Consider the following 45,919-nt stretch of genomic DNA (forward strand, 5'->3'; position numbering starts at 1 on the left):
GCTTAAGAAAAGGCAGTGGCTTAGTGTGATGTGGAAAGAGAGCCGAATTGCTGTAATGTTGGCTGTGGTTGTTGTCGCGGTTATTGCTTTGAGAATACTTCTTTTCAACGGTACAGGAAGTGATTCTGATTATGATCTCCATTTGATTGCGACGGCTATTGCCACCGCGCTCTTTATACAAATCACCCTATCGACAACGTTAGGTGGCGTGCTACCGATACTTGCGCGAGTATGCAAATTAGACCCTGCAGTATTAGTTAGCCCGGTACTTGCCTCAATTGTCGATATTTCTGGTATCTGGATCTATTTTACTGTCGTTAATCACTTTTTAGGGTTGAGTTAACCAAGTCCTTATAGAATTGTTTTTCAAAGTGAAAAATAGGGGCTATGACTTTTGGAGCATCGTCTTTCTTAACAGGGTGATAGTCGGTAATAAATTGAACAAACAGCGATTGGGGTTTGTTATTTTCATCCAATACAAACCCCGCCATATTGTAGCTTCCGTATAGAGAACCGCTTTTCGCTGCAAGCCTGCCTTCAATAGGGGGCTTTCTCATGCTTTGGCGGTATTTCAACGTACCAGACTGACCGGATATTGGAAGCAACTCGATCAGCCCTAATTTCACATCATACTTCCAGATGTACCTTAGAATATTTTCCATATCTGAGCTGGTGAGTCGGTTGTTGCGCGACAACCCAGAACCATCTTCTAGCTTCGCATGTTCAAGATCGATACCTGCTCGGGTAAACAAGATCTGTTTTATCGCTTCTGTGCCATTAGAAAAGCTACCGGGTTGATGGTAAAAACGTGCGCCAAGCGTTTTCGTGAGGTTGTCAGCGATTAAGTTATCAGACTTTCTCAGCATTATAGTCAGCAGTTCAGGTAAAGGAGCAGACTGGTGAGTCGCAACGATAATGCCTTTTGATACGACATTATCTGCGTAAATCTTCCCACTAACCTGAATGTCATTCTCTGCAAGAATACGCTTAATAATTGCCGAAACGTAAAGAGTGGTGTCCTGAACGGCAAATTTCAGGGGAAGTGGTTTACTTCGCTCTTGCATGCAGCCTGATAAGTGGTATTGGTTTCCTTCCGATGTCAGAAGTTCTAAATCACAGCGTTTGGATTTCTGCGCCATTTTACTGAGGCTCAAAGCATCGGTGGTCACTTTAATAGGCTGGTGGGCTGGAACAAATACAGATGTAGCCTGATTTGGTTTGGATGAAATAGATGCCTGTACACAGTTGTTGTCTAAAGTAATTGCGCTTGCAGGGGCGCTGTAGCAAACCCCCAGTATATCCCAAGGCCATCCCACCGCACGTTCGTACCCTCTGAATGCACTGTTATCCAATATAACGTTTTCTAACCGATTAATGCCTTGTGCTTTTAGGTTAGTGATAAGTGCAGTTAGATGCCCGGTTTTCAGCTCAGGATCACCGCTAAAGCGAATAACCAGATTCTTCTCCTGTATTTCGAGATGTGTCTCGAAACGGAAATCATCCCCTAATTCCAGCTTGGCTGCCAATGCTGTCGCAACTTTTAAAGTGCTGGCTGGCGGGAAAAATTGTTCACTGACTAAATCGATGGAGTGATTCCCCATACTGTCAGACACTAGCAAAGTGTGTCTTGAACCATAAGGTAACGAGTCTAACGGTGCATAAGCAAAAGAGGGAAGAGCCAGAAGAGAAAGCAGAGTGATCAAAGTTCGCATAATATGAGTTCAGAGGTGCATATCGATGTTCAGTGTAGCAAAGAATAGATGAAAAAAAACGCCCACCAATGGCGAGCGCTTTTCTATAAAACTTAGCTGAAAGCTAAATTAGAAGTCGTAACGTAGACCAAGAACAGCTTCGTTCTGTGCACCTAGCTTACCAACTTTGTCTGAATCTAGCAGATTGAAGTTGTAAGATACGTATGAACGGAAGTTATCGTTGAAGAAGTAAGTTGCGTCAACAGCGATGTTGTCTTTTTCTACTTCTGAATCAGAGTTAGCAGCGTTTGATTTGTTGTTCAAACGGTTGTAAGTCGTAGTGAACTTAGCCTGACCCATAGTGTAAGCCGCTGCTAGTTCGTAACCGTCGCCTTTAGAACCGTTGTTCGCACCGTCTTCTTGGTTGTCGATGTTGGTGTAAAGACCTGCTACGTAGAATGCGTCAAACTCGTAAGAAGCACCTAGCATGAACTCTTTAACAGACTTAGTTGCAGACTCGTCTTGAGCTGCGTAAGCCGCAGTTACACGAGCACCAGTTTCACCGATGTTGTAGATACCAGACAGAGCGTAACCGCCGTTGTTGTCTTTCTCGTTTTTGTCAGTAGAAGTGTTAGCAGTCGCTGAACCAAACGTGTAGTTTGCACGCGCTTCGAAGTCACCGAAAGTACCAGCGTATGCTACAGAGCGATCTGGACGGTCTGCTGCGTTTACTTTAGGAGCAGCAGTGTTACCGTGGTAAGCCATGATATCTGTGAAGTCAGTTACTGCTTGCAGAGAACCTTTAACAGTACCAAAAGTTACTTCACCGAAGTTACCGCCGATACCAGCAAAAGCGTAACGGTGTTCAATGGTGTCTTCTTTAAGACCATTGTGACCGCTTTCGTTGTATGCTTTGAACTCACCTTCGTAGAAGCCTAGACCGTATAGCTCGTCAGTGATCTCAGTTTTGCCTAGGAAGTTTAGACGTACACGAGATTTGTCTTCTACTTTGTTGTCTTTAAGAGATAGACGCGCTTCAACACGACCACCCATTTCAAGAGAAGCGTTGTCGTTTTTCGCGATTTCAGCAGCAGTAGCGCCAGTAGTGCTAGCAGCTGCAGCCACAGCTAGAGCAATCAGTTTTTTGTTCATTGCTTTCTAAGTCCTAATTTTAGTCCGTAAATATAAGCAGATAGGTTATTCCCTGCCCACTTAGGGATGCGTTTGATATCAGCAGCTAACTGCGTGATCTCATTCGCATTTATAAGGTGAGGAAGTTGTACCCCTAAAGTTCAGCTAGCCGTTAGTAAAATGATATAAAATGAAATAGTGAACATTGTTTTTTAGGTTTTTGATATTAATCCGCCTATTAGAAACAATGAGTTAATGATTTTTTTGATTTTTTTCTCAATTATTTTTTTTATATTTTTTTATATGAATTATGTTTGGGTGAGGTTTGATTTATAAGTTTGGTGATTGAATTCAATGTATTTAATCGGACAATTCTAGGAATTGTGACTCCCAACTTTTGAAAGACGTGACCTCGTGAAAAAGTTTGATTACACTAAATTGAAATGTGAACCAATTTGCCCCGCCTCCAACTCACTCGATGAGCAGGAGTGGGGTTTTGTTGTCTGAGGATGCTGGTGAAATGAATCAGCCAGTTATCTGTAGAGGTATAAAATGGAAAAAGTTCCAATGACTGCTCAAGGCGAGCAGAAGTTACGTGAAGAATTGGAAACGTTGATGAAGCGTCGTCCATTGATTTCTGAAGCGATTGCAGAAGCTCGTGAGCTTGGTGATTTAAAAGAAAACGCAGAATACCATGCCGCTCGTGAAGAGCAGGGTATTTGCGAAGCGCAGATTCGTGATATTGAATACAAGCTTTCTGTTGCTCAGGTTATCGATGTAACCAAAATGGAAAATACGGGCAAAGTAATTTTTGGTACTACAGTCACCTTGATTGATGTGGATACTGACCAAGAGAGCACATATCAAATTGTAGGTGATGACGAGGCTGACATTAAAGCGGGCAAAATTTCAGTAAGCTCGCCTATTGCTCGTGGTCTAATTGGTAAGATGGAAGGCGATGAAGTCACCATTACCACACCTGGTGGCATCAAAGATTACGACATCGAAAAAGTTGAGTATATTTAAGACTTACTCATCTTAATATCAAAAAAGGTCGCTCCAGCGACCTTTTTTGATGGAAGTAAACAAGTACTTCAAATGAGTAAGATAGCTTTCTTACTTACGAGGAATTTCAATCTTACGTTCCTCAGACTGGCGATAAAGAACCAACATCTTACCGATAGTTTGTACTTTTTCTGCCTTCGTTTCACGTACGATAGCGTCAATAATCAGGTTCTTTGTTTCTCTGTCTTCTGAAGCTACTTTCACTTTGATCAGTTCGTGGTGATCCAGTGCCAGTTCAATTTCAGCCAGTACTGCTTCGGTCAATCCATTGGCGCCCATAAGTACCACAGGTTTCAATCTGTGAGCCAGGCCTTTCAAATACTGCTTTTGTTTGGTGCTTAGGTTCATTGTGCGCCCAATTTTGTTTACTATAAGGGTTGAAAACCGCCATTTTAACGCCATCTATCCCAGAAGACTATAATTTCTACCATACTTCACTTGGTAGAAGGTCATTCAAGCAATTAGGAATCGAATGAGTAAACAGAAACACTCAGCCAGCTCTGGTCGCTGGTTGAAAGAGCACTTCGATGATAAATATGTCAATGAAGCAAAGAAGAAAGGCTACCGTTCACGTGCTATCTTCAAAATTGAAGAGATTCAAGAAAAAGATAAGTTACTGAAACCTGGAATGACCGTAGTAGACCTTGGCGCTGCACCAGGTGGTTGGTCTCAATACGCTGCGAAATTCGTAGGAGAAGAAGGGCAAGTCATTGCTTGTGACATTTTACCTATGGATTCGATCGCGGGAGTGGCGTTTCTGCAAGGTGATTTTCGAGAAGATGCGGTACTTGAAGCACTTCTAGAACGAATTCAGCCAGATATGGTTGATGTAGTGATGTCAGATATGGCACCAAACATGGCCGGCAACCAGTCCGTTGACCAGCCAAGAGCGATGTATCTGGTTGAACTGGCATTGGATATGTGTCGACAAGTTCTAGCTCCTAATGGTAGTTTCGTGGTTAAGGTATTCCAGGGCGAAGGCTTTGATCAATACGTTAAAGATGTACGAGACATGTTTAAGACCGTAAAAATAAGAAAGCCAGACTCTTCCAGAGCACGTTCTCGGGAAGTCTATATTGTAGCGACTGGTTACAAAGGCTAGCTTACGTTTACAAAGAGCAATTTAACACTATAGCTACAGCGTATAAACTGTAGTACCCTACCTTTAATTACAATTAGTTATCGAGAGGCTGACACCTTGAGTGACATGGCAAAAAATTTAATTTTGTGGCTAGTAATCGCCGTAGTCTTGATGTCGGTATTCCAGAGTTTTGGACCGGGAGAAAACAGCGGCAGAACAGTGGATTACACCACATTTGTACAGGAAGTTGGCCAAGGCCAGATTCGAGAAGCTCAATTTAAAGACAGAGAAATCACGTATTACCGTCGTGACAACACTCGTTATGTAACATACATGCCTGTGTATGACAGCAAGCTACTTGATGATCTGATCAATAAAAACGTTAAAGTCGTTGGTACACCACCTGAAGAACAAAGCCTGCTTGGCACTATCTTCATTTCCTGGTTCCCAATGATCTTACTGATTGGTGTGTGGATTTTCTTCATGCGTCAAATGCAAGGCGGTGGCGGTAAAGGCGCCATGTCTTTCGGTAAGAGTAAAGCTCGTATGATGAGCGAAGAGCAAATCAAGACGACGTTTGCTGACGTTGCAGGTTGTGACGAAGCAAAAGAAGACGTTAAAGAGCTGGTAGATTACCTTCGCGATCCAAGTCGATTCCAAAAGCTGGGTGGTAAAATTCCAACCGGTGTATTGATGGTGGGTCCACCTGGTACTGGTAAAACCTTGCTTGCTAAAGCGATTGCTGGTGAAGCAAAAGTACCTTTCTTTACTATTTCAGGTTCTGACTTCGTAGAAATGTTCGTGGGTGTTGGTGCATCTCGTGTACGTGACATGTTCGAACAAGCGAAAAAAGCCGCACCTTGTATCATCTTCATTGATGAAATTGATGCAGTAGGTCGTCAGCGTGGTGCCGGTGTAGGTGGTGGTCACGATGAGCGTGAGCAGACTCTTAACCAAATGCTGGTTGAAATGGATGGCTTCGAAGGTAACGAAGGTATCATCGTTATCGCAGCGACTAACCGCCCAGACGTATTAGACCCAGCGCTTCTTCGCCCTGGTCGTTTTGACCGTCAGGTTGTTGTTGGTCTTCCAGATGTTCGTGGTCGTGAGCAAATTCTTAAAGTTCACATGCGTAAAGTTCCGCTTGCTGGTGACGTTGAGCCATCTTTGATTGCTCGTGGTACACCTGGTTTCTCTGGTGCTGACCTGGCAAACCTTGTTAACGAAGCGGCTCTGTTTGCTGCTCGTGGTAACAAGCGCAACGTTTCCATGGTTGAATTTGAACTGGCGAAAGACAAAATCATGATGGGTGCAGAGCGCCGTTCTATGGTGATGTCGGAAGATATCAAAGAATCAACGGCATACCACGAAGCGGGTCACGCTATTGTTGGTCGCTTGGTTCCAGAGCATGATCCTGTTTACAAGGTATCTATCATTCCACGTGGTCGTGCGCTGGGTGTGACGATGTACCTGCCTGAAAACGACCGTGTGAGTATGTCTCGACAACATCTTGAGTCAATGATCTCCAGTCTTTACGGTGGTCGTCTGGCTGAAGAACTTATCTATGGTTCAGAGCATGTATCTACGGGGGCATCAAATGATATCGAACGTGCAACCGATATTGCTCGTAAGATGGTGACCCAATGGGGCTTCTCTGAAAAACTTGGTCCTCTTCTGTATGCAGAAGACGAAGGTGAAGTGTTCCTTGGTCGTAGCGTAACGCAAACCAAGCACGTTTCTGATGACACCGCTAAGTTAATTGATGACGAAGTTCGTAGCATCATTGACCGCAACTACGATCGTGCAAGAGAAATCCTAGAAGCAAACATGGATATCATGCACACGATGAAAGATGCGTTAATGAAATACGAGACCATTGATGCGGGTCAAATTGATGACCTGATGGAGCGTAAAGAAGACGTTCGTGAGCCAGCAGGCTGGGGCGATCAGACTCGTGCTCAAGAAGAGTCAAACAACGCAAAAAATGCACAACCAAAAACAGAAGAGAAAGATTCAGACGATAAGCCGTCAGTATCTTCTGATGATGGCGCAGACAAAAACGTTGAATAAAATCAGTTAAATTCAAACCCCGAGGAAACTCGGGGTTTTTCTATTTCTAGCAGCATCATGTTTTTACATTCAAATAAAAAAACACTCAGCCTATCTACTCCTCAGGTCATGGGGATCCTCAATGTCACGCCTGATTCATTTTCTGATGGTGGAAAGTTCAATCATATTGACCATGCTTTAGAGCAAGCGCACTCAATGATTCAGGCTGGTGCCAGCATCATTGATATCGGCGGTGAATCAACACGACCAGGGGCTCCAGAAGTATCACTTCAAGAAGAGCTCAACCGAGTCATCCCTGTCATAACCGCATTACGCGCCGAGTCAGACGTATGGATTTCAATTGATACCAGTAAAGCTGAAGTGATGAAACAGGCCGTCGAGGCAGGGGCAGATATCATTAATGATGTTCGAGCTCTACAAGAGCCGGGTGCCATTGAAGTTGCCGCAGGTGCGGGTGTTCCTGTATGTCTGATGCATATGCAAGGTCAGCCAAGAACAATGCAAAGCAACCCTAAGTATCAGGATGTTTTACTTGAGGTTGGCGAATTTTTGAATGAGCGTGTTACCGCTTGTGAAAAAGCCGGAATTAAAAAAGAACAACTGATTCTCGATCCTGGCTTTGGTTTTGGCAAAACCTTAGCGCACAATTATCATTTGCTGGCAAATTTGGAAAAATTCCACCAGTTTGGCATACCACTACTTGCTGGAATGTCCCGTAAGTCGATGATTTTTAAAATACTGGAGAAGCAACCCGCTGAATGTGTTGTCGGCAGCGTTACCTGCGCCAGTATTGCGGCTTTAAAAGGAGCACAGATCATACGTGTACATGATGTGCCTGAAACCGTTGAAGCCATGAAAATTATTAATAAAATTTGCGAAAATCAATAACAATTACTAGGAAACATTATGTCTAAGAGACGTTATTTTGGTACCGATGGTGTACGTGGAAAAGTTGGACAGTACCCTATCACTCCCGATTTTGTGTTAAAGCTTGGCTGGGCTGCTGGACGTGTACTTGCTAAACAAGGTACAAAGAAAGTCATTATTGGTAAAGACACCCGTATCTCTGGGTACATGCTGGAATCAGCTCTTGAGGCAGGCTTGGCTGCTGCTGGCTTGAAAGCTACCTTTACTGGACCAATGCCTACACCTGCCGTCGCATACCTTACGCAAACTTTTCGTGCGGAAGCGGGAATTGTGATTTCAGCATCGCATAACCCTTACTATGACAACGGCATTAAGTTCTTCTCTTCAGAGGGCACAAAACTTCCTGACGATATTGAACTTGCTATCGAAGCCGAACTTGATAAGGACATCGAGTGCGTAGAGTCTGCGCAGCTTGGTAAAGCATCTCGACTTAACGATGCAGCTGGTCGATATATTGAGTTCTGTAAGAGCACTTTTCCTAACAAGCTAAGCCTTGCTGGAATGAAGATCGTTGTCGATTGTGCGCACGGCGCAACATACCACATTGCTCCTAGCGTATTTAAAGAGTTGGGTGCTGACGTTATCGCTATGGGTGTGGAACCAAATGGCACGAACATCAACGATGAAGTCGGTGCGACTGATGTTCGAGCGCTGCAAAAGCGCGTTGTAGAAGAGCAAGCAAACCTAGGCTTGGCCTTTGATGGCGACGGCGATCGCATCATCATGGTTGACGAGCTTGGCAACAAAGTAGATGGCGACCAAATTGCCTACATCATTGCTCGAGATGCGCTGCGTCGCGGTGAACTGAAAGGTGGTGTAGTCGGCACTCTGATGACCAACCTAGGTATGGAGAATGGGCTAAAGCAATTAGGTATCCCATTTGTACGTGCAGCAGTTGGTGATCGTTATGTTATGGAACAACTGCTTGAAAAAGGCTGGAAGATCGGTGCTGAAAACTCCGGTCATGTCATCCTATTGGATAAAGTTACAACCGGTGATGCTATTGTTGCAGCTCTTCAGGTTCTGGCTTCTGTTGTTGGCAGCGAGATGTCATTGAACGAACTGTCGCAAGGAATGACACTCTATCCACAGGTGCTTGAAAATGTTCGATTTAGCGGTGATTCGAACCCGCTCGACGCTCAGGCTGTAAAGGATGCAGTGGCAATTGTTGAAAGCAAACTTGGCGAAAAAGGTCGAGTACTCTTAAGAAAATCAGGTACCGAACCTCTGCTACGTGTAATGGTTGAAGGTGAAGATGCTGAGTTGGTTCAGCAATCTGCGCTTGATATAGCTGAAGCAGTAAAAGCAAACTGCTGAGTATAATAACGGGGAGCAAAGAGTGTTGCTTTGCTCTTTATATAGTGGGTTATTTGTCTAAATGTATTGAAAGGTGCTTTTTTTAGCGCTTTGCTAATATTTTGACCACTTAACCCCTAAGCTTTACAATTTAGTGAATTTTTACTTGTCAGCGTTATAGGCATTCGATAGTATTGCTCCGCCTTCGAAAGGGAGGTGCGCTAGCCTTGTCTCTGTAACCCGGTTCAGTACGACGGCGCTGGCTCAACAATTTGGAACATAGGTGGAAGAATGTTTACAGTTCTACTTGTGATTTACCTGTTGGCAGCGATTGGTGTTATTGGCCTAGTGTTGATTCAACAAGGTAAAGGCGCAGATATGGGAGCTTCGTTCGGAGCTGGTGCTTCAAACACAGTGTTTGGCGCGAGTGGCTCAGGAAATTTCCTAACCCGAACAACTGCAATTTTTGCAATCGTATTTTTTATCGTTAGCTTGGTTCTTGGTCGTATGTCTACAAACAGCGGCGAAACAGAAAGCATTCTAGCGAACCCAAGTCAGGCTGCATCAACTATTGAGCAACCGGCTGATGTAACGAGTGAAATTCCTGCCGGAAACGGCGACGAAATTCCTCAATAAAGAATTTATGCCGAGATGGTGAAATTGGTAGACACGCTAGCATGAGGTGCTAGTGCCTTAGGTGTGAGGGTTCGAGTCCCTCTCTCGGCACCATGATTCTACAAACTTGTAAAATACTGCCTTGGGCGTATAATGCTCAGCAGTCGGACGCGGGGTGGAGCAGCTTGGTAGCTCGTCGGGCTCATAACCCGAAGGTCGTCGGTTCAAATCCGGCCCCCGCAACCAAATTTCACATGAATAGGTAGTGAATTTAGGTTGCAAGTTTGTGCGGTATAACCTAACCGCAAGCTGAACAAAATAATGTTCAGTTATATCAGGGTCCAGCAACAAAAACCCCGACTAATCGGGGTTTTTTGTTATTTGTATTTTGTGTTGTGCAAAATATGAGTAATGTTCGGGCTATTTGATAGGGCTATTAGCCCTTTTTTTGTTTCTAGAGTGGTTATCTAAAGGTGAGATCATGACGGGTTTAGAAAGACAACTGACTGAAATGCTAGATGCGCCAGTGGCTGCTTCTGGTTATGAGTTAGTTGGATTGGAGTTCATCCGTGCAGGTGAGCATTCAACATTGCGTATTTACATCGATCACGAGAATGGCATCAATGTCGATGACTGTGCAGAAGTAAGTCATCAGGTAAGTGCGGTATTGGATGTTGAAGATCCAATCTCTGTTGCCTACAACCTAGAAGTATCTTCGCCTGGATTAGAGCGACCACTGTTTAAAGCAGAACACTATCAACAGTTTATTGGTCACGAGGTCAGCCTTGTCTTGAAAATGGCTATGGGCAACCGTCGTAAATGGAAGGGTGTGATTGAGGGCGTAGAAGGCGAAACGATCACAATCACAGTGGATGGTGCGAAAGAAGAGTTTGCTCTAAGCAACATTTCCAAAGCTAACCTGATCCCTAAGTTTTAAGTCTTAAGAGGCTAGAGAATGAACAGAGAAATTTTAGCGGTAGTAGAAGCTGTTTCTAACGAAAAGGCGGTTCCTCGTGAGCGTATTTTTGAAGCGCTGGAAATCGCGTTAGCCACAGCTACTAAAAAGAAATACGAAATCGAAATCGATGTTCGTGTTGCGATCGATCGCAAAACAGGTGATTTCGACACTTACCGCCGCTGGTTGGTTGTAGAAGAAGTAGAAAGCCCAACAAAAGAAATTTCACTAGAAGCTGCACAATACGATGATGAAGAAATCGAATTAGGTGGCTTTATCGAAGACGATATCGAATCCGTCACTTTTGACCGAATCACTACACAAACCGCTAAGCAAGTTATCGTACAGAAAGTACGTGAAGCTGAGCGTGCGCAAATCGTTGAGCAATTCATTGACAACGAAGGTGATCTAATCACTGGTGCAGTTAAAAAAGTAAACCGCGACACCGTCGTATTGGATCTTGGTAATAACGCTGAAGCTGTGATTCTACGTGACGACCAACTTCCTCGTGAAAACTTCCGCCCAGGTGACCGTGTACGTGGTCTTCTTTACAAAGTGGCGCCGGAAGCACGTGGTTTCCAATTGTTTGTCACTCGTTCTAAGCCAGAAATGTTGTCTGAGCTATTCCGAGTGGAAGTGCCAGAAATTGCAGAAGAGTTAATTGAGCTAAAAGGCGCAGCGCGCGATCCTGGCTCACGTGCAAAAATCGCAGTGAAAACTAACGACAAACGTATCGACCCTGTTGGTGCTTGTGTTGGTATGCGTGGTGCACGTGTTCAGGCTGTATCTGGCGAATTAGGTGGTGAGCGAATCGATATCGTACTGTGGGACGACAATCCTGCTCAATTCGTTATCAACGCAATGGCTCCTGCTGATGTGGCTTCCATCATTGTTGATGAAGATGCACATGCAATGGACATTGCGGTTGAAGCCGATAACCTTGCACAAGCTATCGGTCGTAACGGTCAGAACGTACGTCTGGCTTCTCAACTAACAGGTTGGGAACTGAACGTAATGACAGTTGCAGATCTAGAGAAGAAGCATCAGGAAGAATCTGGTGCGGCTATCGAAAACTTCATGAAGTACCTGGACATCGAGCAGGACTTTGCAGAGCTTCTGGTTGAAGAAGGTTTCTCAACGCTTGAAGAAGTGGCGTACGTTCCAGTTAACGAACTGCTTGAAGTTGACGGTCTGAACGAAGAAATCGTAGAAGAGCTTCGTCAGCGTGCGAAAGATGCATTGACGACCATTGCATTGGCACAAGAAGAATCATTTGACGGCCTGGAGCCGGCAGAAGACCTGCTCGCACTTGAAGGTCTGGAACGCGAAATGGCGTTCAAACTCGCAGCTAAAGGTGTGGTTACACTCGAAGACCTCGCTGACCAGGGCACTGATGAAATAGAAGGCATTGAAGGTTTAACAGAAGAGCGTGCTGGTGAGCTAATTATGGCTGCACGTAACATCTGTTGGTTTGGCGACGAAGAATAATTTCAGCAAGGAGGAAGTGGCATGACAGAATTAACGGTTAAAGCACTGAGTGATGAGATTGGTACGCCAGTTGACCGCTTGATTGAGCAACTTGCTGATGCTGGGATGAAAAAAGCGGGCACAGATACCGTATCTGACGATGAGAAGCAAAAGCTTCTCACTCATTTGAAAAAAGAGCATGGTGATACCTCAGGGGAATCCGAGCCTACGCGCTTGACTCTCCAGCGTAAGACTCGCAGCACTTTAAGTGTGAATGCGGGCGGCGGTAAGAGTAAAAATGTTCAAGTAGAGGTGCGTAAGAAGCGCACGTACGTAAAACGCAGTGCAATCGACGAAGAAGCTAAGCGAGAAGCTGAGGAAGCAGCAAAACGTGAAGCTGAAGAGCTAGCGAAGCGTGAAGCGGAAGAGCTAGCTAAACGTGAAGCTGCAGAGAAAGCACAACGCGAAGCTGAAGAGAAAGCCAAACGAGAAGCTGAGGAAGCAGCTAAACGTGAAGCGGAAGAAAAAGCCAAGCGCGTACAAGCTGATAAGGCTAAGAAAGAAATGAACACAAAGAGTGCGGAATTAAGTTCGCAGGCAAAACAAGAAGCTGATGAGCTAAAACGCCGTCAGGAACAAGAAGCACAGCGTAAAGCAGAAGCTGAAGCGGCTAAACTGGTTGAAGAAGCCCGTAAGCTAGCTGAAGAGAATGCAGCTCGTTGGTCAGAAGCTGAAAAGAAAGAGAAATCAATGGAAGAGGGTGACTACCACGTTACTACTTCTACATTTGCTCGCGAAGCTGAAGATGCAGCTGACCAAAGCGAAGAGAAAGCTCCTCGTCGTCGTAAGAAGAAAGCTTCTACCAACAACGATGATCGTGGTAATAACCGCAATGGTGGCAATCGCAACCAACGTGGTGGTCGTGGTGGTAAGAAAGGTAAGCTGGCTAAGCCAACTTCCATGCAGCATGGCTTCGATAAGAGTGCTTCTGTTGCTAAATCTGACGTTGTCATCGGTGAGACGATTGTTGTTTCTGAACTGGCGAGCAAGATGTCAGTGAAAGCAACTGAAGTTATCAAAGTGATGATGAAGATGGGTGCAATGGCAACCATCAACCAGGTAATCGACCAAGAAACTGCACAGCTAGTTGCAGAAGAAATGGGTCACAAAGTTATCCTGCGCAAAGAAAACGAATTGGAAGAAGCAGTACTGTCTGATCGTGACAATAACGCTGAAGCGGTTCCTCGTGCTCCAGTTGTTACTATCATGGGTCACGTTGACCACGGTAAAACTTCGACACTTGACTACATCCGTAAAGCACACGTTGCTTCAGGTGAAGCGGGCGGTATTACCCAGCACATCGGTGCATACCACGTTGAAACTGAAAACGGCATGATCACTTTCCTTGATACTCCTGGACACGCCGCGTTTACCGCAATGCGTGCTCGTGGTGCTCAAGCGACAGATATCGTTGTTCTTGTTGTAGCAGCAGACGATGGCGTAATGCCACAGACGATCGAAGCGATTCAGCACGCGAAAGCGGCGGAAGTACCTCTGATTGTTGCTGTGAACAAGATCGATAAAGAAGACGCAAACCCAGACAACGTGAAAAACGAGCTGGCACAGTACGACGTTATCCCAGAAGAGTGGGGCGGTGAGAACATGTTCGTTCACATCTCTGCGAAACAGGGTACTAACATCGAAGGTCTTCTAGAAACCATTCTTCTGCAATCTGAAGTTCTTGAACTGACAGCGGTTGAAGAAGGCATGGCGTCTGGCGTAGTCGTAGAATCTCGTCTGGATAAAGGTCGTGGTCCTGTTGCGACTGTACTGGTTCAGTCTGGTACGCTAAACAAAGGCGATATCGTACTTTGTGGTCAGGAATACGGTCGTGTTCGTGCAATGCGCGATGAGAACGGTCAAGAGATCTCAACGGCAGGTCCTTCTATCCCAGTAGAAATCTTGGGTCTGTCTGGTGTTCCTGCATCTGGTGACGAAGCAACAGTGGTACGTGATGAGCGTAAAGCACGTGAAGTAGCGAACTACCGTCAAGGTAAATTCCGTGAAGTTAAACTGGCTCGTCAACAGAAAGCGAAGCTGGAGAACATGTTTGCGAACATGTCTGCGGGTGAAGTGGCTGAGCTTAACGTTGTTCTTAAAGCTGACGTACAGGGCTCTGTAGAAGCTATCGCAGATTCTCTACGTAAACTTTCTACTGACGAAGTGAAAGTGAACATCGTAGGTTCTGGTGTTGGTGGTATTACAGAAACTGACGCAGTACTTGCAGCGGCTTCTAACGCTATCATCCTAGGCTTTAACGTACGTGCTGATGCTTCTGCTCGTCGTACTGTTGAAACTGAAAACCTAGACCTTCGTTACTACTCAATCATTTACCAATTGATTGACGAAGTGAAACAAGCAATGGGCGGTATGCTTGCTCCAGAATTCAAGCAAGAGATCATTGGTCTTGCTGAAGTACGTGACGTGTTTAAGTCGCCGAAACTGGGTGCAATCGCTGGTTGTATGGTTACTGAAGGTCTTATCAAGCGTAACAACCCAATCCGCGTACTACGCGACAACGTAGTAATCTACGAAGGTGAGCTAGAATCTCTACGCCGCTTCAAAGATGACGTTCAAGAAGTTAAGAACGGCTACGAGTGTGGTATCGGCGTTAAGAACTACAACGATGTTCGTGTAGGCGATCAAATCGAAGTATTCGAAATCGTTGAAGTGAAACGTACTCTAGACTAATTGACAAAGTTGCAATGATATCAATCTGATAGATTGCAAAGGTTGTTGAATACACCATGGGGGGCCTTTGCCCCCCATTCTTTCTATAGTGAGAAAAGAAATGTCAAAAGAATTTAGCCGCACGCAGCGCGTGTCGCAGCAACTACAAAAAGAACTGGCGCTCATTTTGCAACGTGAAGTTCGTGATTCACGCATTGGTATGGTGACCATCTCCGACGTTGAAGTGTCTCGTGATCTGGCTTATGCAAAAGTATTTGTGACTTTCCTATGTGTGGGTGAGCAAACCCCAGAAAGCAGCCTTGCAGCGTTGAAAGAACACGAAGTTCAAATTCGTATGATGCTAGGTAAGCGTATTCGTCTTCGCCTGACTCCAGAAGTTCGTTTTACTTACGACAACACACTGGTTGAAGGTATGCGTATGTCCAACCTTGTGAGTGAAGTGGTTAGCAAAGACAAGCAGAAGAAAGAAGATGCAGGTCGTGGAGACGAAGAATAATGGGACGTCGTCGTAAAGGACGTCCGGTTAACGGCGTCGTTCTTCTCGATAAGCCGACGGGCATTTCATCGAACGATGCGCTGCAAAAAGTAAAGCGTATCTATTTCGCTGAAAAGGCTGGGCACACAGGGGCTTTAGATCCGCTAGCAACAGGCATGTTGCCGATTTGTCTGGGCGAAGCGACCAAGTTTTCGCAATTCCTTTTGGATTCAGATAAACGGTATGTGGTGATAGCCAAACTGGGTGAGCGTACCAATACTTCGGATTCAGATGGCGAAGTTGTTGAAACTCGCGATGTGAATGTCACCGAAGAACAGCTTCTTGAATGCATTGAGAAATTCAAAGGCACGACGGACCAAATTCCTTCGATGTTCTCGGCGTTGAAATACCAGGGTCGCCCGCTATACGAGTACGCTCGTGAAGGTATTGAAGTACCTCGTGAATCTCGTAAAATCACAGTCTACTCCATTGAGCTGCTTCGATTTGAAGGCGATGAAGTCGAAATGGAAGTCCACTGCTCTAAAGGGACGTACATTCGAACGATTACCGATGACCTGGGTGAGATGCTCGGTTGCGGAGCACACGTAACGTATCTGCGTCGAACTGGTGTTGCCAATTACCCTTATGAGCGCATGGTAACACTGGAGCAACTGAACGAGCTTCTTGAGCATGCCAACGATCAAGGTTTGCCACCAAAAGAGTTACTTGATGTATTGTTGTTGCCAATGGATACCGCTGTTGAAGGTTTACCAGAGGTCAATCTCAACGCAGAACTGACGCACATGGTTCAGCATGGTCAGCCTGTTCAGGTGTTTGGTGCACCGATCGAAGGTACGGTTCGCATGACAAGTGGTGACGAAAAATTGTTTATTGGCGTAGGTGAAATCGACGATGATGGCAAAGTGGCACCCAAGCGTTTAGTGGTCTTTAGAGACGAAGAGTAACGTCAGAACCCTGCTAAATTGAAACCGAAGCCTTACGCTTCGGTTTTGTTTTTAGAGTTTTAATTCTGTTCGCTTGTGTTTACAAAATACACCCCGTATAATGCGCGCTTCGCGTGTCGGCTGAATCAGAGATTGGCTGGCACAGTTTTAACTTTAACTCTTATTAGGAGAGAATTATGTCTCTGAATGCAGAAACTAAAGCAGCAATCGTTGCTGAATACGCACAATCTGAAGGCGACACTGGTTCACCAGAAGTACAAGTAGCTCTACTGACTGCTTCTATCAACCACCTACAAGGTCACTTCAAAGCGCACAAGCAAGACCACCACAGCCGTCGCGGTCTTCTACGTATGGTTTCTCGTCGTCGTAAGCTTCTAGACTACCTTAAAGGTAAAAACCTAGAGCGTTACCAAGACCTAATCAAACGTCTAGGCCTACGTCGCTAAGATCAGTTTGTTTGAAAAAAGGAGCTTCGGCTCCTTTTTTTGTGCCTACCGAATGGTGTTTAAGACATTTTCCAATAAGTAGTTTATACTACTGCGGATTTGGCTTCTGCCAGTCACACAAAGCAGCTTTACAGTCACCGATGTCGACCATAAAGGTCGCGGCTAATGAAAACAATTCGGGCGAATTCTTTTCATTAGTCGCGATTGGTAAAGCGCTGTTGTGTTTAATTCAAAACAACAACTTTGAAAAACTCAAAGCTAAGGAATTTACGTGAATCCAATCGTAAAAACGTTTCAATACGGTAACCACACCGTAACTATTGAAACTGGTGCTATCGCACGTCAAGCGACAGCAGCAGTTATGGTCAACATGGACGATACAGCGGTATTTGTTTCTGTTGTAGGTAAAAAAGAAGCGGTTGAAGGTCAGGACTTCTTCCCTCTTACAGTAAACTACCAAGAGCGTACCTACGCCGCTGGTAAAATCCCAGGTGGTTTCTTCAAGCGTGAAGGTCGTCCATCTGAAGGCGAAACACTGACAGCTCGTCTTATCGACCGTCCTATCCGTCCTCTATTCCCAGATGCATTCAAAAACGAAGTTCAGGTTATCGCGACTGTTATGTCTGTAAACCCTGATGTTCAGCCAGACATCCCAACTATGATTGGTACTTCTGCTGCACTTGCTATCTCTGGTATCCCGTTCAACGGTCCAATCGGTGCGGCTCGTGTTGGTCATATTGATGGTCAACTTGTGCTAAACCCAAGCAACACAGAACTGGAAAGCTCTAAGCTTGACCTAGTTGTAGCAGGTACTGACAATGCAGTACTAATGGTTGAGTCTGAAGCAGACAACCTGACAGAAGAAGAAATGCTATCTGCGGTTGTTTACGGTCACGATCAACAGCAAGCTGTGATCACAGCAATTAAAGAGTTTGCTGCTGAAGTAGCAACTCCAGCTTGGGAATGGGAAGCGCCTGCAGAAAACACAGAGCTTAAAGCTCGCGTTGCTGAACTGGCTGTTTCTCGTTTCGAAGAAGCGTACCAAATCACTGAAAAAATGGCGCGCTACGAGCAAGTAGGTACTATCAAGAACGAAGTGGTAGAAGCTCTTCTTGCACAAGACGAAGAACTGGATGAGCGCGAAATCCGCGGCATGCTAGGCTCTCTTGAGAAGAATGTTGTACGTAGCCGCATTATTGCGGGTAACCCACGTATCGATGGTCGTGAGAAAGACATGGTTCGTGCACTAGACGTACAAACTGGTGTACTTCCACGTACTCACGGTTCTTCACTATTTACCCGTGGTGAAACTCAGGCGCTGGTAACAGCGACTCTTGGTACACAGCGTGATGCTCAAATCATCGATGAGCTGACGGGTGAGAAGAAAGATCACTTCCTTCTACACTACAATTTCCCTCCATACTGTGTAGGCGAAACAGGCTTCGTTGGTTCTCCTAAGCGTCGTGAAATTGGTCACGGTAAGCTGGCTAAGCGCGGTATCGCTGCGGTAATGCCTTCTGTTGATGAGTTCCCATACACAGTACGTGTTGTATCGGAAATCACGGAATCTAACGGTTCATCTTCAATGGCTTCTGTATGTGGTACGTCTCTGGCACTTATGGATGCTGGTGTACCAATTAAGTCTTCTGTTGCAGGTATTGCAATGGGTCTTGTGAAAGAAGGCGACGACTTCGTAGTTCTTTCCGACATCTTAGGTGACGAAGACCACCTAGGTGACATGGACTTTAAAGTAGCAGGTACTAACGAAGGTATCACTGCGCTACAAATGGATATCAAGATCGAAGGTATCACTAAAGAAATCATGCAAATCGCGCTTAACCAAGCACAAGGTGCGCGTAAGCACATCCTCTCTGTGATGGATCAGGCGATTTCAGGTGCTCGCGAAGATATCTCTGAGTTTGCTCCTCGTATCCACACCATGAAGATCAACGCAGACAAGATCAAAGACGTTATCGGTAAAGGTGGTGCAGTTATCCGTGCTCTGACTGAAGAAACTGGCACAACCATCGAAATCGAAGACGACGGTACAATCAAGATTGCTGCAACTGAAGGTACAGCTGCTAAAGAAGCGATTCGTCGTATCGAAGAGATCACGGCAGAAGTTGAAGTAGGCACCATCTACACAGGTAAAGTGACTCGTATCGTAGACTTCGGTGCATTCGTTGCTGTTCTTGGTGGTAAAGAAGGTCTGGTACACATTTCTCAAATCGCTGACAAGCGTATCGAGAAAGTGGCAGATCACCTTTCTGAAGGTCAGGAAGTGAAGGTTAAGGTACTTGAAATCGATCGCCAAAACCGTATCCGCCTAAGTATGAAAGAAGCAGTTGAAAAAACTGAAGAAGCACCATCAAGTGAGGAGCCAAGCGCGGAATAACGCGTCAAGCATACGCATTTGAATTAAAGCGTGTTATAAAGGGGAGCTAAGGCTCCCCTTTTTGCTATAGGGAACAGGTACAAAGCGTCAAATTTTTCAGTATTGGTTACTATATAACGAGCACTTTTATAACTGCTCAGTATTGACGCGAATTAAGGAGAATCAGTTTGGCAAAATGGTTAAAAATGGTCGGGATTGTATCGGCTCTGGTACTGACAGGGTGTGCATCCAACCAAAACCAGTGGCTATACCCACCCATGGCGGTGCCGCTCCAACCAAGTATTCAGCAGGAAGTGCAGATTGCGCGATTAACTCAGCTTCTGCAAAGACAGGATCTTAAGGAAGAAGTCCGCGCTAAGATGTTTTATGAGCGAGGTAACTACTACGATAGCGTAGGGTTACGCGATCTAGCACGTCTTGATTTTGAGCGCTCTTTAAACATCAATCCACGTCAGCCAGATGTGTATAACCTTCTTGGTGTTTACTTCACTGAAAAACGTGAATTTGACGCCGCTTACGATGCTTTTGATTCCACACTTGAGCTTGACCCAAGCAACCAATACGCAGAAAGAAACCGTGCTATTGCCTTGTACTATGGCTCAAGGTTCGAGTTAGCGTTGGAAGAAATGTCAACGCACTATGACGATGACCCAGAAGATCCGTTTCGAGCGCTGTGGTTGTATCTGATAGAGCGTGAAGTTGATGCTGAAGCAGCGAAAGAAAAACTGATGACTCGCTACGAGCAGAGAAGTGAGCGTTGGGGGTGGTTGATGGTTGCTTTAATGCTAGAGCAAATATCAGAAGAACGGGCTCTTAAGGCAATTGTTAGTGCTACCAACGATAACGAACTGTTATCGCAGCGTTTAACGGAAACCTATTTCTACCTGGCTAAGCGCTACCAGCTTCAGGGAGACTACGGTAACGCTATCTCACTTTACAAACTGGCGCTTTCTTTTAACGTGTACGAGTTTGTAGAACACAGATATTCCTATATGGAACTGGGCAATATCTACAGTGAACTGAAAGCAGAACAAGCCAAGGATTCAACTCAACCCGCAAGTATTTAGATGCAGGCTTCGTAATTCGCAATTTAGGTTGTTCCCCAAATAAAAAACGCCCGGTCACTTCATAGTAACCGGGCGTTTTATTCAGGGTGTGACAGTAAAAATTACTTCAGGATAGCTTCATTACCGTTTTCGCGGATGTGTTTTAGAATTGATTTAACACCGCGTGGGCTAGAGCCAACAATATTGCCTGATTGCATGTAGTTAGTGCCACCAGAGAAGTCCGTAAGAATCGCGCCAGCTTCACGAGCAATCAGCTCACCTGCCGCCATATCCCATGGTTTCAAACCTAACTCAAAGAAGCCGTCTACACGACCAGCAGCTAAGTAGCATAGGTCAAGTGCTGCACTACCAGTGCGGCGGAAGTCTGCACATTCAACAAACAGTGCAGATACAATCTTCATGTAAGATTCAGAGTGCTGCTTTTGCTTGAATGGGAAGCCTGTTGCCAGAACTGCGCCTTGAAGATCTTTCAATTGAGGAACACGGATACGTGCGTTATTGAGTTGTGCGCCTGCACCGCGTTGAGCAGTGAACAGTTCGTTAAGCATTGGGTCGTATACGCACGCCACTTCTGTTTTGCCTTTCATACGAACGGCGATGGAAACAGAGAAGTGTGGTAGACCTTTAACGAAGTTAGTGGTGCCATCCAGTGGGTCGATGATCCATTGTACGTCTTTATCTTTACCTTCGATAAGACCATTTTCTTCAGCAACGATACAGTGCTCAGGGTAAGAGCTTTTGATGGTATCGATGATTAGAGCTTCTGCTTCTTTGTCTACGTTAGTAACAAAGTCATTGCTGCCTTTCTGAGTTGACTCAATTTTGTCAGCGTTTTCTAGTGATTTAGCAATGTGATTGCCTGCTTTTCGCGCAGCGCGAATAGCAATGTTAAGCATTGGATGCATACAAATTTCCCAACGGATGTTAAAGAACGATAAAGCGGCGGGGAGTATATCAGAGTTCCTACAAAAAGGAAGTGGTTATTTTTTACCCTTTTTGAGGTGAGTGGAAACCTACGTTGACATTGGATTCTGGCAGTGTGATTGAAAGCAAGCCCCTCCATTGGATTGAGATAACCTTTTTATTGGTGTTGTGATACTATTTCGCGGTTTTTCAATAGCGGGTATCTAAACACCATGTTAGACCAAGTAAAAGTCGTATTAGTTGGCACATCTCATTCAGGAAACATAGGCAGTGCAGCACGCGCAATGAAAGTGATGGGGTTGTCCAATATGGTGTTGGTGGATCCACAGTGTGAGGTTGATTCTCAGGCTATTGCATTGGCGGCCGGAGCAAGTGAAATAGCGTTAAATGCCCAAATCGTAAGTACCCTTGAAGAAGCCGTAGAAGATTGTGGTTTGGTCGTCGGGTCTAGTGCTCGATCGCGCACACTGGAATGGCCAATGCTTGAGCCGCGAGAGTGTGGAGAGCTGTTTGCCAAAGAAGGAAAAAGCCATCCTGTGGCGTTGGTATTCGGACGCGAAAGAACCGGGCTGACAAATGAAGAACTTCAGCGCTGTCATTATCATGTCTGTATTCCAGCAAACCCAGAATACAGTTCATTGAATTTGGCTATGGCAGTTCAAACTCTCGCTTACGAAGTGAGAGTCGCGCATTTAAACGAGCAGGCAAGTATCCATCCTAAAGCCGAGCAGGAAGAATATCCAAGGCATAAAGAGTTGGAAATGTTCTATGAGCATCTTGAAAAAGTCATCACTCAAACCCAGTTTATTGATAGTGATAACCCTGGTCAGGTGATGAATAAACTTCGACGTTTATTCTCCAGAGCTCGACCTGAAGCACAAGAAATCAATATCTTGAGAGGGATTTTGACCTCCGTACAAAAGAAAATATCAAAGTAAAATAACCATAATTTTCCAGTGGTTAAATACCTGACTGTTTTAGTCAAATAAATACTTGACCAATTTAGTCAGGTATGGAAAACTTCTATCCACAAACTTACTGTGGATACGATGCGATATGAGACTTACATCAAAAGGAAGATATGCAGTAACAGCAATGTTAGATGTTGCTCTGCATTCGCAAGAGAGCCCAGTCCCGCTGGCGGATATTTCAGAGCGCCAGGGAATTTCTCTTTCTTACTTAGAACAACTGTTTTCAAAACTGCGTAAAGCAGGTCTGGTTGCCAGCGTTCGTGGTCCTGGTGGTGGTTACCGCCTAGGTGCAGATGCGAATGAAATTGCAATCGGAATGGTTATCTCAGCCGTTGACGAATCTGTCGATGCAACCAAATGCAGCGGTAAAGCCGACTGCCAAGGTGGCTCTCGCTGCCTAACTCACACACTTTGGCGTGACTTAAGTGCTAGAATTAGTGAGTTTCTTAACAACATCACGCTTGGCGAGCTGATGCTTGATAATGAAGTGTTAGAAATATCTGACCGTCAGGACATTGACTTGGCGCTCAACCATGGGTTTGGACAAAAAAATACAAACACCGCTCCCATCGGTGTAAACGCACGCTCTTAATCGATAATAAAATGATCGCTTATTAAAAGCGGCACTATCTTACATTGGAGTAAAGAATGAAACTGCCTATTTATTTTGATTATTCAGCAACATGCCCAGTTGATTCTCGCGTTGCTGAGAAAATGGTTCAGTACATGACGATGGACGGGACGTTCGGTAACCCGGCATCTCGTTCGCATCGTTATGGCTGGCAGGCAGAAGAAGCAGTAGATACTGCTCGTGAGCAAATCGCTGAACTACTTAATGCTGACCCGAGAGAAATTGTCTTTACCTCAGGTGCAACCGAATCAGACAACCTAGCGATAAAAGGTGCAGCGCACTTTTACGGTAAAAAAGGCAAACACGTCATCACTTGTAAGACCGAGCACAAAGCGGTTTTAGACCCTTGTCGCCAACTTGAGCGCGAAGGTTATGAAGTGACTTACCTTGAGCCAGAATCCAACGGCATCATCGACTTAAACAAGCTTCAAGAAGCCATGCGTGAAGACACAGTTTTAGTGTCAATCATGCACGTTAACAACGAAATTGGCGTTATTCAGGACATTTCTGCGATCGGCGAGCTTTGCCGCGAGCGCAAAATCATCTTCCACGTTGATGCAGCTCAGTCTGCAGGCAAAGTGCCTCTAGATGTAAAAGAAATGAAAGTAGACCTGATTTCGATGTCGGCTCACAAAGCTTATGGACCAAAAGGTATTGGTGCACTTTACGTTCGTCGTAAACCACGCATTCGTTTAGAAGCACAAATGCACGGTGGCGGTCACGAGCGTGGATTCCGTTCAGGTACATTGCCAACACACCAAATCGTTGGTATGGGCGAAGCGTTCCGCATCGCTAAAGAAGATATGCAGAAAGACTTTGAACATGCTAAAGCCCTGCGCGATCGCATGTTAAAAGGTTTAGAAGGAATGGAAGCGTTAACCGTTAATGGTGACCTTGACCAACGTGTTCCTCACAACCTGAACATCAGCTTTGCCTTTGTAGAAGGTGAATCACTGCTGATGGCATTAAAAGATCTGGCTGTGTCTTCTGGCTCTGCGTGTACGTCTGCAAGCCTAGAGCCTTCATACGTTTTACGTGCGTTAGGTCTGGATGATGAACTGGCTCATAGTTCTATCCGTTTCTCATTTGGTCGTTTTACGACAGAAGAAGAAGTGGATTACGCCGTCGAAAAAATTCGCGTAGCAGTAGATAAACTGCGCAACATGTCTCCTCTATGGGATATGTACAAAGAAGGTGTTGATTTGAGTACGGTTGAGTGGGCGCACCACTAATCTAAGGAATATAGAGGATTCGAGGTAAAAGATTATGGCATACAGCGAAAAAGTTATTGATCACTACGAAAACCCACGCAACGTTGGTTCATTTGACAAAGAAGATCCATCTGTCGGAAGTGGTATGGTTGGCGCGCCAGCATGTGGCGACGTAATGAAACTGCAAATCAAAGTGTCCCCTGAAGGCATTATTGAAGACGCGAAATTTAAGACTTATGGATGCGGCAGTGCGATTGCTTCCAGCTCTCTTGTTACAGAGTGGGTAAAAGGCAAAAGCATTGATGAAGCGGCAGCAATTAAAAATGCAGAAATTGCAGAAGAGCTTGAATTACCACCAGTAAAAGTTCACTGCTCAATTCTGGCAGAAGATGCAATCAAAGCCGCTGTTTCTGATTACAAAAAGAAACACGACTCCTAAAGTTAAAGCAGGAGAGAAAAGCTCTCTCCTGTCTTAAATTCACTAATGTAAGCAGGGTGCAGTATGGCCATTACCATGACAGAAGCGGCAACAAGCCGGGTCAGAGCATTTCTTGATAACCGAGGCAAAGGTATCGGTTTGAGACTTGGGGTAAAAACCACAGGTTGTTCAGGAATGGCATATGTTCTCGAATTTGTTGATGTATTGAATGACGAAGATGAAATCTTCGAACAAGACAATGTGAAAATCATCATTGACCCGAAAAGCTTGGTTTATCTTGATGGAACTGAGTTGGATTTTGTCAAAGAAGGTTTGAACGAAGGCTTCCAGTTTAACAACCCTAATGTGAAGAGCGAATGTGGTTGTGGTGAAAGCTTTAATGTTTGATCGCAAACATCAATAAATAAAATGAACAAAAACGCAGTGAAGGCTGCGTTTTGTACTTTCCACCCGTCTTGAATTTTGCCCAATATTATTGAGAGACAGATAATGGATCATTTTGAATTGTTTGGCATTTCTCGCCAATTTGATCTCGATGTCACCACGTTGTCCACCCAATTTAGAGAACTTCAGCGTCAATTTCATCCTGATAAATTTGCGACCTCGTCTGAACGCGATCGCCTTATGGCGGTTCAGAAAGCCGCTCAAATAAACGATGCATTTCAAGTTTTAAAGCAACCCATCTCTCGCGCAGAGTATCTTTTGTCCCTTAAAGGGGTAGATATTCGCAACGAGCAAAACACCATGCAAGACCCGATGTTCCTAATGGAGCAAATGGAACTGAGGGAAGCATTGGAAGAGATCGAGTCTTCATCTGATCCAGAGTCCGAGCTGTTCGATTTTGAAAAAAAGGTCAGTAAACTGTATCAATCTCACTTAGATGAGATGGTTCAGTCACTGACTGAAGAAGCACTGGAAAATGCTGCGAATGGTATTCGTAAGCTAAAATTTATTGCCAAATTACAAAATGAGATAGAGCAACTGGAAGAAAAGTTGTTCGCATAATAAAGGAATTTCAATGGCATTACTTCAAATTGCAGAGCCAGGTCAAAGCTCCGCGCCTCACGAGCATAAGCTCGCAGCGGGGATTGATCTCGGTACAACCAATTCACTGGTGGCATCGGTTCGAAGTGGAACCGCCAAGCCGCTAGTGGATACGCAGGGTGAAAGCATTCTGCCTTCGGTTGTGTATTATGGCTCTGAGAATCCTGTCGTCGGAGCTGCTGCACGTGAGCATGCACAGTCTGACCCAAAACAAACCATCATATCCGCCAAACGCCTAATTGGTCGTTCTCTGGAAGATATTCAAAACCGTTATCCATCTTTACCTTATCAATTCACAGCCAGCGAAAATGGTTTGCCAGTAATTGAAACTGATCAAGGTAACGTCAACCCGATTCAAGTGTCATCTGAGATCTTGAAATCTCTCGGTCAGCGTGCTGAAGAAACCTTGGGTGGCGAGCTAACTGGGGTTGTGATTACAGTACCCGCGTATTTTGATGATGCACAGCGTGCTGGCACCAAAGACGCGGCTAAGTTAGCCGGATTAAACGTACTGCGCCTTCTCAATGAACCAACCGCAGCAGCCATTGCTTACGGATTGGATTCTGGTCAAGAGGGGGTTATTGCCGTCTATGACTTGGGAGGAGGTACGTTTGATATCTCTATCCTACGTCTATCCAAAGGGGTATTTGAAGTCTTAGCCACTGGCGGAGACTCTGCTCTGGGTGGTGATGATTTCGATCATATCATCGCTGACTACATCAAAGAGCAATCGGGCTACCAAGGCGATCTATCGATCCAGGAAAACCGTGCTTTGTTGGATGTAGCAACTCAGGCGAAAATTGCTTTGTCTGATTCCACCGTTACCGAGATTAAATTTGGTTCTTGGACAGGTTCGCTATCTCGTGACACCTTCAATGAGTTGATTCATCCTCTAGTGAAAAAGACTTTGCTTTCATGTCGCCGAGCCCTTAAAGATGCAGGTGTAAGTGCGGAAGAAGTTCAAGAAGTCGTGATGGTGGGTGGCTCAACCCGAACTTTATACGTTCGTGAAATGGTCGGTGAGTTTTTTCATCGCGAGCCACTAACAAGCATCAATCCCGATGAGGTGGTCGCCATTGGGGCTGCGATTCAGGCAGATATTTTAGCGGGTAACAAACCGGACTCTGAAATGCTGTTGTTGGATGTCATTCCGCTGTCATTGGGCATAGAAACCATGGGAGGTCTGGTCGAGAAGATCATTCCAAGAAATACCACGATCCCTGTCGCTCGCGCTCAAGAGTTTACTACTTTCAAAGATGGTCAGACGGGCATGCTGGTTCATGTCGCGCAGGGCGAACGTGAACTGATTGACGACTGTCGCTCTCTGGCGAAATTCTCGTTAAAAGGTATCCCACCTATGACCGCAGGTGCGGCGCATATTCGCGTCACCTATCAAGTGGATGCGGATGGCTTGCTCTCTGTTACTGCAATGGAAAAAAGCACGGGTGTTCAGGCAGAAATCCAAGTGAAACCTTCTTATGGTCTGAGTGATGATGAAGTCGCTGGCATGCTCAAAGATTCCATGACCTATGCTAGAGAAGACATGCAAGCTCGTGCCCTGGCAGAGCAACGTGTAGAAGCAGACAGAGTAATTGAAGGTTTGGTCGCTGCTATGCAAGCAGATGGTGACGAGCTGTTGTCTGAAGAAGAACAGCAAGTGCTACTGAAATCCATCGAAGCATTGATTGCGCTTCGAAACGGCGATAATGCCGACGCGATTGAGCAAGGCATCAAGGATACTGATAAAGCCAGCCAGGAATTTGCGTCACGACGCATGGACAAATCCATCCGTACTGCCTTATCTGGTCAGTCGGTTGATGACATTTAACAGAAGAAGTTTGAGAATTTAAAATGCCTAAGATTATTGTTTTACCTCATGAAGATCTTTGCCCAGAAGGTGCGGTATTAGAAGGACAAACTGGTCAGTCTGTATTAGATGTCGCACTTAAAAACGGAATTGGAATTGAGCACGCGTGTGAAAAATCCTGTGCATGTACAACATGTCATGTTGTGATTCGCGAAGGTTTTGATTCACTGGATGAGAGTGATGAACTGGAAGACGACATGCTAGACAAAGCGTGGGGGCTAGAGCCTGAATCTCGTCTTGGTTGTCAGGCTGTTATTGCAGATGAAGACTTGGTTGTTGAGATTCCGAAATACACCTTAAACCACGCGGCTGAAGATCATTAATAGGGAAGAGATATGAGCTTGAAATGGACTGACTCGCGAGATATCGCGATTGAGCTTTGTGATTTATATCCGGATACAGACCCAAAAACAGTGCGTTTTACCGACCTGCACCGTTGGATTTGCGAGCTAGAGGATTTTGACGACGATCCAAACCGATCAAACGAAAAAATCCTTGAAGCAATTATTCTGTGTTGGATGGATGAAGCAGATTAAAAGATAAGCAAAATAATGTGACCTAACATTATTTACTGAAAAAAGCGGGCTTAATTGCCCGTTTTTTTTATGCAAATGACATTTAACTCGAACATAATGCTAACATTCTGAAACTAGTGAAAAGAAACACAGTCGTAATAAAGAATTGCAAGGATTACGACACCAAGACAAGGAGAAATCATGTCTACTCAAATGCCGGTATTCATTTCCTCACAAGCGGCACAACCTCATTGGGGTGAGAAAGCAATCCTATCTTTTACCGAGCAAGGTGCAACCATTCACCATACAGACAACGAACTGACAGATGTCGCTCAACGTGCGGGTCGTAAACTGGATGGTCAAGGAATCAAAGCCGTATCTCTGGAAGGAGAAGGCTGGAACGTTGAAACTATCTGGGCGTTTTACCAAGGTTTCCGTAGTCCAAAGAATACAAACTCAGTGGTATGGACTGAGCTTGAAGAAAATGCAGAAAAAGAACTGAAAGCGCGCATCAAAGCGGGCGATTGGGTTCGTGACATCATCAATAAAAGCGCCGAAGAAGTTGCGCCTCGCCAATTGGCAACTATGGCGGGTGAATTCATCAAGTCTCTAGCTCCTGAGCACGTAACTTATCGTATTGTAAAAGACAAAGATCTTCTGACTGAAGGGTGGGAAGGCATTTACGCGGTTGGTCGTGGTTCAGAGCGAACTTCTGCAATGCTACAACTAGACTACAACCCAACAGGTGACGAAAACGCACCAGTATTTGCGTGTCTGGTTGGTAAAGGCATCACATTTGATTCTGGCGGTTACAGCATTAAACCTTCTGGTTTTATGGACGCGATGAAAGCGGACATGGGTGGTTCCGGTACGATCACTGGCGGTCTAGCACTTGCGATCCTACGTGGTCTCAATAAGCGAGTTAAGTTGATCCTTTGCTGTGCTGAGAACATGATTTCTGGTCGAGCATTCAAATTGGGCGACATCATTACCTACAAGAATGGTAAAACGGTTGAGATCATGAACACCGATGCGGAAGGTCGCTTGGTACTGGCTGATGGTCTGCTGTATGCGAGTGAGCACAGCCCAGAGCTGATCATTGATTGTGCAACTCTGACTGGTGCGGCGAAGAACGCATTGGGTAACGACTACCACGCACTGCTGACGTTCGATAATGCTCTTTCTGCAAAAGCGATTTCATACGCCAATGAAGAAAAAGAAGGGCTATGGCCTCTTCCGCTGGCTGATTTCCACCGTTCAATGCTTCCGTCGAACTTTGCAGACATGTCAAACATCAGTAGCGGTCAGTATTCACCTGGCGCAAGCACAGCAGCAGCATTTTTGTCTTATTTTGTGAATGACTACAAGAAAGGCTGGTTGCATTTTGACTGCGCAGGCACGTATCGTAAGAGTGCAAGTGATAAGTGGTCTGCAGGTGCAACGGGCATGGGTGTTCGCACTCTGGCTCGTATTCTCACTGAACAGGCGAAATAATCAGAATTCGGCATGCAGGCGGAAACCTGCCTGCAAAAATATTATAACGATAGTACGAAGGACATCTTATGGCTCTAGAAAGAACATTTTCCATCATCAAGCCCGATGCAGTTAAGCGAAACCTTGTGGGTGAAATCTATAACCGTATTGAAAAAGCCGGTCTTCGAATCATTGCGGCAAAAATGGTCCACCTTTCTGAAGAACAGGCAAGTGGCTTCTACGCTGAGCACGAAGGTAAACCTTTCTTCGAAGGACTGAAAGAATTCATGACGTCAGGACCTATTATGGTTCAGGTGCTTGAAGGTGAAGATGCGATTGCACGTTACCGCGAACTCATGGGTAAAACGAACCCAGAGGAAGCAGCATGCGGTACCATCCGTGCAGATTACGCAGAAAGCATGCGTTTTAACTCTGTGCACGGCAGTGACAGCCCAGAATCTGCTGCACGTGAAATCGAGTACTTCTTCCCGACTTCTGAGATTTGCCCTCGTAACGACTAACGTTTCTCAAAGAAGCGCTCTGAAATATCAGAGCGTTTCTTTTTCACAATCTCTTCTCTTTTCTCTCACATTTACTCTGCTATTCTTGATAATATTATTTTGGTTAATTTTTAATCGATTTAAAATTAATCTCTTATCAATAACCTTACTCTCGACCCCTTGTTGTCATTGGGTAAAGGCTGTACAATTCGCGCCCTTAAATAAAGTTCCACCGCGAGAGGCAACATGAGCACTGAAAAAGTAAATCTGCTGGATTTTGACCGAAAAGGGCTACGGAAATATTTCGCCGATGAATTAGGCGAAAAGGCATTTCGTGCCGATCAGGTCATGAAGTGGATCTACCATTTTGGTGTCGACGACTTCGAGAAAATGACCAACATCAACAAGAAACTGCGTGAGAAACTTCAGCGATTAACTGAAATTCGTGCACCGTATGTTTCAGAAGCTCAGCACTCGACGGACGGTACTATTAAGTGGGCGATGCGTGTGGGCGATCAGGATGTTGAAACGGTTTACATTCCGGAAGACGATCGCGCCACCTTATGTGTCTCTTCTCAGGTTGGTTGTGCACTTGAGTGTAAGTTCTGCTCGACCGCTCAGCAGGGCTTTAACCGCAACTTGAAAGTATCTGAAATCATTGGTCAGGTATGGCGTGCCGCTCGTGAAATTGGTTTAGAAAAAGAAACAGGTCGTCGTCCGATCACCAACGTCGTTATGATGGGTATGGGCGAGCCGCTTCTCAACATGAAAAACCTGATTCCTGCCCTGGAGCTTATGCTTGATGATCTCGGTTTTGGGTTGTCTAAGCGTCGTGTGACGGTTTCCACATCAGGTGTGGTTTCTGGTCTTGACCAAATGACAGGTAACATTGACGTTGCGCTCGCGATCTCTTTGCATGCTCCAAACGATAAGCTTCGTAGTGAAATCATGCCAATCAATGATCGTTGGGATATTGAAGACTTTTTAACGTCCGTAAGACGATACATTGCCTCCTCTAATGCTAACCGTGGCAAGGTAACCATTGAGTATGTTCTGTTAGATCATGTGAATGACGATATGGAACATGCAAGACAACTCGCAGAATTGTTAAAAGATACGCCTGCTAAGATAAATTTGATTCCTTTTAACCCTTATCCTGGTTCACCATATCGCAAGCCAAGTAACTCGCGCATTGACCGTTTTATGAAAACGTTGATGAAGCACGATTACACGGTGACTGTTCGTAAAACACGTGGTGATGACATCGATGCAGCCTGTGGTCAGCTGGTTGGTGATGTGATCGATCGTACAAAACGAACAAAACTTAAACAGCATGGGGAACCAATCGCGGTGAAGTCAATCTGACTTGATAATTGACCCGGAAGGCTCCCCGCACAGTAAGGGAGTGTGATGTTGGTGAGAATTGCGGGCATATTTCTGGTTAGTTTGTTAGTAGGTTGTGTTACAGTTACTGAACAACCCGCTAATAATCAGTTCGATAAAATTAAAGCGGCGGAAGCGCGTATAAGTTTGGGGCTAAACTACCTGGAGTCGAGAGACATGATCCGGGCAAGGGAAAACCTTGAAAAAGCCGTGAGCTATGCGCCAAAATATTATCGCTCGTTGATCGCAATGGCTCACTTTTATCAGGAAGTCGGTGAAAACGGTCAAGCAGAGCAAGCCTATAAGAAGGCACTAAGGGAGTCGCCAAAGAACGGTGATGTTCTCAATAACTACGGTACATTTCTTTGTAAGATCGGACGCTATGACGAAGCCGATGCATTCTTTAACCGTGCTATTGAGCAGCCATATTATTACTTGATTTCAGCCAGCTATCAAAATGCGGCAATGTGTGCGCTTAAGCACGGTGATCAGGATAAGGCTGAATATTATTTCTCTCGTTCGTTGGATCATGACCCAAACCGAGTGGTTTCTATACTTCAGTTGACACAAATAGAAATACAAAAAAAGAAGTATCGTGAAGCAAGGGTCAGACTTTTAAAATTTCATAATAGATATGGGTATCGTGCATCGAGTTTAGGTCTGCTCATTCAACTAGAAAAACAAGCAGGCAATGAATCTCTGGCAAATAAATACGCAAGCGTATTAAAAGATAAATACCCAGACTCGATTCAATATCAGAAGTACGTAGCGAATGAGTATTGAACAAACTGCAGAAAATATGACTATTTCTACATTACCTCTGCCGGGTGATGTACTGCGCCAACAGCGCGAGAAGCTTGGGTTATCGCAAAAAGACATTGCTGACCGATTGCGACTCCGCTTAGCAGTGATTCAAAACATTGAAGAAAATAACTTCAAATCTGACCAAGTAGCCACTTTTACCCGTGGCTATTTGCGATCTTATGCAAAGGCGGTAGGGCTTTCTGATGATGAAGTCCTTCCTCTTCTAGAAGGCGCGCTTGAAGACGAGCACAAAGAGCACGCCATGCAAAGCTTTTCCCGAAAAACTAACCGCGAAAAACACGACAGCCGTATCATGCTAATTACTTGGGGTGTGTTGGTCGTTTTAGTTGGAATTTCATCGGTTTGGTGGTGGCAAAATCAAAGCCAGGACACCTTATCCGTCTCTGAACTTGTCTCGTCTCAGGGTTCTTTATCTCAGGAATCCGAAGCGGATTTAGCTGTGCTTGAAGCACAGCGCGAACTTAACGTTGCCTCTACGCAACCTTTGCAGCGAGAAGCATCTTCTCAAACAGAGCCTGATTCGCAAACACAACCTGACGCTTCGAGTGTCGAAGCAACGACAGAAAACACATCAACAGAAGCTACGCCCGTTGATAACTCATCTACTGTTTCCGACCCAGAACCCGAGGTCGCAGTAGTTGAAAATGAGCCCGTACAGCAGCCAGAAGCACCGTCGCAATCTGAAACTCCAGTAACATCAAATCAAGTATCTATGTCGTTTTCGGCAGACTGCTGGATTCAGGTTAAAGACGCAGATGGAAAAGTCCTTGCAACTGGTGTTAAAAAAGCGGGGCATCAGCTTACTCTGAGCGGTCAAGCCCCTTACAGCGTCATATTAGGTGCGCCTGAGGGTGTTACAATGACATTTGCTGGTGAAGCGGTAGACCTTTCTGGGTATACTGCGGGCAAAGTAGCAAGATTCAAATTACCCTAGCAAGCTGAGTTAGTCTAAAAGCAATTATGCAACACGAATCCCCTATTAAACGTCGTGCATCGACCCGCATCAATGTGGGTGATGTGCCGATCGGTGACGGTGCCCCAATTGCGGTACAGTCCATGACCAACACCAGAACGACCGATGTTGACGCCACTGTGGAACAAATCCGGTCGTTGGAAAACGTTGGTGCAGATATTGTTCGTGTGTCGGTTCCTACTATGGAAGCGGCAGAAGCGTTCAAGCTTATTAAGCAGCAGGTGAAGGTGCCATTGGTTGCCGATATTCACTTTGACTACCGTATCGCATTGAAAGTTGCGGAATATGGTGTTGACTGTCTTCGAATCAACCCAGGTAACATTGGTAATGAAGCACGCGTTCGTTCGGTTGTCGATTGTGCGCGTGATAAAAACATTCCAATTCGCATTGGCGTAAATGGCGGTTCTTTGGAAAAGGATCTGCAGGTGAAATACGGCGAGCCAACACCAGAAGCTCTTGTGGAATCGGCAATGCGCCACGTGGATTACCTTGATCGCCTTAACTTCGACCAGTTTAAGGTCAGTGTTAAAGCTTCCGATGTTTTCCTTGCCGTCGATTCTTATCGTTTGCTGGCAAAAGAGATCGACCAACCTCTCCATCTCGGCATTACTGAGGCTGGTGGCGCACGTGCTGGATCAGTGAAATCAGCGGTTGGCTTAGGCATGCTGCTCGCAGAAGGAATCGGTGACACGTTACGTATTTCTCTGGCGGCGAATCCGGTAGAAGAAATCAAAGTGGGCTTCGACATCCTGAAGTCACTTCGAATCCGCTCGCGCGGCATTAATTTTATTGCCTGTCCAAGCTGTTCACGACAAGAGTTTGATGTGATCAACACAGTAAACGCGTTGGAAGAACGTCTCGAAGACATAATCACACCAATGGATGTATCCATCATCGGTTGTGTGGTGAATGGACCGGGTGAAGCAGAAGTTTCCCACCTAGGTCTTGCAGGCAGTAACAAGAAAAGTGCCTTTTACGAAGACGGGAAACGCCAGAAAGAGCGTTTCGACAATGATGATCTCGTTAACAAACTAGAAGCGAAGATTCGCGCGAAGGCGTCGATGCTAGACGAGAATAACCGCATCGACATCAATTTAATCGATAAACAATAATCTCAACGGTATAAAACTGTGGCAAAAACGATACAAGCAATCCGAGGCATGAACGACTGCCTCCCAACACAATCTCCTCTTTGGCAAAAAGTGGAGAATGCGGTGAAACATGTGATCAGTGCGTACGGATACAGTGAAGTGCGCATGCCTATCGTTGAGATGACGCATCTATTCAGCCGTGCTATTGGTGAAGTCACCGATGTGGTTGAAAAAGAAATGTACACCTTTGAAGACCGCAACGGCGACAGCCTGACGCTTCGCCCTGAAGGCACCGCAGGTTGTGTACGTGCAGGTATTGAAAATGGTCTGCTTTACAACCAGGAACAGCGTTTGTGGTACATGGGACCTATGTTCCGTCATGAGCGCCCGCAAAAAGGTCGTTACCGTCAGTTCCACCAGTGTGGTGTTGAAGTCTTTGGTCTGAATGGACCAGATGTTGATGCTGAACTGATCATGCTAACGGCGCGTCTGTGGCGTGAGCTTGGCATCGACAAACACGTTCGCTTGGAACTGAACTCCATCGGTTCTTTAGAAGCTCGTGCAAATTACCGTACTGCTCTGATTGCATTTTTGGAGCAACACATTGATATCCTGGACGAAGACTGTAAACGTCGTATGCACACCAATCCACTTCGTGTGCTGGATACCAAAAACAAAGATATCCAGGCGATTCTTGTTGATGCGCCACAGTTGTCCGATTACCTTGACGAAGATTCTAAAGCACATTTTGCTGGTTTATGTGAACTTCTTGACGCTGCTGGTATCGAATACCAAGTTAATCAGCGCCTTGTTCGTGGTCTGGATTACTATAACCGCACTGTATTTGAGTGGATCACTGAAAGCTTAGGCGCTCAGGGCACTGTATGTGGCGGTGGTCGTTACGATGGTCTGGTTGAGCAACTTGGCGGTAAGGCAACGCCAGCCGTTGGCTTCGCGATGGGGCTTGAGCGTCTGGTATTGATGCTGGAAGAGCTCGAACTGGCTGAAACTCGCCGAGCGGTTGACGTGTATATGGTGAGTGCTGGCGAAGGTACGCTGATGGCGAGCATGAAACTGGCAGAACAACTGCGTGAAGCACTACCAGGTCTGCGTGTTATGACGCACTTTGGCGGTGGAAACTTTAAGAAACAATTTAAGCGTGCTGACAAAGTCGGCGCTGCAGTCGCACTTGTGCTGGGTGAAAATGAAGTAGCTGAAAGCACGGTAGTTCTGAAAGATCTACTTGGTGGCGAACAAACAACAGTAACTCAGGCAGAGGTTGCCGAGCAACTTAAGCATTTGATCTAAAGAGGACAGGACGTGGAACTCTACGATACTGAAGAACAACAGGTAGAAGCCATTAAAGAATGGTGGAAAGAGAATGGTAAAGCGGTCATCGTAGGTGCGGTGGTTGGCTTAGGTGGTATTTTTGGCTGGCGTTTCTATCAAGACTCACAGGCTGATGCTCAGAATGCTGCTTCTTTGGCGTACGATGGTGTGCTAAAGCAAATTCAGACATCTGGTGCCGAGTCTTCTTCTGATGCATTGGCATTCATTGAAGCAAACAAAGATTCTCAATACTCAGTATTGGCTGCACTTCAACTGGCGAAGGCGTTTGTTGAAGCGGGTGAGCTAGACAAAGCACTTGAGCAACTAAGCTGGGCGAAAACGAACACCAAAGATGAGTCAATCGTTTCTCTTCTTACAGTGCGTGAAGCTCGTGTATTGGCAGAGCAGGAAAAGTTTGATGATGCTTTGACTAAGCTAGATTCAGTGAAAGAAGCCGGTTGGGCAGGTCGAATTGCGGAGCTTCGTGGTGACATTCTGCTTCGTCAGGGCAACACTGAAGGCGCTTATGCTGCTTACTCTGAAGCGCAGCAGCAGTCTGACACAAGCCAAGCGTTACAAATGAAGCTGGACGATCTGGCGAAGTAAGGGTTACATCGAATGAAGAAAGTGCTCAACCGAGCTTTGATGTGCGCGCTGGCTGTTGCAGGTTTAGCAGGCTGTGCCGGTGAAGAAGACACCATCGTCATGGCACCATTGCCCGTTGTGGAAAGTCAGTTCACTCCAGAGAGAGAATGGTCTGCTTCTATTGGTGATGGAGTAGGGCACTACTTTTCGAAGTTAAAGCCTGTTTATGCATACGACAATGTTTTTGTCGCGAGTCGTGATGGTCAGGTCAAAGCGCTTGACCCAAATACTGGCAAGTCTAACTGGTCAGTGACTATTGAGTCTGAAACTACGGCACGTTTGTCCGGTGGTATTGCTGCAGCTTATGGCAAGCTGTTCATCGGCAGTGAAAACGGTGAGCTGATTGCACTGTCGGCTGAGAACGGTGAGCTGCTTTGGCGTTCGAAAGTGGAAGGCGAAGTCCTCGCTTCTCCAGCAACTGACGCAAACCTGGTTATGGTTCATACCTCTCGCGGTGTCTTGGTTGCTCTAAACCAGGAAGACGGTTCTGAAGAGTGGACAGTGAGTTCAGAAGTACCCGCCCTGACACTGCGTGGTGATAGCACACCAGTGACAATTTCTGGTGGCGTGTTCTGGGGAACCGCTAATGGTCGAATTGCAGCAGCGATTGTGGCTCGTGGTCAGCTTATCTGGCAGCAGCCTGTAGGCACTCCAAAAGGGTCTACAGAGATTGATCGCCTGGTTGATGCAGATGCCTCTCCGGTTATCATCGGCAGCACCTTGTACATCGTAGGTGTCAATGGTCAGTTGGTTGCCATAGATTTAAGATCGGGTGCGCCTACTTGGAAACGCACCTATTCATCAGCGACGGATATGGTTACGGACGGTACAAATCTGTATCTGGTTACCGATAAAGATCATTTGGTTGCCGTTGATGCACGAAGTGGCACCGAGATCTGGAGCAATAATCAGTTAGAGCATCGTCTGCTCACCGCACCAAGCATTGTCAACGGACGTCTGGTTGTTGGCGATACCGAAGGTTACTTGCACTGGCTTGATTTGGATTCTGGCGAGTTTGTCGCCCAGCAACTTGTGGATGACAGCGGTTTTGCTGTAGGTCCTGTGGTTGTTGATCAAAGCTACGTAGTGGTGACTCGCTCTGGCTCTGTAAAGAAAATGCAGATTCAGTAGATAACGTGATATAATTCACAAACGGCTCTTGGCTGCTCTCAGTCAAGAGCCGTTTTATTGATAATTAACCCATGTGGTTATAGGTAAACTCAGGAAAGATCATCCACAGTTTACCTATAGCTACATTAAGAATAGAGATTGTAGAGGTACGTATGATTCCTGTAGTTGCTCTGGTTGGGCGTCCTAATGTGGGGAAATCGACGCTGTTTAACCGTCTGACTCGCACACGAGATGCGTTGGTCGCTGACTTTCCTGGTTTGACCCGGGATCGTAAATACGGTCAGGCTCAACTGGGTGAACACGAATTCATTGTTATTGATACTGGTGGTATCGACGGTACAGAAGAAGGTGTAGAAACCAAAATGGCGGAGCAGTCTCTGGCTGCGATTGATGAAGCCGATGTGGTTCTGTTTATGGTTGATGGTCGCGCGGGGCTAACACCAGCAGATGAAGCTATTGCTCAGCACCTTCGAAAAATTGAAAAGCCAGCCATGCTGGTGGTGAACAAAGTAGACGGTATTGATGCCGATTCAGCCTGTGCTGACTTCTGGAAGCTGGGTGTTGATGACATGTATCAAATTGCTGCGGCTCATGGTCGTGGTGTAGCGGCTCTGATTGATCGCGCGCTCAACCCATTTGCTGAAGAGTTTGCCGCTAAGACTGAAGGCGAATTAGAAGACCTGACAGAATTTGAAGATCCAGAAGAAGAAAAGCTGGATTACACCGAAGAAGAAGCGGAAGCGGAATTTAAGCGTCTTCAAGACCAGCCTATTAAGTTGGCAATCATTGGTCGTCCAAATGTTGGTAAGTCTACGTTAACCAACCGAATTCTCGGTGAAGAGCGAGTTGTTGTTTACGATATGCCTGGCACAACGCGTGACTCTATCTACATTCCAATGGAACGTGATGAGCGCGAATACGTGCTTATCGACACTGCTGGTGTACGTCGTCGTACTCGTATCAATGAAACTGTTGAGAAATTCTCAGTGGTTAAAACGCTTAAAGCGGTTGAAGATGCGAACGTTGTCCTTTTAGTTATTGATGCACGTGAAAATATCTCTGATCAGGACCTAAGCCTGCTCGGCTTTGCATTGAACGCTGGTCGTTCGATCGTTATCGCTGTGAACAAGTGGGACGGTCTGGATACCGATGTAAAAGAGCAGGTGAAGAAAGAGCTCGATCGCCGTCTGGGTTTTGTTGACTTTGCTCGTATTCACTTTATTTCTGCGCTGCACGGTACTGGCGTTGGTCATTTGTTTGAGTCGGTTCAAGAAGCTTACAAATCTGCCACGACTCGTGTAGGTACCTCGGTACTGACCCGTATCATGAAGATGGCACAAGACGATCACCAGCCACCAATGGTACGTGGACGTCGTGTGAAGTTAAAATACGCGCACGCTGGTGGTTATAATCCACCAATCGTTGTCGTACACGGTAACCTGGTTCATGAATTACCGGACTCATACAAGCGCTACCTGATGAATTACTATCGTCGTTCGTTGGAAATCATGGGTACGCCGATTCGAATTCGTTTCCAGAGCAGCGACAACCCATTTGAGGGCAAGTCCAACAAGCTGACTCTTTCACAAGAGCGTAAGCGCAAGCGTTTAATGACCATGATGAAGAACCGAGACAGGTAGAAAGCAAAACTGATAGAAGAAAGCGCTGAAAGGCGCTTTTTTTGTGTCTGTCGAAAATGAATGAGATATTTGGAGTAAGATCAGGCATTTTTTTCAACAAAAGTTTGGTTGAATTATTTAAAATCAGAGAGTTATGTCGAAAAACACATGTTGTAATTTCCATTTACATTCTATAGTCATCTGTTTTTTGATCGAATACAAAATATGGATAAATCTGTTTATTTATGCTGTCTGTAGATTTTTATTTCAACTAAAATCCAAAAACAGCACATGTAACTTATGCTTTCGGGGTGTGGTTATATAAATGTTCTTTTTGAGGCTGATCGCTGATCATATGTCATCTAGCAAAAGATCGGAAAAGATCTGTATGTGAGGTGTAACCAGTGCAGTCACATCCATATTACAGAAAAAATAGAGAGTTAGAAGCACGAAAATTTCTTTGCAACAAGACGTGATTCAGATCAAAGCGACTCAGCTTAGATAATCGCATTATCAATTTATCCCAGCAGGAAAGGTCGCTGGGGATCAATTGTTTTGAGGTATTAGTATGACCGAGAATAGCTGCAAAAAATGCGACAGTGAACTAAGGTGGAATGGCGGCTTATACCATTGTGATTTTTGCGAAGAAGACTACCAGAAGCTGGCGAACTGCCCAGATTGTAATATGCCTTTAGAAAAGCTTCAGGCATGTGGTTCCGCAAGCTATTTTTGTCATAGCTGCAATGAGCTTAAGTCTAAATCTCGAGTAAAATTCGTTTACAAGCTAGAGAGTGAGTCAGCTTTATAGAAGCACTCTCTAACAGACATTATTCCGATACGATCGAACGAATTTCACCTTCAGCCAGTCGGGTGACCAATACATCACCCGCTTCAACACTCTTATCTGTTGTTACAACTTTCCCATTCTCAAGCTGTGTAATGCTGTATCCACGTTTTAACGTTGCCAGCGGGCTGACCGTATCCAGTTTCTCGGCTGCCAGTGACAACTGATGCCGTGATAAAAGCAGTTGCCGGTCCATCGCATCAAACAGCTTGGTTTTGCTATTGGATAAACGGTTACTGAGATGATTGAGCTTTTGTTCCGGGCTATTCAGCGCAAGTCTGTGCTCTAGCGAGGTTATCTTAAGCTGATGCGAAGACAGCTTTTTCATCACAGCAGAATGCAGACGTTGTTCTAATTCATCCAACCTTTGATTCTGCTGCTGCAACTGAAAGCTAGGGTGTTGACGCTCTAGCTTTCTCTCTAGCAGAGACAGAGCCATTTTATGCTCTGATAAGAACCGGTGGAAACTTTGATGCAGGCTTTGCTGCTTTTGGCGTAGCGAAAGTACTTTGTGATTGTTATCCCGACTCACCAATTCTGCCGCGGCTGAAGGGGTAGGGGCCCGAACATCAGCAACAAAATCGGCAATGGTCACATCCACTTCATGACCCACTGCGGAAACAATCGGAATCTGACTGGCTGCAATTGTGCGCGCTAAGATTTCATTATTAAAGCACCACAGATCTTCCAAAGAGCCACCGCCTCGTCCGACAATCAGTACATCGCACTCGTTGCGTTCATTGGCTCTGCCAATCGCCTGAGCAATTGATATAGCAGCTTGTTCTCCCTGAACTATCGTTGGGTAAACCACAATCGGCAGACTAGGATCGCGGCGCTTTAACACGTCCAGAATGTCGTGTAGTGCTGCACCGGTCTTAGAGGTAATAACACCAACCTGCTTTGGGTTCTCTGGCAAAGGTTGCTTGGAGCTTTGAGCGAATAACCCTTCTGCCGCGAGTTTCATTTTCAGCTCTTCAAACTCTTGCTGAAGTCGACCATCGCCTTCGGGCTGCATGCTTTCGATGATTAATTGGTAGTCGCCACGAGGCTCGTATAGAGAAAGGCGTGCTTTCACTAAAACCTGATTTCCGTTTTGTGGCTTAAACGTTACCCGACGATTATTGCCGCGAAACATGGCGCATTTCACCTGTGCACGAGCATCTTTTAACGTGAAATACCAATGCCCGGAGACGGGAGCAGAAAAATTAGAAATTTCGCCAACCAGCCAGACGATGCCCATTTCATTTTCGAGTAATAAACGAACTTCGGAATTCAGACGGGATACAGTGAAAATATTATTATTGGTCAGAGAAGACACAACTAATCTCGAAGGCGTGAATATGGAAATTAGCGGCAATATAATACATATCAAGGGGGTGAATGCAAATAAAAAATAAAAAAATGTGTGGTAAAGCGATTGCCCTGTGCGTATAATCCGGCTGCAATATCAAATCCAAATCACTTTATTATGCGAAACGATAAAGCTTGGATTTATTCCTATTAACACCCTGTTGTGAGATATTGCAAATGCTACGAATCGCAAAAGAAGCTTTAACTTTTGACGACGTTCTACTCGTCCCGGCACATTCTACTGTTCTTCCGAATACAGCTGATCTTCGCACTCAGCTAACAAAAAACATCACTCTTAACATTCCTATGATCTCCGCATCTATGGATACGGTAACGGAAGCTCGCCTAGCAATCGCGCTAGCGCAAGAAGGTGGTATCGGCTTTATCCACAAAAACATGTCAATTGAGCAACAAGCTCATCAGGTGCACCTAGTAAAGATTTTTGAAGCAGGTGTCGTTACTGCTCCTGTTACTGTTAAACCAACAGCAACCATCGAAGATGTTAAGGCTCTTACCGAAGAAAACGGCTTTGCTGGTTACCCTGTTGTGGCTGATAACAATGAGCTTGTAGGCATCATCACAGGTCGTGATGTTCGTTTTGTTACCGATCTAACTAAGAAAGTAGAAGATGTAATGACGCCAAAAGCGCGTCTGGCAACGGTGAAAGAAGGTGCTTCTCGTGAAGAAGTACAACAGCTGATGCAAGAGCACCGCGTTGAAAAAGTACTGGTTGTGAATGATGAATTCCAACTAAAAGGTATGATCACTGCAAAAGACTTCCACAAAGCAGAGCGTAAACCTAACGCATGTAAAGACGATCAAGGTCGTCTGCGTGTAGGTGCAGCAGTAGGCGCAGGCGCTGGTAACGAAGAGCGTGTTAAAGCTCTGGTTGAAGCTGGTGTCGACATTCTGCTTATCGATTCTTCTCACGGTCACTCTGAAGGTGTTCTTAACCGTATTCGCGAAACGCGCGCGGCTTACCCTGATCTAGATATCATTGGTGGTAACGTTGCTACGGCTACAGGTGCAAAAGCTCTGATTGAAGCTGGTGTTAGCGCAGTGAAAGTGGGCATCGGTCCTGGCTCTATCTGTACGACTCGTATCGTAACGGGTGTTGGCGTTCCTCAAATCACGGCTATCTCTGATGCGGCAGATGCTGCTGCTGAATACGGCATTCCTGTCATCGCGGATGGTGGTATCCGTTACTCTGGCGACATCTGTAAAGCGATTGCTGCTGGTGCATCCTGTGTGATGGTTGGTTCTATGTTTGCAGGTACTGAAGAAGCACCGGGCGAAGTTGAGCTTTACCAAGGTCGTGCTTACAAATCTTACCGTGGCATGGGCTCTCTGGGTGCAATGTCTAAAGGTTCTTCTGATCGTTACTTCCAGTCTGATAACGCAGCAGACAAATTGGTACCTGAAGGTATCGAAGGTCGTATCGCGTACAAAGGTCGCCTGAAAGAGATCGTTCACCAGCAAATGGGTGGCTTGCGTTCAAGCATGGGTCTGACTGGCAGCGCAACGATCAACGACATGCGCACGAAAGCAGAATTTGTACGTATTTCAGGTGCAGGCATGAAAGAGTCGCACGTGCATGATGTACAAATGACCAAAGAAGCGCCGAACTACCGTACTGGTCAGTAAGCCAAATAAATTCTGAGGCAGCGACAAACTGGCTGCCTCTTCCCCGTATTTTGACAATGCTCAACTGTCTATCTTGAGAAAAGAAAATGACTAAAAACATTCATGACCAACGTATTCTGATCTTGGATTTCGGCTCACAGTACACGCAGCTCGTGGCTCGTCGTGTTCGTGAAATCGGTGTTTACTGTGAACTTTGGAGCTGGGACGTAGAAGAAGCGGACATCCGCGAATTCAACCCAGACGGCATCATCCTTTCAGGTGGTCCTGAGAGTGTAACGGAAGCAAACTCTCCGCGTGCTCCTCAATACGTATTCGATTCAGGTGTTCCTCTGCTTGGTGTGTGCTACGGCATGCAGACCATGGCAGAACAGCTTGGTGGTAAAGTATCAACTTCTGACGAGCGTGAGTTTGGTTACGCTGCGGTTGAAGTTTCTGGCGAATCTTCACTCTTCAAAGATCTTGAAGCAACTCAGGACGTTTGGATGAGCCACGGCGATAAAGTGGTAGAAATCCCACAAGGTTTCGTGAAAGTCGGTGAGACAGATACTTGCCCGTACGCTGCAATGGCAAACGAAGAGAAGAAATACTTCGGTGTTCAGTTCCACCCAGAAGTAACGCACACGAAAAACGGCCTGCAGATGCTAGAGAACTTTGTTCTTGGCGTTTGTGGTTGTGAGCGTTTGTGGACCTCTGAGTCCATCATCGAAGATGCTGTTGCTCGTATCAAAGAGCAAGTAGGCGACGATGAAGTGATTCTTGGTTTGTCTGGCGGTGTTGACTCATCTGTAGTAGCCATGCTGGTTCACCGTGCTATCGGCGATAAGCTGACTTGTGTATTCGTAGATAACGGCTTGCTTCGCCTAAACGAAGCAGAGCAAGTGATGGATATGTTCGGCGACAAGTTTGGTCTGAACATCGTTCACGTCGACGCAGAAGAGCGCTTCCTTAAAGCTCTGGAAGGTCAGTCTGACCCAGAAGTGAAGCGTAAAACTATCGGTCACGTATTCGTTGAAGTATTCGACGAAGAGTCGAAGAAACTTGAAAACGCGAAATGGTTGGCTCAAGGCACAATCTACCCAGATGTTATCGAATCAGCGGCGTCTAAGACTGGTAAAGCACACGTTATCAAGTCTCACCACAATGTTGGTGGCTTGCCTGATGATATGGAAATGGGCTTGGTTGAACCGCTTCGCGAGCTGTTCAAAGATGAAGTTCGTAAGATTGGTCTGGAGCTAGGTCTTCCTTACAACATGCTTTACCGCCACCCGTTCCCGGGTCCAGGTCTAGGTGTTCGTGTTCTTGGTGAAATCAAGAAAGAGTACTGTGATCTACTGCGTCGTGCTGATGCGATCTTTATTGAAGAACTGCACAACGCCGACCTGTACAACAAGGTTTCTCAGGCATTCACTGTATTCTTGCCAGTTCGCTCTGTTGGTGTAATGGGTGATGGTCGTAAATACGATTGGGTAGTATCGCTACGCGCCGTTGAAACCATCGACTTTATGACAGCACACTGGGCACACCTTCCATACGACTTCCTGGGTAAGGTTTCTAACCGAATCATCAACGAAGTGGATGGTATTTCCCGCGTGGTTTACGATATTTCTGGTAAGCCACCAGCAACGATTGAGTGGGAATAATCCTCTTTTACTCATTCGTGAAATAAAGAATTGAAAATGCCCTCACAGCGATGTGAGGGCATTTTTTATATTGATTACCCATACTTACACGGACTTACTGATTTGTTGGAAGTGTCGAAGGTACATTGATTATCTTGCTCTCTCAATGGTAATGAAATGAAAGTAACAAAATACTTAATGTTTACTAGTGCGTTGATTTTTAGCACTAATAGTTTTGCAGAAGACGGCTTAACACTCGGTGACTTACTGAGTAATACAAAAAGCCTAACGGAAGAAAATGAGGTTCTGAAATCTTGGAGGGCATTCACCAAGCTCAACTTTTCAGTCGATTCAGAAGGGCAACCTCAAAGTAAAGTAACCTATCTCAACAATCTCGATCAGTCAGTCGCCATTATTTCTACCCCTGAAGGCAGCATTGAAATGCTGGAAACGCCAAACGTCACGCTCTTCAAAGGTGCTGGGCAAACAGGGGTTTATGGATATGGGCAGTGTGGTGAGATGGATGCACCAACTCCAGTTCAGATGCGATTCTATTCAAGCTTGTTACAGTTTTTGTTGAGTGAAGCAAGCGCGGTAAAACCAGAGTCTATAAACCAAACGTTGAAGGTCTCTCGTGAAGAAAAACAGGTAGATGCTCAGGTTTGGATTGGTGAACCGATTGTTCTCGATGTTGGCGAAGACATGCCGATAGGTGACTACATTGAAGTTCAGGCACCTTGGGGAGTGTCTGGTGATATTCGTCGTAACACCGCTGATTTGGGCTTTAATTTCAATTATTTTTATTCGTATGAAGGCGGGAAAGATGAAGTTAAACTCAAAGGGACATGGGAAAACACGCCTCAGCGTACAGACGGTTATGACCATGAGTCCATGGACAACTGGCTAGTATGTGTTGATGAAGCCTATCTGGAATCCGTTAACAAAGTAGGTCCCAAAAATGTGGGTAAACTCGTGAAGCTGGTTAACCCATAAAGAATAAAAAAGGGATGGCACTAGCCATCCCTTTTGCTATTGAGTTTTCGTTACGTAGACGGTTGCTCTACACCGTCTGCTGCTTCATCAGCTTTCGGGGATTGACCCGTTTTACGCTTGTATTTCTCTTCCCAGTAGTCGGCACCTTTAATGCCAAGTTTTACTGGGTTGAATGTGTACTCAGATACGCCAGCCTTCTGCTGTTCTTCGTAATCTTTCAGAGCTTTTAAGGCAGGTTTTGCCATAAAGAAGATGATAAGAATACCCACGATGTTCAGCCAGGCCATCAAGCCAACACCCACGTCACCCATTGCCCATGCAAGGTTCGCTGTTTTGACTGTTCCATAGAAGACCGCAGCCAGAAGAATCACTTTAAGCACAAACATCATGCCACTGACCTTAAATGAGCGGCGGATGTAAGCGATATTGGTTTCCGCTATGTAGTAGTAAGCCAGAATCGTAGTGAAAGAGAAGAAGAACAAAGCAAATGCAATGAACAGT

At 45.5% G+C, this 45,919-nt stretch carries 44 protein-coding genes and 2 tRNA genes (1 of these 46 cut by a window edge); 40 read left to right on the forward strand and 6 right to left on the reverse strand.

From position 1 onward, the window contains the following. Nucleotides 1-343 carry the end of a magnesium transporter gene (locus RH89_RS11240; protein ID WP_004401942.1) on the forward strand. The gene continues 485 nt to the left of window position 1, outside the view, so the window shows 343 of its 828 coding nt (coding positions 486-828); its start codon lies off the left edge, out of view; the stop codon is at nucleotides 341-343. On the opposite strand, the gene dacB is transcribed toward RH89_RS11240, so the two are convergent. Both dacB and RH89_RS11250 read right to left on the reverse strand, forming a co-directional pair. Next, nucleotides 318-1,712 (reverse strand): serine-type D-Ala-D-Ala carboxypeptidase, encoded by a 1,395-nt coding sequence (gene dacB, locus RH89_RS11245; protein ID WP_004401944.1) that lies wholly within the window; start codon nucleotides 1,710-1,712, stop codon nucleotides 318-320. The two genes, RH89_RS11240 and dacB, sit on opposite strands and share 26 nt — an antisense overlap. Before the next feature lie 108 nt (nucleotides 1,713-1,820). Beyond that, on the reverse strand, nucleotides 1,821-2,843 hold the full coding sequence (locus RH89_RS11250) for a porin (protein ID WP_004401945.1): 1,023 nt from the start codon (nucleotides 2,841-2,843) through the stop codon (nucleotides 1,821-1,823). 531 nt (nucleotides 2,844-3,374) lie between these two features. Between RH89_RS11250 and greA the strand changes: the two genes are divergently transcribed. Then, nucleotides 3,375-3,848: a transcription elongation factor GreA gene (gene greA / locus RH89_RS11255; RefSeq protein WP_004401946.1), complete on the forward strand. Its 474-nt coding sequence runs from the start codon at nucleotides 3,375-3,377 to the stop codon at nucleotides 3,846-3,848. A gap of 90 nt (nucleotides 3,849-3,938) precedes the next feature. On the opposite strand, the gene yhbY is transcribed toward greA, so the two are convergent. After that, the gene (yhbY, locus tag RH89_RS11260; protein ID WP_004401947.1) at nucleotides 3,939-4,235 is read right to left on the reverse strand and encodes a ribosome assembly RNA-binding protein YhbY; all 297 of its coding nucleotides are present in this window, start codon (nucleotides 4,233-4,235) and stop codon (nucleotides 3,939-3,941) included. A gap of 124 nt (nucleotides 4,236-4,359) precedes the next feature. Here yhbY and rlmE point away from each other — a divergent pair, with 124 nt between their 5' ends. The 15 genes from rlmE (at nucleotide 4,360) to nlpI (ending at nucleotide 20,397) form a co-directional block, all read left to right on the forward strand. Continuing rightward, on the forward strand, nucleotides 4,360-4,989 hold the full coding sequence (rlmE, locus tag RH89_RS11265; RefSeq protein WP_004401948.1) for a 23S rRNA (uridine(2552)-2'-O)-methyltransferase RlmE: 630 nt from the start codon (nucleotides 4,360-4,362) through the stop codon (nucleotides 4,987-4,989). 105 nt (nucleotides 4,990-5,094) lie between these two features. Next, nucleotides 5,095-7,038, forward strand: a complete 1,944-nt coding sequence (gene ftsH, locus RH89_RS11270) for an ATP-dependent zinc metalloprotease FtsH (RefSeq protein WP_004401949.1) — start codon at nucleotides 5,095-5,097, stop codon at nucleotides 7,036-7,038. Between the two features lie 57 nt (nucleotides 7,039-7,095). After that, a complete protein-coding gene (folP, locus tag RH89_RS11275; protein WP_004401950.1) occupies nucleotides 7,096-7,926 on the forward strand; it encodes a dihydropteroate synthase in 831 nt (276 codons plus the stop codon). Nucleotides 7,927-7,941: 15 nt separating this feature from the next. Then, nucleotides 7,942-9,282 carry a phosphoglucosamine mutase gene (gene glmM, locus RH89_RS11280; protein ID WP_086027434.1) on the forward strand — a complete coding sequence of 447 codons (1,341 nt, stop codon included), beginning with the start codon at nucleotides 7,942-7,944 and terminating at the stop codon, nucleotides 9,280-9,282. Nucleotides 9,283-9,552: 270 nt separating this feature from the next. Further along, nucleotides 9,553-9,897 carry a preprotein translocase subunit SecG gene (gene secG / locus RH89_RS11285; RefSeq protein ID WP_004401952.1) on the forward strand — a complete coding sequence of 115 codons (345 nt, stop codon included), beginning with the start codon at nucleotides 9,553-9,555 and terminating at the stop codon, nucleotides 9,895-9,897. Between the two features lie 9 nt (nucleotides 9,898-9,906). Continuing rightward, nucleotides 9,907-9,990: transfer RNA gene (locus RH89_RS11290), tRNA-Leu, on the forward strand. A gap of 55 nt (nucleotides 9,991-10,045) precedes the next feature. Further along, a tRNA-Met gene (locus RH89_RS11295) sits at nucleotides 10,046-10,122 on the forward strand. Nucleotides 10,123-10,357: 235 nt separating this feature from the next. After that, complete coding sequence (gene rimP / locus RH89_RS11300) at nucleotides 10,358-10,813, forward strand: ribosome maturation factor RimP (protein ID WP_004401953.1); 456 nt, start codon at nucleotides 10,358-10,360, stop codon at nucleotides 10,811-10,813. A gap of 18 nt (nucleotides 10,814-10,831) precedes the next feature. Then, nucleotides 10,832-12,319 (forward strand): transcription termination factor NusA, encoded by a 1,488-nt coding sequence (nusA, locus tag RH89_RS11305; protein WP_004401954.1) that lies wholly within the window; start codon nucleotides 10,832-10,834, stop codon nucleotides 12,317-12,319. A gap of 21 nt (nucleotides 12,320-12,340) precedes the next feature. Further along, complete coding sequence (gene infB / locus RH89_RS11310; RefSeq protein WP_004401955.1) at nucleotides 12,341-15,049, forward strand: translation initiation factor IF-2; 2,709 nt, start codon at nucleotides 12,341-12,343, stop codon at nucleotides 15,047-15,049. A gap of 100 nt (nucleotides 15,050-15,149) precedes the next feature. Next, nucleotides 15,150-15,545: a 30S ribosome-binding factor RbfA gene (gene rbfA, locus RH89_RS11315; protein WP_004401956.1), complete on the forward strand. Its 396-nt coding sequence runs from the start codon at nucleotides 15,150-15,152 to the stop codon at nucleotides 15,543-15,545. Next, on the forward strand, nucleotides 15,545-16,489 hold the full coding sequence (gene truB, locus RH89_RS11320; protein WP_004401957.1) for a tRNA pseudouridine(55) synthase TruB: 945 nt from the start codon (nucleotides 15,545-15,547) through the stop codon (nucleotides 16,487-16,489). The genes rbfA and truB overlap by 1 nt, the downstream gene beginning before the upstream one ends. Nucleotides 16,490-16,665: 176 nt before the next feature. After that, nucleotides 16,666-16,935 carry a 30S ribosomal protein S15 gene (rpsO, locus tag RH89_RS11325; protein WP_004401958.1) on the forward strand — a complete coding sequence of 90 codons (270 nt, stop codon included), beginning with the start codon at nucleotides 16,666-16,668 and terminating at the stop codon, nucleotides 16,933-16,935. A gap of 271 nt (nucleotides 16,936-17,206) precedes the next feature. Further along, nucleotides 17,207-19,330, forward strand: coding sequence for a polyribonucleotide nucleotidyltransferase (gene pnp, locus RH89_RS11330; RefSeq protein ID WP_004401960.1), 2,124 nt, complete (start codon nucleotides 17,207-17,209; stop codon nucleotides 19,328-19,330). A 185-nt stretch (nucleotides 19,331-19,515) separates the two neighbouring features. Next, nucleotides 19,516-20,397, forward strand: coding sequence for a lipoprotein NlpI (gene nlpI / locus RH89_RS11335; RefSeq protein ID WP_038145606.1), 882 nt, complete (start codon nucleotides 19,516-19,518; stop codon nucleotides 20,395-20,397). A gap of 101 nt (nucleotides 20,398-20,498) precedes the next feature. Here nlpI and suhB read toward each other — a convergent pair whose 3' ends face one another. After that, the gene (suhB, locus tag RH89_RS11340) at nucleotides 20,499-21,302 is read right to left on the reverse strand and encodes an inositol-1-monophosphatase (RefSeq protein WP_004401962.1); all 804 of its coding nucleotides are present in this window, start codon (nucleotides 21,300-21,302) and stop codon (nucleotides 20,499-20,501) included. Nucleotides 21,303-21,533: 231 nt separating this feature from the next. Between suhB and trmJ the strand changes: the two genes are divergently transcribed. The 20 genes from trmJ to RH89_RS29200 all read left to right on the forward strand — a co-directional run bounded on the left by trmJ (nucleotide 21,534) and on the right by RH89_RS29200 (nucleotide 39,776). Next, nucleotides 21,534-22,259: a tRNA (cytosine(32)/uridine(32)-2'-O)-methyltransferase TrmJ gene (gene trmJ, locus RH89_RS11345; RefSeq protein WP_004401963.1), complete on the forward strand. Its 726-nt coding sequence runs from the start codon at nucleotides 21,534-21,536 to the stop codon at nucleotides 22,257-22,259. A gap of 118 nt (nucleotides 22,260-22,377) precedes the next feature. Further along, nucleotides 22,378-22,884 (forward strand): Fe-S cluster assembly transcriptional regulator IscR, encoded by a 507-nt coding sequence (gene iscR / locus RH89_RS11350; RefSeq protein WP_004401964.1) that lies wholly within the window; start codon nucleotides 22,378-22,380, stop codon nucleotides 22,882-22,884. Between the two features lie 56 nt (nucleotides 22,885-22,940). Next, on the forward strand, nucleotides 22,941-24,155 hold the full coding sequence (locus RH89_RS11355) for an IscS subfamily cysteine desulfurase (protein ID WP_004401965.1): 1,215 nt from the start codon (nucleotides 22,941-22,943) through the stop codon (nucleotides 24,153-24,155). A gap of 34 nt (nucleotides 24,156-24,189) precedes the next feature. Beyond that, nucleotides 24,190-24,573, forward strand: coding sequence for a Fe-S cluster assembly scaffold IscU (iscU, locus tag RH89_RS11360; RefSeq protein ID WP_004401966.1), 384 nt, complete (start codon nucleotides 24,190-24,192; stop codon nucleotides 24,571-24,573). Nucleotides 24,574-24,636: 63 nt separating this feature from the next. After that, entirely contained in the window at nucleotides 24,637-24,960 is a 324-nt protein-coding gene (gene iscA, locus RH89_RS11365) for an iron-sulfur cluster assembly protein IscA (RefSeq protein ID WP_004401967.1), read from the forward strand. Between the two features lie 102 nt (nucleotides 24,961-25,062). Next, nucleotides 25,063-25,578, forward strand: coding sequence for a co-chaperone HscB (gene hscB / locus RH89_RS11370; RefSeq protein ID WP_004401968.1), 516 nt, complete (start codon nucleotides 25,063-25,065; stop codon nucleotides 25,576-25,578). Nucleotides 25,579-25,591: 13 nt separating this feature from the next. Continuing rightward, on the forward strand, nucleotides 25,592-27,445 hold the full coding sequence (hscA, locus tag RH89_RS11375; protein ID WP_004401969.1) for a Fe-S protein assembly chaperone HscA: 1,854 nt from the start codon (nucleotides 25,592-25,594) through the stop codon (nucleotides 27,443-27,445). Between the two features lie 23 nt (nucleotides 27,446-27,468). After that, nucleotides 27,469-27,807 (forward strand): ISC system 2Fe-2S type ferredoxin, encoded by a 339-nt coding sequence (gene fdx, locus RH89_RS11380; RefSeq protein ID WP_004401970.1) that lies wholly within the window; start codon nucleotides 27,469-27,471, stop codon nucleotides 27,805-27,807. A gap of 12 nt (nucleotides 27,808-27,819) precedes the next feature. Then, nucleotides 27,820-28,020, forward strand: a complete 201-nt coding sequence (iscX, locus tag RH89_RS11385; protein ID WP_004401971.1) for a Fe-S cluster assembly protein IscX — start codon at nucleotides 27,820-27,822, stop codon at nucleotides 28,018-28,020. Nucleotides 28,021-28,200: 180 nt separating this feature from the next. After that, entirely contained in the window at nucleotides 28,201-29,493 is a 1,293-nt protein-coding gene (pepB, locus tag RH89_RS11390; protein WP_004401972.1) for an aminopeptidase PepB, read from the forward strand. Between the two features lie 68 nt (nucleotides 29,494-29,561). Continuing rightward, nucleotides 29,562-29,993 (forward strand): nucleoside-diphosphate kinase, encoded by a 432-nt coding sequence (gene ndk, locus RH89_RS11395; protein ID WP_004401973.1) that lies wholly within the window; start codon nucleotides 29,562-29,564, stop codon nucleotides 29,991-29,993. A gap of 225 nt (nucleotides 29,994-30,218) precedes the next feature. Next, complete coding sequence (gene rlmN, locus RH89_RS11400) at nucleotides 30,219-31,337, forward strand: dual-specificity RNA methyltransferase RlmN (RefSeq protein ID WP_004401974.1); 1,119 nt, start codon at nucleotides 30,219-30,221, stop codon at nucleotides 31,335-31,337. 45 nt (nucleotides 31,338-31,382) lie between these two features. Further along, on the forward strand, nucleotides 31,383-32,138 hold the full coding sequence (gene pilW, locus RH89_RS11405; RefSeq protein WP_004401975.1) for a type IV pilus biogenesis/stability protein PilW: 756 nt from the start codon (nucleotides 31,383-31,385) through the stop codon (nucleotides 32,136-32,138). Then, nucleotides 32,128-33,114 (forward strand): cytoskeleton protein RodZ, encoded by a 987-nt coding sequence (gene rodZ / locus RH89_RS11410; protein ID WP_004401976.1) that lies wholly within the window; start codon nucleotides 32,128-32,130, stop codon nucleotides 33,112-33,114. Before pilW ends, rodZ begins: the two co-directional genes overlap by 11 nt. A 26-nt stretch (nucleotides 33,115-33,140) precedes the next feature. After that, a complete protein-coding gene (gene ispG / locus RH89_RS11415) occupies nucleotides 33,141-34,265 on the forward strand; it encodes a flavodoxin-dependent (E)-4-hydroxy-3-methylbut-2-enyl-diphosphate synthase (RefSeq protein ID WP_004401977.1) in 1,125 nt (374 codons plus the stop codon). Nucleotides 34,266-34,283: 18 nt separating this feature from the next. After that, nucleotides 34,284-35,552 (forward strand): histidine--tRNA ligase, encoded by a 1,269-nt coding sequence (hisS, locus tag RH89_RS11420; RefSeq protein ID WP_004401978.1) that lies wholly within the window; start codon nucleotides 34,284-34,286, stop codon nucleotides 35,550-35,552. 12 nt (nucleotides 35,553-35,564) lie between these two features. After that, nucleotides 35,565-36,179, forward strand: coding sequence for a YfgM family protein (locus RH89_RS11425; protein WP_004401979.1), 615 nt, complete (start codon nucleotides 35,565-35,567; stop codon nucleotides 36,177-36,179). Between the two features lie 12 nt (nucleotides 36,180-36,191). Next, nucleotides 36,192-37,349, forward strand: a complete 1,158-nt coding sequence (bamB, locus tag RH89_RS11430; protein ID WP_004401980.1) for an outer membrane protein assembly factor BamB — start codon at nucleotides 36,192-36,194, stop codon at nucleotides 37,347-37,349. Between the two features lie 152 nt (nucleotides 37,350-37,501). Then, on the forward strand, nucleotides 37,502-38,989 hold the full coding sequence (gene der / locus RH89_RS11435; RefSeq protein WP_004401981.1) for a ribosome biogenesis GTPase Der: 1,488 nt from the start codon (nucleotides 37,502-37,504) through the stop codon (nucleotides 38,987-38,989). A 547-nt stretch (nucleotides 38,990-39,536) separates the two neighbouring features. Beyond that, a complete protein-coding gene (locus RH89_RS29200; RefSeq protein WP_004401982.1) occupies nucleotides 39,537-39,776 on the forward strand; it encodes a zinc ribbon domain-containing protein in 240 nt (79 codons plus the stop codon). Nucleotides 39,777-39,795: 19 nt separating this feature from the next. On the opposite strand, the gene xseA is transcribed toward RH89_RS29200, so the two are convergent. Next, nucleotides 39,796-41,052 carry an exodeoxyribonuclease VII large subunit gene (gene xseA, locus RH89_RS11440; protein ID WP_425277037.1) on the reverse strand — a complete coding sequence of 419 codons (1,257 nt, stop codon included), beginning with the start codon at nucleotides 41,050-41,052 and terminating at the stop codon, nucleotides 39,796-39,798. Between the two features lie 287 nt (nucleotides 41,053-41,339). Between xseA and guaB the strand changes: the two genes are divergently transcribed. From guaB to RH89_RS11455, 3 genes are all read left to right on the forward strand, one after another. Next, nucleotides 41,340-42,806 (forward strand): IMP dehydrogenase, encoded by a 1,467-nt coding sequence (guaB, locus tag RH89_RS11445; RefSeq protein WP_004401984.1) that lies wholly within the window; start codon nucleotides 41,340-41,342, stop codon nucleotides 42,804-42,806. Between the two features lie 86 nt (nucleotides 42,807-42,892). Next, entirely contained in the window at nucleotides 42,893-44,446 is a 1,554-nt protein-coding gene (gene guaA, locus RH89_RS11450; RefSeq protein WP_004401985.1) for a glutamine-hydrolyzing GMP synthase, read from the forward strand. 156 nt (nucleotides 44,447-44,602) lie between these two features. Next, entirely contained in the window at nucleotides 44,603-45,418 is an 816-nt protein-coding gene (locus RH89_RS11455; protein ID WP_004401986.1) for a hypothetical protein, read from the forward strand. 50 nt (nucleotides 45,419-45,468) lie between these two features. Here RH89_RS11455 and RH89_RS11460 read toward each other — a convergent pair. Then, nucleotides 45,469-45,919 (reverse strand): alanine:cation symporter family protein (locus RH89_RS11460; RefSeq protein ID WP_038145594.1); only part of this gene is annotated, 451 nt, incomplete at its 5' end.

This window comes from Vibrio nigripulchritudo ATCC 27043, assembly GCF_000222685.1.
Taxonomy (GTDB): Bacteria; Pseudomonadota; Gammaproteobacteria; order Enterobacterales; family Vibrionaceae; genus Vibrio; species Vibrio nigripulchritudo.

Bases quoted from the DNA above. Each gene is read 5' to 3' on its own strand.
- guaA (WP_004401985.1), top strand. From the start codon at position 42,893: ATGACTAAAAACATTCATGACCAACGTATTCTGATCTTGGATTTCGGC.
- trmJ (WP_004401963.1), top strand. From the start codon at position 21,534: ATGTTAGACCAAGTAAAAGTCGTATTAGTTGGCACATCTCATTCAGGA.
- hscA (WP_004401969.1), top strand. From the start codon at position 25,592: ATGGCATTACTTCAAATTGCAGAGCCAGGTCAAAGCTCCGCGCCTCAC.
- xseA (WP_425277037.1), bottom strand. From the start codon at position 41,052: ATGGGCATCGTCTGGCTGGTTGGCGAAATTTCTAATTTTTCTGCTCCC.
- iscA (WP_004401967.1), top strand. From the start codon at position 24,637: ATGGCCATTACCATGACAGAAGCGGCAACAAGCCGGGTCAGAGCATTT.
- rbfA (WP_004401956.1), top strand. From the start codon at position 15,150: ATGTCAAAAGAATTTAGCCGCACGCAGCGCGTGTCGCAGCAACTACAA.
- der (WP_004401981.1), top strand. From the start codon at position 37,502: ATGATTCCTGTAGTTGCTCTGGTTGGGCGTCCTAATGTGGGGAAATCG.
- folP (WP_004401950.1), top strand. From the start codon at position 7,096: ATGTTTTTACATTCAAATAAAAAAACACTCAGCCTATCTACTCCTCAG.
- greA (WP_004401946.1), top strand. From the start codon at position 3,375: ATGGAAAAAGTTCCAATGACTGCTCAAGGCGAGCAGAAGTTACGTGAA.
- iscR (WP_004401964.1), top strand. From the start codon at position 22,378: ATGAGACTTACATCAAAAGGAAGATATGCAGTAACAGCAATGTTAGAT.
- truB (WP_004401957.1), top strand. From the start codon at position 15,545: ATGGGACGTCGTCGTAAAGGACGTCCGGTTAACGGCGTCGTTCTTCTC.
- pepB (WP_004401972.1), top strand. From the start codon at position 28,201: ATGTCTACTCAAATGCCGGTATTCATTTCCTCACAAGCGGCACAACCT.
- RH89_RS29200 (WP_004401982.1), top strand. From the start codon at position 39,537: ATGACCGAGAATAGCTGCAAAAAATGCGACAGTGAACTAAGGTGGAAT.
- yhbY (WP_004401947.1), bottom strand. From the start codon at position 4,235: ATGAACCTAAGCACCAAACAAAAGCAGTATTTGAAAGGCCTGGCTCAC.
- nusA (WP_004401954.1), top strand. From the start codon at position 10,832: ATGAACAGAGAAATTTTAGCGGTAGTAGAAGCTGTTTCTAACGAAAAG.
- infB (WP_004401955.1), top strand. From the start codon at position 12,341: ATGACAGAATTAACGGTTAAAGCACTGAGTGATGAGATTGGTACGCCA.
- hscB (WP_004401968.1), top strand. From the start codon at position 25,063: ATGGATCATTTTGAATTGTTTGGCATTTCTCGCCAATTTGATCTCGAT.
- rpsO (WP_004401958.1), top strand. From the start codon at position 16,666: ATGTCTCTGAATGCAGAAACTAAAGCAGCAATCGTTGCTGAATACGCA.
- RH89_RS11355 (WP_004401965.1), top strand. From the start codon at position 22,941: ATGAAACTGCCTATTTATTTTGATTATTCAGCAACATGCCCAGTTGAT.
- rimP (WP_004401953.1), top strand. From the start codon at position 10,358: ATGACGGGTTTAGAAAGACAACTGACTGAAATGCTAGATGCGCCAGTG.
- ndk (WP_004401973.1), top strand. From the start codon at position 29,562: ATGGCTCTAGAAAGAACATTTTCCATCATCAAGCCCGATGCAGTTAAG.
- suhB (WP_004401962.1), bottom strand. From the start codon at position 21,302: ATGCATCCAATGCTTAACATTGCTATTCGCGCTGCGCGAAAAGCAGGC.
- fdx (WP_004401970.1), top strand. From the start codon at position 27,469: ATGCCTAAGATTATTGTTTTACCTCATGAAGATCTTTGCCCAGAAGGT.
- pilW (WP_004401975.1), top strand. From the start codon at position 31,383: ATGTTGGTGAGAATTGCGGGCATATTTCTGGTTAGTTTGTTAGTAGGT.
- RH89_RS11250 (WP_004401945.1), bottom strand. From the start codon at position 2,843: ATGAACAAAAAACTGATTGCTCTAGCTGTGGCTGCAGCTGCTAGCACT.
- RH89_RS11455 (WP_004401986.1), top strand. From the start codon at position 44,603: ATGAAAGTAACAAAATACTTAATGTTTACTAGTGCGTTGATTTTTAGC.
- nlpI (WP_038145606.1), top strand. From the start codon at position 19,516: ATGGTCGGGATTGTATCGGCTCTGGTACTGACAGGGTGTGCATCCAAC.
- ispG (WP_004401977.1), top strand. From the start codon at position 33,141: ATGCAACACGAATCCCCTATTAAACGTCGTGCATCGACCCGCATCAAT.
- iscX (WP_004401971.1), top strand. From the start codon at position 27,820: ATGAGCTTGAAATGGACTGACTCGCGAGATATCGCGATTGAGCTTTGT.
- secG (WP_004401952.1), top strand. From the start codon at position 9,553: ATGTTTACAGTTCTACTTGTGATTTACCTGTTGGCAGCGATTGGTGTT.
- rodZ (WP_004401976.1), top strand. From the start codon at position 32,128: ATGAGTATTGAACAAACTGCAGAAAATATGACTATTTCTACATTACCT.
- dacB (WP_004401944.1), bottom strand. From the start codon at position 1,712: ATGCGAACTTTGATCACTCTGCTTTCTCTTCTGGCTCTTCCCTCTTTT.
- guaB (WP_004401984.1), top strand. From the start codon at position 41,340: ATGCTACGAATCGCAAAAGAAGCTTTAACTTTTGACGACGTTCTACTC.
- rlmE (WP_004401948.1), top strand. From the start codon at position 4,360: ATGAGTAAACAGAAACACTCAGCCAGCTCTGGTCGCTGGTTGAAAGAG.
- bamB (WP_004401980.1), top strand. From the start codon at position 36,192: ATGAAGAAAGTGCTCAACCGAGCTTTGATGTGCGCGCTGGCTGTTGCA.
- iscU (WP_004401966.1), top strand. From the start codon at position 24,190: ATGGCATACAGCGAAAAAGTTATTGATCACTACGAAAACCCACGCAAC.
- ftsH (WP_004401949.1), top strand. From the start codon at position 5,095: ATGGCAAAAAATTTAATTTTGTGGCTAGTAATCGCCGTAGTCTTGATG.
- rlmN (WP_004401974.1), top strand. From the start codon at position 30,219: ATGAGCACTGAAAAAGTAAATCTGCTGGATTTTGACCGAAAAGGGCTA.